The 42,030-nt window shown below is 38.8% G+C and carries 27 protein-coding genes (1 of these 27 cut by a window edge); 4 read left to right on the top strand and 23 right to left on the bottom strand.

Annotated elements, in window-relative coordinates; all coding sequences use genetic code 11:
• The 11 genes from ACE1ET_RS08820 to ACE1ET_RS08770 form a co-directional block, all read right to left on the bottom strand.
• On the bottom strand, positions 1-3,743 hold a 3,743-nt coding region (locus tag ACE1ET_RS08820), incomplete at its 3' end, for a hypothetical protein (protein ID WP_375728021.1).
• Positions 3,744-3,765: 22 nt separating this feature from the next.
• On the bottom strand, positions 3,766-6,609 hold the full coding sequence (locus tag ACE1ET_RS08815) for a hypothetical protein (protein ID WP_375728020.1): 2,844 nt from the start codon (positions 6,607-6,609) through the stop codon (positions 3,766-3,768).
• 25 nt (positions 6,610-6,634) lie between these two features.
• A complete protein-coding gene (locus tag ACE1ET_RS08810) occupies positions 6,635-8,953 on the bottom strand; it encodes a hypothetical protein (protein ID WP_375728019.1) in 2,319 nt (772 codons plus the stop codon).
• A gap of 22 nt (positions 8,954-8,975) precedes the next feature.
• Positions 8,976-11,024 (bottom strand): hypothetical protein, encoded by a 2,049-nt coding sequence (locus ACE1ET_RS08805; protein WP_375728018.1) that lies wholly within the window; start codon positions 11,022-11,024, stop codon positions 8,976-8,978.
• 32 nt (positions 11,025-11,056) lie between these two features.
• Positions 11,057-11,950: a hypothetical protein gene (locus tag ACE1ET_RS08800; protein ID WP_375728017.1), complete on the bottom strand. Its 894-nt coding sequence runs from the start codon at positions 11,948-11,950 to the stop codon at positions 11,057-11,059.
• Positions 11,951-11,970: 20 nt separating this feature from the next.
• Positions 11,971-14,748 (bottom strand): OmpA family protein, encoded by a 2,778-nt coding sequence (locus tag ACE1ET_RS08795; protein WP_375728016.1) that lies wholly within the window; start codon positions 14,746-14,748, stop codon positions 11,971-11,973.
• Positions 14,749-14,759: 11 nt separating this feature from the next.
• On the bottom strand, positions 14,760-15,695 hold the full coding sequence (locus ACE1ET_RS08790; protein ID WP_375728015.1) for a PorP/SprF family type IX secretion system membrane protein: 936 nt from the start codon (positions 15,693-15,695) through the stop codon (positions 14,760-14,762).
• A gap of 4 nt (positions 15,696-15,699) precedes the next feature.
• The gene (locus tag ACE1ET_RS08785; protein ID WP_375728014.1) at positions 15,700-16,998 is read right to left on the bottom strand and encodes a T9SS type B sorting domain-containing protein; all 1,299 of its coding nucleotides are present in this window, start codon (positions 16,996-16,998) and stop codon (positions 15,700-15,702) included.
• Between the two features lie 207 nt (positions 16,999-17,205).
• Positions 17,206-18,474, bottom strand: coding sequence for an adenylosuccinate synthase (locus ACE1ET_RS08780; RefSeq protein ID WP_375728013.1), 1,269 nt, complete (start codon positions 18,472-18,474; stop codon positions 17,206-17,208).
• Between the two features lie 146 nt (positions 18,475-18,620).
• The gene (locus ACE1ET_RS08775; RefSeq protein ID WP_375728012.1) at positions 18,621-19,076 is read right to left on the bottom strand and encodes a Fur family transcriptional regulator; all 456 of its coding nucleotides are present in this window, start codon (positions 19,074-19,076) and stop codon (positions 18,621-18,623) included.
• Positions 19,077-19,189: 113 nt separating this feature from the next.
• Complete coding sequence (locus tag ACE1ET_RS08770; RefSeq protein ID WP_375728011.1) at positions 19,190-20,401, bottom strand: dicarboxylate/amino acid:cation symporter; 1,212 nt, start codon at positions 20,399-20,401, stop codon at positions 19,190-19,192.
• A 123-nt stretch (positions 20,402-20,524) separates the two neighbouring features.
• Between ACE1ET_RS08770 and pepT the strand changes: the two genes are divergently transcribed.
• The 4 genes from pepT (at position 20,525) to ACE1ET_RS08750 (ending at position 27,865) form a co-directional block, all read left to right on the top strand.
• Positions 20,525-21,757: a peptidase T gene (gene pepT, locus ACE1ET_RS08765; RefSeq protein WP_375728010.1), complete on the top strand. Its 1,233-nt coding sequence runs from the start codon at positions 20,525-20,527 to the stop codon at positions 21,755-21,757.
• Positions 21,758-22,846 carry a glycine cleavage system aminomethyltransferase GcvT gene (gcvT, locus tag ACE1ET_RS08760; RefSeq protein WP_375728009.1) on the top strand — a complete coding sequence of 363 codons (1,089 nt, stop codon included), beginning with the start codon at positions 21,758-21,760 and terminating at the stop codon, positions 22,844-22,846.
• A 135-nt stretch (positions 22,847-22,981) separates the two neighbouring features.
• Positions 22,982-26,080, top strand: a complete 3,099-nt coding sequence (locus ACE1ET_RS08755; protein ID WP_375728008.1) for a tetratricopeptide repeat protein — start codon at positions 22,982-22,984, stop codon at positions 26,078-26,080.
• 27 nt (positions 26,081-26,107) lie between these two features.
• Positions 26,108-27,865 carry a porin family protein gene (locus ACE1ET_RS08750; protein WP_375728007.1) on the top strand — a complete coding sequence of 586 codons (1,758 nt, stop codon included), beginning with the start codon at positions 26,108-26,110 and terminating at the stop codon, positions 27,863-27,865.
• Positions 27,866-27,876: 11 nt separating this feature from the next.
• Here the strand turns inward: ACE1ET_RS08750 and ACE1ET_RS08745 are convergent, their stop codons facing one another.
• The 12 genes from ACE1ET_RS08745 to polA form a co-directional block, all read right to left on the bottom strand.
• The gene (locus tag ACE1ET_RS08745; RefSeq protein WP_375728006.1) at positions 27,877-28,827 is read right to left on the bottom strand and encodes a sulfotransferase; all 951 of its coding nucleotides are present in this window, start codon (positions 28,825-28,827) and stop codon (positions 27,877-27,879) included.
• A complete protein-coding gene (locus ACE1ET_RS08740; RefSeq protein WP_375728005.1) occupies positions 28,817-29,389 on the bottom strand; it encodes a CvpA family protein in 573 nt (190 codons plus the stop codon). Before ACE1ET_RS08740 ends, ACE1ET_RS08745 begins: the two co-directional genes overlap by 11 nt.
• A gap of 2 nt (positions 29,390-29,391) precedes the next feature.
• A complete protein-coding gene (gene porZ, locus ACE1ET_RS08735; protein WP_375728004.1) occupies positions 29,392-31,767 on the bottom strand; it encodes a type IX secretion system anionic LPS delivery protein PorZ in 2,376 nt (791 codons plus the stop codon).
• A 3-nt stretch (positions 31,768-31,770) separates the two neighbouring features.
• Entirely contained in the window at positions 31,771-32,352 is a 582-nt protein-coding gene (locus ACE1ET_RS08730; protein WP_375728003.1) for a non-canonical purine NTP diphosphatase, read from the bottom strand.
• A 35-nt stretch (positions 32,353-32,387) separates the two neighbouring features.
• A complete protein-coding gene (locus ACE1ET_RS08725; protein ID WP_375728002.1) occupies positions 32,388-33,089 on the bottom strand; it encodes a nucleotidyltransferase family protein in 702 nt (233 codons plus the stop codon).
• Between the two features lies 1 nt (position 33,090).
• Entirely contained in the window at positions 33,091-34,113 is a 1,023-nt protein-coding gene (locus tag ACE1ET_RS08720; protein WP_375728001.1) for a GHMP family kinase ATP-binding protein, read from the bottom strand.
• Positions 34,110-35,261, bottom strand: coding sequence for a glycosyltransferase (locus ACE1ET_RS08715; RefSeq protein ID WP_375728000.1), 1,152 nt, complete (start codon positions 35,259-35,261; stop codon positions 34,110-34,112). The genes ACE1ET_RS08720 and ACE1ET_RS08715 overlap by 4 nt, the downstream gene beginning before the upstream one ends.
• 140 nt (positions 35,262-35,401) lie before the next feature.
• Positions 35,402-37,312 (bottom strand): T9SS type A sorting domain-containing protein, encoded by a 1,911-nt coding sequence (locus ACE1ET_RS08710; protein ID WP_375727999.1) that lies wholly within the window; start codon positions 37,310-37,312, stop codon positions 35,402-35,404.
• A gap of 11 nt (positions 37,313-37,323) precedes the next feature.
• Positions 37,324-38,373: a hypothetical protein gene (locus ACE1ET_RS08705; protein ID WP_375727998.1), complete on the bottom strand. Its 1,050-nt coding sequence runs from the start codon at positions 38,371-38,373 to the stop codon at positions 37,324-37,326.
• A gap of 91 nt (positions 38,374-38,464) precedes the next feature.
• Positions 38,465-39,604 carry an AraC family transcriptional regulator gene (locus tag ACE1ET_RS08700; RefSeq protein WP_375727997.1) on the bottom strand — a complete coding sequence of 380 codons (1,140 nt, stop codon included), beginning with the start codon at positions 39,602-39,604 and terminating at the stop codon, positions 38,465-38,467.
• A gap of 130 nt (positions 39,605-39,734) precedes the next feature.
• The gene (gene tatC / locus ACE1ET_RS08695) at positions 39,735-40,547 is read right to left on the bottom strand and encodes a twin-arginine translocase subunit TatC (protein WP_375727996.1); all 813 of its coding nucleotides are present in this window, start codon (positions 40,545-40,547) and stop codon (positions 39,735-39,737) included.
• Positions 40,548-40,654: 107 nt separating this feature from the next.
• Positions 40,655-42,030 carry the end of a DNA polymerase I gene (gene polA, locus ACE1ET_RS08690; protein WP_375727995.1) on the bottom strand. Its footprint extends 1,396 nt past the window's final position, so the window shows 1,376 of its 2,772 coding nt (coding positions 1,397-2,772); its start codon lies off the right edge, out of view — the gene reads right to left on this strand; the stop codon is at positions 40,655-40,657.

The following is a 42,030-nucleotide window of genomic DNA, read 5'->3' as shown; positions in this document are numbered from 1 at the left end:
GCACTGATGTAGGATGCATAGTTGATCACAGAATCACTGTTTACTTTAATAGCTGCATCTAAAAGATCATCTGCATTGACCAGACTGGTTGCGCCACTGATGTAGTTAGCTGTTCCATTGGCTGTATAAGTGCCGTCTGCTCCAAGACCGGCTCCTGTTTGGGTCGCATTAAGTTCTGTCTGAAGCGCTGTACTGTCCACATCTAACTGTGCTTCAAAATAGGAGCTATCTGCAGCTATCTTAGCAAGTAATCCGGCAGATCCGGCATTAATAAGTCCTTCAAAGTAGCTACTGTCAACATCCATTTGAGCTTCGTAATACAAACTGTCTGTCGAAAGTTTTGTATATAAAAGTGCACGCTGTAATGCTAATTTCGTTTCGGCGGCAACAGAATCGGAATAAACCTTATCCCATATCGCAGTACTGTCGGCATTTATTTTTGTCAGAAGATCTGAATTTCCGGAAGTAATTAAGCCTGCTAAATATGCACTGTCAATATCCATCTGATTTTCAAAATAGATACTATCCTGATCCATCATGGTTTCAAAATACAAACTGTCTCCGGTAAGTTTTGCGAATAACAGTGCACGCTGTGCAGTAAGTACTGCAACAGTAGCAAGAGAATCCGAATATATTTTATCCCAGATGGCAGTACTGTCATCATCCAAAGCGGACTCAAAATATATACTATCAGAAGCCATTTTTGAAAGCAGTGTTGAATTACCAGAAGCAAGCTGACCTTCAAAATAAATGCTATCCTGATCCATCATGGTTTCAAAATACAAACTGTCTCCGGTAAGTTTTGCGAATAATAGTGCACGCTGTGCAGTTAATACTGCGACTGTCGCAAGGGAATCCGAATATATTTTATCCCAGATAGCAGTGCTGTCATCATCCAGAGCTGACTCAAAATAAATGCTGTCAGCCTTTACTTTATCCAGGATAGATGTATTTACAGCATTTGCTGCACCATAGACTTTCTCAATTGCCCGCTGAACATTGGTTGCGTCCAGACCTATTGTATCCTGGAATCCTGTATAAATAGCAGAGTCTGTCTGTGCCACCCAGTTAAAACCGTCCCAGGTCAACTGCTGGTTTGATGTTGCTCCAAGCTGATTGATATCAACACCGGATATTGAACGATCACTGATTTTAGCAGATGTAATTGCATTATCTTTAATACTTACCTGGTCGTTCACCACTTCAAGCGTTACGCCATCGGTAGAAACATATACTGAATCGTTACCGGTATTCTTTTTCAGACCGGCACCTGCAATTCCTGCATCAATTTTTGCAGCGGTAATACCATCATCAGCAATATCAAGAGCTGTAATAGTTCCGTTCTTAATGTCTGTTGATGTGACAGAACCATCAATTATACGTACACTATCAACTGCATCTGCAGCTAATTTTGCTTTTGTAACCGCACCATTTGAAATACTCAGTAGTCCGTTATGGTCTATTGTGGCATCACCACTTAATGGCTGAGCCTGTGCCAGATCTGATGCATTACCAATCAATATATTTGCAGAGTCTAAAGTAATATTGTTTGGATTAACAGACAGTGCGCTGGCATTCATCCATTCAAAACCTCCCAGACCATCAGAACTTAAAACCTGACCATCCGTTCCGTTTCCAAGAGAACCAGATGTGGCTTTCATATTTGATGCTCTTACTGCCCCATTCATTAATCGAACAGTATCATCAATAATTGTCAGCGTAGAATCATCCACGTTAAGTTGAATGCTTACATCGCCACCTTCCCCATTGCCTGTTACTTTTAAACCATCTGCGACAAGGTCGTTAACCGATCTTACATAATTTCCTGTGGTATTCGTTCCCAATTCAACTGCATCGGCTGTAATTTCAGTTGCTCCGGAATTTCCTATTACAACATCACCGGATAATTTAACTGCCTGCCAGTTTGAACCGTCATAGACAAGAATTGTACTATCACCGGCACCCGTGTAATCTGTCACATCGCCAAAATTATCGAGTGTGGTTGTACTTAAAAGATCACCAATTGTTTTCCATGATCTTGCTCCGGTACTTGTTGAAGTAAGAACTTCACCGTTGGTCACAGGATTTCCCAGTGCATCTTCTTTAGAATTAATTTCGGCCTGAGCCAGAGGCATATCATTAATATCAACATTTACAATGCCCTGCTGTCCATTTACAGAAATTACGTTACCAAAGGAAATAGGCACCCAAAGATCACCTGATACAGACAGTGTGTCTACATGTTGTCCATATTCCAGCGTATCGTTCAATCCATCCTGATAACCGATAAACATGTAAGACGTACTGTTAGTGGTATCAATTGCAATATCACCTCGATAAATAATCGTATCCAGGTTCACATCCAGAACACGGATCTGATACAAGTCAGAAACCACATAAGTAGTGTTGATTGAAAGTGATGGAATAACTGCGCTGCTTATTTTACCAGATGCATAAATAACCGGATAATCAGCAAGTGTATCCTGCATTTTTCCTGCACTCCACCACTGTGAGTATGATGAACTGTTATCATTTAACCTTAATAACAAGGAATCGTTAATTTGTTTTTTAACGGTATAAAAGTTTGCAGCATCTGCACTATCCAGCGGATTTGCAACATTTACAATTTTATTACCGTTCATGTCAACCGTTGCATTGGCTGCTGCCAGATCTGCAATTGAAATGTTAGCCTGATCCAGTTTGGCCAAATCAACAGCATTATTTTCAATAGTGAAAACTGCTGAATCACCATTCACAACTGAAAGCCCCATGTCACCTCCAACAACCATCTGGGTAGCTTTGGAACTGCTACCAACAAAAATACTGTCATTTCCAAGATTAAGGTTATCAGGATTAACCGACAAACTGCTTGAATTTAACCACTGGAAGTTTCCTGAACCATCAGAGGAAAGAACCTGACCGGCAGATCCATTGGTTAATGAAGCACCTAGATTTGAACGTAGTTTTTCAGTCTGAATACTACCGTTATTAATAGTTATACTATCATTTTTAAATACAATGGTATTACTGTCAACTGCAACTTTAAGATTATGAAGATTATCGAATAACAAACCTGAACCTGCAACAGCATTATTTAATTTGGCACCTGTTACAGCATTGGTTTCAATTTTATTTGTAGTTACAGCAAAATTCTGAATGGCAGTATCTGCTATTGCATTTGCTGCAATCAAGGTATCAACGATACTGGCTCTGTCAACATTGGAAAGATCTTTTAGCGCATAATCTCCACCTGATCCACCGCCCAGATTTACCCAGTGTGTTGAAGGCAGAGGCTGTCCCACATAATTGGATAACCCAACGAAATCGGCGGTACAGATATAAAGGTTATTCTCGTGGACTGCCAGAAAACCCTTTTTATATGGGAGATAGTTCCGGTATACGGTTGTGGAAATCACTTCCTGCCAGATATCATCGGTTGGATCTTCCGGATCCAGTCCAAGACTAACCAAAACATAGGTTTTTCCTTCATCAAGAATAACCACAATCATTCCAACCTCACGTTTTGATTTATGTAAACCTGCCATATCAGACCCGTCATTTAACTGGGCCCAACTGTCCAAAACATGATAACCCCCTTTAATGTGATCCTGATCTACAATAGGGAATGTTGAGGATGACGGCTTCAAATAGTTTTGAAACACAAACTGTGCACTGGCGGTGCCTGCGCCAATGAACAGTAAACTTAAAACAATAAAAATCTTTCCTAATGCTTTTGCTTTCATAATCTTAAAGCTATCGTTATTCTTATTTTTCTACTACACGGAAGATTGGTGCTGCAGTACTGGAGAAAGCCGTAGTACTGTATACCAACCAATAGTTTTTAGTTAAAGATCCTACAGTATAGGTTACCGGTTTTGCTACCAGACCTGACTGATCAACCCAGTATTTATTTAAATCATCCCACTGATGAAGTTCAACCGAACCCGTTGTTCTGGGAATAGCAATACATGCATATACATCACCTGATGTTGTTGTTGAAAATGCAACTCCATCACCAACAGATGCCCCGGAAGCAATACCTGCATTCGGTTGCGATCCTTCCCAGTCCTTATTCAACACGTTGCCTCTTGAAGGAGCATCCGGGAAGAATGCTGACAGATCAACCGCTGTTCCGCTGGCCATCGCATCAATTGCCTGTTTCTGGGTCAGATAAATATATCCCCAGAAATGCCTGTCAGTAATAATATATTGTCTGTTCACATTTGTATTCACGTTTGAACCAAACACTTCACTGCCAACCCTTAAGTCATAGCGGTAAGTATAAGTACCCTGGCCTGCAGGTGCGGTAATTGTATGGTTGTATGTACCTGTTGCAGAAGTTGAACCGGTTGCATAGGTAGCACTTGAAGGAAGCTCCTGAACCAACGTAATAGATGTAACCGTATCTTCCTGCGTATTTATACTCCATGAGAAAACCGGAGCCTTATCTGTTCCGTCACCTTCTACAGTAATTGGTCCGTTACCTCCATTAATTCTGAAATATGAAATTGTTAAAGGATCCGCATTTTTAAGCAGAACCGGGAATGTTAATGTATTTACGTTTGGATAATCATCCGTTACGGTTAATGTAAATGTATAATTGTTATCCACAGTAGCCAAAGGTGCTCCAAAATCTGCCTTATTTACAGTAAAGGATCCGGTAATATTTGCATTGGCATTATTAATATTATCCGTTTGATTATAAGTACCCGGAGCTGAGATTAAATTTACTGTCGCAATATTGGTCGTTGTAATATTTGCGTCCAGAGCACTCCGGTTGTCAATATCGTAATTCAATGCCAGTGTAAAAGCACTGTTTTTCCAGGTTGCATAAGGAATCTGCAATGTAGGACTAATGGTTTCAGTTAACGCACCGTTGGGATCTCCGCCCGGAGCTGTTTCATAAGAGCGGTAGGTTGCATCGTATCTGAAATCATTAATCTGTGGTTCCGGAACCGGGAAGAAAACCTTCTTCAGAAAATCGACCACATTGTCTGCATTCAGATCCTGACCTGAAACACCAGACCAACCAGCACGTGTAATTGGGTTAAGTCCGTCAGGAAATGCAGAAGCATTGTTCTTAACATAACCTGCTGTAACCAATGTATTATCCTGAACCGAATCAGCAACTGTATCCCCTGTTTTGGCAATACTGAATATGGTATCACTATCCATGTACAAGGTATCGATCTCCGCACGGTCAGCAACAAGGGTATCAGCTTTTAATTCTGTTATATAAGCCGTATCGGCCATGATTGTATCCAGATTGGCCTGGTTAATATAGGCCACATTAGCCCGTAATGTATCTGTAGTTGTACTGCCGGAAAGTTTGGCTATTTCTGTATCTACATATGTTTTTACAGCCAACTGTGTAGAAAGGCTGTCATCGCTTGCTGCTATTCCACCAAGATTAACATCCGTAGAAATTCCCGTAATGGTATCGCCGCTTAATGTTAACTGCTGAACCGAAAGTGTGTCTGCAACAACGGTTCCATCAGGATTAATAACCATGGCTGTGTCGCCATTAACGGTAAATACAAGAGAATCATTTTCGTTAACTACAATCTTTGTTGCACTGTTAACCGGATTTTCAATGGAATTCTGGCTCAGGTTACTAAACTGATCGTTCACGTAAACCATAACCGAATCTATCCGGTTCTGAACTGCAAATTCCGTAATCAAAGCTGTAGAATCAGATGAAGTAAATAATGTATCGTTCGAAACAGATCCTACCCAGTATCCGTTTAGGGTAAAATAATTTACACTTACCTTATTAATAGCAGCAGTATCTATTGTTGAATATAATGCAATCAATGTATCCACATTAATTGAATCAGAAACCAGTGTATTATTTAATAAGCGGGAAATAAATGCTGTATCCGCCGTAAGTGTATCCACACTCAGATTAGAGATATTGGCATTAGTACTCAGATTAGCCAACTCGTTCTGAACATATGTTTTAATTGCCAGTTGCGTAACAAGACTGTCATTACTTGCATTGGCAAATGTTTCGTCTGTAGAAATTCCAAGAATCTGAACACCGGATAAATTCAGATAATCGGCATACAATGAATCTGTTTTAACTTTATCCATCAGGAATAAAGTATCACCTGTATTGGAGTATATTGTATCGATGAATGATGTGGAGATGAAAATAGTATCGATACCAGGTCCGTTTGGATCTTTTAAACCCAGTGAAACTTCAACCCAAGGAGTAAGGCTGTATTTGCTCATAAACTGACTTACCATATGAACAGAATATTCATCATAGGTATTCCAGATTTTACCACCGTCACTGTAATCAACCGGATCTTCTGAAGGCAGGAACATATATGTTTTTGTCTGGTCCCCGGCCTGAATATCATCGGCGTCAATTACTACAACCATTAAACCTCTTTTTGTCCGGTTCATGAAAATTGAATCCCTTTGTTCCAGGTTATCAACCATCATAAAACCCCCTTTCAGTTCATTCACATCAACCAAACCAAAAGTACCTCCCGGGCTCATCGACTGCGACAGCTTAATCTGGCCATTCGATAAGGCCGGCAAAAAGACTAACCCTATAAAGAGCAGAAATTTTGTTATTAATCCGGTTTTAAAAGTTTTCATCTCCAAAATATTTTTATTTCAACTATTAATTTTCAATTATTCTTGCCTGTACTGTTCCGCCATCACTGGTATTTGCAGTTCCTGAATTGATATAAACAACATAATATGAAACAGTTGCACCATTTGTTGTTATGTCGTATACAACCTGCCCGGTTGTAACATCACTCCAAACACCCAGGTCGTATGTTTGTATTTTATAAGATTTTCCTGTTGACTCTTTGGATACAGGTAAGGCAAAGCACAAATAGGCGGTTTCTCCGATTCCGTTTGCTAAAGTCACACCATTTGCGGTTTTAAACTGGTAATCCATCAAACAGCTTGCATTTGAAAATCCCGCTATTGTTGCCCCCTGGTTCGTAATATCCAGTCTCTGAGCATTGGTAATATATCCCACATAACCTCTGTCGGCCAGTTGAATAGTTGGTGAGAGTTGTTCTGTACTAAGCGTAGCATAAATATCTCCCTGAACCTGAACACCAAGCTGAACAACGCTAAGGTTTGTATTTGCAACATCAAAGGTTACTGTTCTGGCAACACTGTTTCCGGTAACTGTCAAACCAGTTTCATTTGATGGCGCCGTAATTCCACCGTAAGGTGTATAGATAACATCCGTTACTGTTTCATCTCTTGCGTCAACATTATAGGTTACGGTAAATGTCTGAGTTGCCCCATTACGTTCTATTAAATATGGATTGCTGCCTTCAGATGAAGGATGCGTAACGACCACATTATTCTGAACTAAAGATTGCAGAGCAGCGCTTGTAATCAGTGTCCAACCAATTGAACTCATATTCGGATAGGCATCATATACTTTTACTTCAAGATCGTTAGTACTGGCACCAGTCGCATTCACATTTAAATCTGCCTTGTTAAGCGTTAAAGTTCCTGCATTGATTGAATTCATGTTTCCAACCGCAACAACACCCTGTCTTGAACCATTTAGCAACCAAACGATACTATCAATCTGAGTATCATCACTTTCATCATTCACACTCCTGTTATACACATCATAACCTAAGGTATATGTTGCAGCACCGTTCCAGTTACTGTAAGGTACGGTTGCTGTTCCTACATGGTTTGTAACTACTTTTGAAACTGCATCTTCTGTCTGATACGAGTAATATGCATTGTTGCTTTCACCATCAATTCCAAAGAACTGAATTAAAGGAGAAGAAACCGGGAAGAATAGTTTTTTAAGAAAATCTTCCAGATTATCCACATTCATCTGTGCTCCTGTAACACCATCCCAACCTGCACGCGTAATAGTTTTGGTTCCGAATGCAAAATTGATATTGTTACCACCCTCAACAATCATGCTGTCTACCGTTGCCAGTGAAGTCACCGCTTTGGCTGAATCTGCTTCATTAGCAAATGTTTCGCCTTTATCTGCAACAGCATTTAAAGAATCTCCATTAATAATAAGGTTTGAATTATTGAATGTAACATTGCGGTTCTGATCCACAACAATTGCAGTATCGTTTGCGACGCGTACGATGACAGAATCTCCATCGGTTACTTTTACCATGGATTCGCCATCCTGTGTATCTTCGATTAAATTCTGGCTCAACGATGAAAACTGTCCGTTCACATATGCCAGAACAGAGTCTATCCTTGTCTGAACCGAATATTCTGTTATCAGTTTCGTAGAATCTGCACCACTCAGCGTTGAATCATTTGATATATCTGTAATATATCTGTTATTCAAAGTAAAATAGTTAATCGCCAATCCATTAATAAATGCGGTATCAACGACAATAGTATCAAACACACCGAACTCTTTCAGGTCGGTCATCAACGAATCCACATACAGAGAAACGGCTAACTGAGACGGGAAAAGAGAATCCGTGGCATTGGCAAAACTAGGATCAGTACTATATCCCTTAATGGTATCTCCATCAAAAATCAAAGCTTTGACAGATACGGTATCTATCTGGCTTACACCGGCAACCGGACGGATACTTACTTCCACCCAGTTTTCAGGAGCAACCACGTCATTCTGATTAGCGGCAGGAATATCAAATGGCGATGTGTAATTCCATGTTCCGGCTGCGGGGATGAACATGTAAGAACGTGTATCAATTCCATTGGCTTCAATGCCATCGTAGTCATAAACGATAACTACCATACCTTTCTTTACAAACTGCACGTCAATATTGAGTAATGCATTGTAGTCAGCTACCTGCATGAAACCTCCGTAAAGATTATTTACGTCGATAAGACCCCACGAGTCCCCGGGTTGTAACTGGTCAGGCATTACCACCTGCGCATTTCCGTTTAAAGAAAACAGGATGACGAATATGGCTGTAAATAACCGCAGCTTATTCTTTAAATTCATTTGTTTCATGATCGTCATTCGTTTATGATTATTATTGTAATTTAACTTTGATGTTACCTCCGTTTGCAACAGAAGCCTTGTAAACACAGACCCAGTACCAAGATCCGTTTCCTCCACCTGATGGAATTAACTTTACAAAATAGGTATTGACGTTTCCGTTGATATACCAGGTACCTGCAGCTTCGTAAAAAGGCGTGGGTGCTGCAAACGTTGTTGGTGCCGGTTGAGCGCCATCCACATAGGTAGGAATAGCCCAGGCAAAAAATCCTGAACCACCTGTTCCGTTCGATAATGTAATACCATCTACCGTTTCGTAGTATTGCGCATCATTCAATCTTTTATCCTGCAAGGCTTCAACCTGTGCTTCAGTTGGCATAATGTCTGAAGGTAAAAATCCAGCGTAACTTGCATCCATTAACTGGTAGTATAATGTGTTGTTAAACGGGCTGTAATCATTTGCTACGGCACCACGGGCACGAACACTGTAACGAAATGCTGTAAGGTGATCATTGGGAATAACCAGATTAGCACGTTGTGTTGTTACGTTTGTCCCTGCAATATTAGCCGGAGTGGCGCCGGCTGGTCCTCCGTTCGTCTGGAATTCTACATCAGTAATCTGACCGGCATCATCCCTTGCGTTAAAGGTCCAGTATAAATCGAGATTAATATCAGCACCTGTACGTTCTATTAAATAAGGTGTAGCTACAACACCGGTTCCTTCTGAAGTCGTATATCTTGCTGTTGCACCAATTGCTGTTACTTCTGCAGTATTAATCAAAACACCGAGTGCCGGCTGGAATGCAACATTAAGGATCAACGGAACCGCATTTGGATATGCATCATAAACAGTGAGTGTTAATGGATTAGAACTCACATTATCCGTATCCACAACAAAAGCGGTCCTGTCAAGATTAAATGAACCGGTAATACTGGCATCGAGTACGCCATGTGCATTTTGTGCCAAACGCGTAGATCCGTTGTAGATTACCACACTGTCAATAGGAGTATCTTCGCTACTATCTGTCGGACGCACACTTCTGTTTTCAATCTCGTAATTAAAATCGAACGCATTAACGCTCCAGTTTGAGAACGGAACATTAATGGTTCCGACAACATCGGTTAACAATCCCTGAGCATCTTCATTCTGGTAAGAATAGTTGCCAGCAGTAACCACTCCATTGTAATTGTATGATAAAATTTTAGGACTGGTTACCGGAAAGAAAATCTTCTTAAGGAAATCCTCCAGATTATTTACATCCATAGACTGTCCTGTAACACCTGGTAAACCGGTACGTGTTACAGGTTTGGTTCCGTAAAGGAATGCAACTTCGTTACCACCTTCCTTAATGGCCTTATGTGTATATCCTACAGAACTTAACGTCGTACTATTCAGTGTATCACCCTCTGTCCAGTCAGTTATTACGGCTATATCGGCAGCAGTATCCTGACCTAAAAACAATGTATCTGATAAGTATAAATTGCTCCATCTAGCAAGTGCTGAACCTAAATCCAGCGTATCAGTCTGGTTCGGAGTCAAATCCTGATTAATCGCAACATCCTCAAGATTTCCAAGATTTTTTAATGCAAAATCCAGATCGGTTGAATCCAGACCTCCAAGGTTTGCCCACGATGCTTTCCAGTTGGCATCCACCAATGGTTCAACATCCGCAACCGTATCTTTTGCAATAAACAGGTTTCCGTTGTGCAAAATAGGTTGTCCCGGAATATAGTTTACCCCGGCCTGCCAGCTTGTGATGATAAACACCTCACGCCAGGTATCAGCCTGATAATACTGAAAGAATCTGGAATTACCCGTTCCATCAGTTACTACCACAACCATTCCTTCCTCCCTGAAATTTGGCAAAACAAGAGAATTCAAAGTGTCGTTTACTTCTGTGGCAGATAAACCGTCTAAATCTATCTTAAGCGTTTGTAAACCACCTTTCGCCTCATTCACATAAATTACAGGCAAATCACTCCACGATTGCTTACGGAGCGTTGTATTCAAATAGGTTTCCTGAGCGATAGTTGCGAATGTCGTCAGGAGAAAAAGGAGCAATAATACGCTACATTTTTTCATGATATACTTATTTCATTAATCTTCTAAATTCTTTACTTTACTGCTGTTAATACCAGATCGGGTCCTGTATACGTAGATGGAATCCTTACATATAAAGACCACGCCTGATACTGTACGCCGTCAATCACTACTAACTGTTTTGATATCCCATCAAATACAGCGTTACCGTTCAGATAAAACTCTGGTCTTCCCCAGACGGATGGGAAAGCAAGTACGTAATATCCGTCATAAGGTTTTGCTATGGCATAGCCGGAACCACTGAAATTATCGGAACCGGTTGCAACTTCTTTATCTGTGCTAAAATCTGCCGGAGTCAGTGTATTAGCACCATCATCCTGAAACCAGTAAACAGCATAACCTGAAACTCTTGGACGAATTGTAACTCCAACCCAGGTATCAGCAACCCCGTCACCGTTTGTGTCTGACCAGACAAATGTTTCCCGGTATCCTTCACCGTTATCTTCCACCACAGTAACATCACCATTATTATCACCGCTGGCATTGAGCTGACTGATAGAATCCACCATTTCAGCTCTGGGCAGTCGTGATTCAAGCGTATCAATCAATAAGGTTCCTAAACTATCCAGTGATTCTTCCAGGCGAATTCGCAGAGTATCCATCTGACTGGTTAAAAGAACGATGTCCCTGTTGGCACTCATCTTTTCCCATTCCGCACCGTTATAAAAAAAGTATGTGCTGTCCGTGGTATCAAAAACCAGCAAACTCAAAGCAGATTCATCAGGATTGATGGCCAGACGCTCTTCGGTTGTCATTCTTGGAACCAGTAAACCACTGTTTGTAGAGTAAATTTCCAGCTTTGCATACTTATTGGGAGTTCCTTCCTTTTTCCCGATTAAAACACCTTCCTGACCGAAAGCAGTTAATACAGGTAGTAATGCAAACAATATAAAAACCAGCCGTTTCATATATCTTCTTTTTCTGTTATTCAATTATTAATAGGAATTATCAGTCTGGATCTTGCTTTAACTGGCTCACCATCCTTCAGTTTATTGATGCGTTTCAATTCATCCGCACTCACATTAAATTTGTCGGAAATAACCTGAACATCCACGTCTTTAGGTACGTAATACAGCGTTTTAACCCTTACATCAAATACCATGTCTTTTAATGCTTCGTTATGCTGTTTCACGAAAATCACTTCCTTATTCAACAGGTAATCCCTGTTTCCTAAATGGTTCATCTGTTTTAGAGCAGATGTATCCAGATTATGATTAATGGCAACCCTGAATAAACCCTCGTTGTTTTTCACGCGGTACAGGTAATCCACTTCCGGATGCTGTTCCAGATACAGATCAATAAGGTTAGTTATCAATTCTTCCTGCGGTTTACCAGTTATTTTGAACCGCACTTTTAACCCATTGTTTGGCTCAGCCCACCGCGCTTTCAGATCCACTCTTCGGTTTTCAAGACCTTTTGCAATGTCATATGTTTTTACCGTCGGGAAGTATTTACCATTGGCTTCCAGCAAAATACTTTCGTCAGATAAACCGAGCGTTTCTGTCATGAATTCATACGCCTGATAAGCGCGGTATGCGGAAATTACGAGGTTATAGGATTCATTACCTCTTAGGCCGGCATTACCCGAAATTACAAGTTTCATTGCCTTTTTAGCCTTAAGGTATTCTGCCACCATCATCAGGTTTTGTTTGGCTTCTTCAGACAAGCTGCTGCTGTTCAGATCGAAATACAGGCTTGCAAAACCAGAGGCTTCTGTTGGTGTAATTTCTTTGCCAAAATAGACAGACGCATCAGCCGTTACAATCGTTTTATCATCGTTTAATGCTACTGCATCATTCGGTAACGATACAGGCTTACCATCCGCACCCAATATCGGGTATCCTTTATTGTCAAGCAATGTATGACCATCACTGCCAATTGTGTAAGTACCTTCAGAAAGTATTATCGGATTACCGTTGGCATCATTAACAGGTTTTCCTGTTTCGTCAAGCAGAACTACATTTCCGGCATTAATATAAGCGGGATTAATAACAGCATCGAAATAATCTGAAACATCATCAGTAATAAGATTTCCATCCTCATTATATGCCACGGCACCTTCGAATGTTCTGATCGGTTTTCCATCATATCCAATTATCTTATTACCTTTCGTGTCAACTACAGTTTTTCCGTCTTCATCCAATTTATAGATTCCACTTGGTACTATTAACGGGAAACCGCTTTCATCAAGTAACGGCTCTCCGTTTCCATCAAGTAAAACGAACAGTTTGGAAGCACCAGCAACATTAGTTTCTGAACCATTATCAGAGGTATTATCCTTTACTCTATCTTTAAGCAAACTGCCTTCTGATGCAATGAGTTGCCTTTGTTCATCCGTCAGCTTTTTACCGGGAGGCAACAGACTGATTTTAAAAGAAAGAGCTTCGCCCGAAACATCTTCGTGCTTTACATTCATGGCAAGGTTGCCCATCGACATGTCCCTGTCAGAGAAAAACAACATTTGTTCCGGATTATTCCGGTTCCCAACAATGCAATAATCATCGCTATTTGAATTAATAGGCTGCAGGAGGTTTCTGGGAATCTTATCTTTTGACTTTATATCAACCCAGTAAATATCGTAACCTCCAAAACCAAGCAGACCGTTAGATGAATAAATCATAACGGTATCGTTTTGCATATATGGAAATATTTCATTTTCAGCGGTATTGATGGTTGGCCCAAGGTTTACCGGTTGTTTGAAATTGCTACCGGATCCCTCTGCATAATAAATATCATATCCACCATAACCTCCCGGATTATTCGAGACGAAATAAATCCCCTTCCCATCCGACGAAAATGTTGGTTGCATAGTATTAAACTCTTCGGAGTTAAAATTAACGGGCCCCTGATCGATCCATTCGTTGCCAACCTTTTTGGCATAATAGATCATATACCTGTCATTACCCTTTTTATATTCATTGCGGGTATAATACATTTGCGTGTTATCCTTATTAAAGGTTAAAGCACCTTCGTTTTCCAACGAAGCAATATCTTTTGAAAATAACTTTCTGTTTTCAAACTTATCGTCAAGAGATGCAATATACAGGTCGGTATTGGTTCTCTCATAATCCTGAAGGATCTGGTTATATTCAGAAGCTTCTTCCTCAAGGCGGCTCGGTTTTTTATAATTAGTATAGGAAGCGAACACAAGACTGTCGTTATAAAAAGCAGCACCAAAACGTGGCACATCTAATACAAGTTTGTTTGAACCCAACGCAACATCAACAATAGAGTCCCCACCAAGTGAAGAAGAATAATTATAAAGGTTATCAACAGACCAGGAAGCTTTTTCTTTAATCCGGTCCAGGATTACAGGATATTTAGTATCCTCAAGGTTCTTTTCAGCTTTGTCGATGAAAGCTATTGATTCATCGTAACGGCCACTGTTAAAAAGATAGGCGGCGTAATCCACAATAACTTTGGTTGGAATATCATTCATATTCCTGCTATCCAGTACTTTCTCATAACATAGCATTGCACTGTCCTGAAGATCCTCTGCATCATATATATTACCTTTTACAAGATAGTAATCAGTAATATACGACTCCGAATTTTCAAGGTTAACCTGGTCAAGTAAAGCTTTGGCTTTGTATATATTTCCTTTTTCAACATACTTCTGCGCACGCTGTACATATTTTTCCTGAGCCTGTACAGCAGTCAGTAATAAAAATATGTAAAGAAAAAAAGTAAAAGATTTCTTTCCCATGCTACTTAAGATTAAAATTCATTAAATCGTTTTTTTCTACTGTTCATATAGCGGTATTTACTGAATCCTCGGTATTCCAGCCTGAACTCAAAACTACCATATGTATAGCGTTTTAATTGCGATAACTGAATATCATAACTCATACCGATACGCAAAGTCTCCGATAATTTGACATCCATAATAATTGACTGGGATTCCAGATAACGGTGACTTGTCCCAACCCAGAATAAATCTTTGTACATCAGGTATAACCCAAGCTCTCCTATGTTACGATCACGGTATAACCATTTATACATTAAGGTCTCCTTCAGGTACCAATCCACAGCAAAACGTTGAGTAAAACCGGTCATCAGGTAGCTCCCCTGATAAAAATCCTGGGCAACAAACTTATTCTGGTTGATCATCATAAACGAACTGATACCTGCATAGAACTTGGGATTATAATATATGATACCGGTTCCGAAAGTCGGATTAAAAAAGCTGTACTGATCAATCGCCTCATATCCCATTCCTCCAAGACTGGTGGCATCAATATCGTAATAGGTAATCAACTTGTCCCTGTCGAAAAAGCTGTATTCTCCTCCTGCCTGTAATCCAAAAGCAAGGAAATCAGTTTCATTTACCCTTAAATCCACGTTGAACGTAGCAGCCAGGTTACTCAGGTTCATGTTACCAGAACTTACATTGATTCCCTGTATTCCCAATCCAAGTTTATAGTTATTCAAAGGAGTATAAGCAGTAAAACCCATTGTTTTAGGAGCACCATCCATTCCTGCCCACTGAGAGCGATACATCATCTTTCCGGAAAGTGATCCTTCAAATGCCGAATATGCAGGATTTACAAACTCAAGTGTCTTAAACACCTGAGTAAATTGCAGGGGAGTCTGTGCAAATGCACCTACCAGGCTACATAAAATTATTGATATGGTTAATAGTCGTTTCTTCATTACACTAGTAGACTCTTTTCACGTCGATAAACGACTGAATGACCCCCGGCTTTCCGTTTCGTGTAAATTTAAAGATGTAGTAATACGTTCCATCCTTAAATTCTTTCATGTCGAGATCGTTGTTGTAAGGTTTTGCGTTAAATATTTCCCTACCCATAGCATTATAAACTATGAGTTCTGTACTTTCATATCGTTCTATAGAAGGAATGATAAATCTTGTTTCCCTGTCTCCTCCGGGAGAAATAAAATTGATGAGTTTGGTTATATCGGCTACAGCGATTGTATAATACCCCATTTTATTAGTTCCAAACAGCTGTGTGGAATCTGATTCAGCAAGTCTTGGAAGTGAACCCGGAATTGCAAATTTTCCCTCTAAGGACCAGTCATCTTCATAGCCCTGTGGATTACTATTGTATACCAAACCAAACATGTTGGTTTCAAACTGCGGTTTTTCAATATAATCAAAAATAAACCCGGTAATATCCATGGTCCCTGATGAAGGATTTACATCGCCTGCAATTTTCCATGCACCGGTTTGGTTCAATGCATTAAAGTTATAAAGCGCCTGCTGAATATTAACCTTGCCGGTTAATGGAACCAAATCGTTAAAGGTTACATCAAGGTATTCAATACCTTCCATATTATTTGTAATCCTGACAGGGAAATAGGTATTAGCGAGTCCAACCGGAAAATGGTAACCCGTGCCGGAAGCTATATGTCTTCTGAGATTACCTTCAATATAGGACTGGTTAGCCATGCTGGCAAAATTTGCGACACGCACAGCATTACTGTCTTTGCTGCTTATTTCAATATAGTTATCTTCACCGGTTACGACATGTCCCGATTCCAGCGATAAGCGATTTTGAACGTTCAGATTGCTTTCCAGAAAAAGATTTGAACCTTCAGTCTTATTCAACCATAAATTGAAAAAAGCATTTTCAAAATCTCCCCCAGTATAAAAATCGGCATTACCATTAAAGTAATAATTGCCATTACCAGTAAAGAAATTATCTGATGAATAGTTATATACGGATTGATAGCCGTCATTAATATCAAAAACCAATGATCCCTGATTTTCAATCACGGCACCATTAATTCCAGTTAATGACCCATGGGTAGTAACCTGCTCCAGTGTGTCAATAAAAACCCTGACATCACCATAAATGATAATATCTGAAGATTCCTGATTAACATTGGTCTGAGAAAAAGTATTAACTGAAAGAAGTAACGTCAAAAGCATCCCAATCAATACGACCTTTCTGTACCCACTGAATATGTAAAATCTGCGCGTAAAATTTTGCATACAACAAATTTCAATTCTCAAATTTCAGTGGCCAACAAACAAACTGTAAACATTTGTTAAAAATGCTCAAGGGCAAAAATATAACTATTTTACGTATTAAATGTTATTTTTTTGTTAAAATTTTAAATTTTGTGATTTTTTTGTTAATCCTGCGTTAACGTGTTTTTGTGTTTTAGTTAATAAAACTTTCGGAAAGTATTTAATAAGTTATTGTCTTACAATTGTTTGACTTCTGTCAGGACCAACAGAAACAATATTAACCGGAACACCAACATATTTTTCAATGAACGCCAGATATTCAGAAAATTGAACAGGAAACTGCGATTCATCCGTCATTTTTGTCATATCTGTTTTCCAACCATGAAATTCCTTAAACACAGGTTTTATATCGTCGGTTAATTCATACGGGAAGTAATTAATTTCCTGGCCATTTTCTTCATAAGCTACCGCGATCTTTATGGTTTCAAATGCATCCATAACATCACTTTTCATCATGATAAGCTGTGTAACTCCATTGATCATCACACTATATTTAAGCGCAACCAGATCAAGCCAACCGCATCGTCTCGGTCTTCCTGTAGTTGATCCATACTCATGTCCTTTGTCACGCAACATCTGTCCTGCCTCGTCAAACAATTCAGTAGGAAACGGACCACTTCCAACCCGCGTACAGTAGGCTTTAAAAATGCCAAATACCTCGCCAATCTTATTGGGAGCAACACCGAGGCCCGTACATGCTCCGGCACAAACTGTATTTGAAGAAGTTACAAATGGATAGGATCCAAAGTCAATATCAAGCAGAGTTCCCTGAGCACCTTCAGCTAAAACAGATTTTTTTAACAAGATATTATCATTAATAAACTGCTCACTGTCAACAACATTACACGCACTTATCAGCTCAATACCTTGCATCCATTCAGACTCATACTTCTTCAGCTCAGAACTATAATCATATAAGTATGTTTTTAAGATTTCAATATGACGTTGTTTCAACCGGTTGTATTTCTCGTCAAAATTTATGAAGATATCACCAACCCTGAGTCCGTTCCTACTGACTTTGTCGGTATAGGTCGGACCAATACCTTTTAACGTTGATCCGATTTTATCTTTCCCTTTAGCCTTTTCATAAGCAGCATCCAACAATCGGTGTGTTGGTAAAATAAGATGAGCTTTTTTGGATATAAATAACTTAGACTTTATTTCGTGCCCATCGGCTTTGAGTTCTTCAATTTCCTTTTTGAAAATTGCAGGATCAATCACAACGCCATTTCCAATGATATTAACTTTATCTCCCTGAAATATTCCGGACGGAATAGTATGCAGAACATATTTTTTACGATCAAATTCAAGTGTATGACCGGCATTAGGTCCACCCTGAAAACGTGCAACGATATCGTATTTGGGCGTTAAAACATCAACAACCTTACCTTTACCTTCATCACCCCATTGCAAACCTAAGAGAACATCAACTTTCATTATATTATTTATTTATATTTCCAAACACCCAAATGGCAAAATAACTGATCAAACATAGTTATTTCATGAGATGCCGATTCGACTCTCAAAAATAGAATAAATCAATGAGATGATGGATAAAAGAAATGAATAATTGCTAACAATTATCAACTTTTCCCGTAACAATCCTTGCACAACCCGTAAATGTACAGTGAGTAGTGCGACACCTGAAAATCGTCAATTGATCTGCCTGTAATTTGTTTCTGAAGTTCAGGATCTTTGAGCTCTTTTATTGATCCGCAATTCGTACAAATCAGGTGATCATGGGGATCAATATTGTAAGCTTTCTCGTATTGAGCCATGTTCTTCCCAAACTGATGCTTCACCACCAGCTTACAATCCAGTAATAAATCAATTGTATTGTAAAGAGTTGCTCTGCTAACCCGGTAATTTTTGTTTTTCATGTAGATGTAGAGCGACTCAATATCAAAATGACCTTCGTGAGAATACACTTTATCTAAAATAGCATATCTCTCAGGTGTTTTACGGTGACCTTTTTTCTTTAGATATTCAGTAAAGATCTGTTTTACAGCGTCCTTTGTCTTTACTTCTTTACTATTCATTTTTAAACTGAATTAAATTAATGGACAAAAGTAACGAAATTTAAAGCAAATTGTAACCCAATTGAATGAAATTTTTAAACAAACTTGTTTTGAAACAGACTAATTCAATAAAATTAATAGTTCAATTTCTCACCTTCACTATTGGCAATGGTGACAGCGCCACAAGAATCACTCCAAACGTTTACCGTAGTTCTGAGCATATCTAATGGCCGGTCTACGGCTAAAATAAGTCCGACAGCCTCCAATGGTAACCCTAAATAAGAAAGTATGATTGTAATGGTTACAAGCCCTGCCATTGGAATCCCAGCTGCACCTACTGATGCAAGAAGTGATAACAAAACGATCATCACCTGGTTAACAATACTAAGTTCCATACCGTAAATCTGGGCAATAAATATAACTGCCACGCATTCATATAATGCTGTTCCGTCCATATTAACCGTTGCACCAAGAGGTAAGGTAAATGACGATATCTTTTGAGAAACTCCACCGTTATTTTCTACGGCTTCCATGGTAAGGGGTAATGTCGCACTTGAACTACTGGTTGAAAAAGCTGTAAGTAATGGCGTTGACATGGCTTTAAAGTGCCTGAATGGATTTACTCTTCCCACAAAATATGTAATCATTAACAGAGTAAATACGCCATGAATAAGCAACGCAATTAAAACCGTAAGAAAATAACTTCCCAACCCGGTTGCCACATCTGCAATATTCTTTTGCTCCGCGACAACGCCAGCAACAAGCCCAAGAATTCCCAGTGGTGTAAACCGGATAATAAACATGGTTATTTTCATCATAACCTCAAAAACACCATTTACAACCTTTAAAGTCGGCTCGCGGTATTCTGCTTTTATTTTTGTCAAAAAGAATCCAAAAAGCAATGCGAAGAATATTATTCCAAGCATATCACCTTTTGCAAAAGATTGAAAAATATTTTCCGGAATTATTTTTATCAGTGTTTGACCTATTGTATCATGCTGACCAAGAACAGAATCCACAGATGACTTTAATTCAATTCCGGAATCCAACCCCGGCTTTATAATATTTACAAGAAGCAACCCGGTTACAATAGCAAGCGTGCTTGTTAAAAAATAATAGCCCATAGTTTTTGCACCAACACGACCCAGGTTTGAGGAATTTCCAATACCGGCCACACCGGTAATGATAGAAGACAGTATCAATGGAATTATCACCATCTTTAATCCTCTTAAAAACACATCTCCCATCCAGGAAATGTAGGAAACCTGTTCCGGCAGAAATATACCGAAAAGAACAGCAAGGACAAGAGCTATTAATATTTGCCAGTGTAAAGCAAGTTTCTTCATTTTTCTTATTTGATCTCAAAAATAATAACTTTATACCGTAATCCCTTATTTAACTTGAATGACTGAAATAGATCATTTAATTTTGTGGAATTATATTGTATGTTTGAGCAAAATTCTTGAATTATGAGCCAGGTATTAGAACGATTTCTTACGTATGTAAAATTAGACACACAGTCTGATTATGAAACTAAATTAACGCCAAGTACACCGGGGCAAATGATTTTTGCCGAGAAACTGGTAAAAGAGTTAAAATCCATTGGACTTGAAGAAGTATCGCTGGATGACAATGGTTATGTTATGGCCACCCTGCCTTCAAACATAAAAGAAGACATACCTGTTATTGGCTTTGTTGCACATATGGACACTAGTCCGGACATGACGGGCAAAAAGGTTTCACCGTGCATTGTTTCAAATTACGATGGAAAGGAAATTATATTAAATGCTGAAGAGAACATTATTCTTACTCCGGAAGATTTCCCGGAAATTCTGCAATACATTGGAGAAGATATTGTTGTAACCAATGGAAAAACCTTACTTGGAGCTGATGACAAAGCAGGCTTGGCAGAAATTGTAACGGCAATGGAATTTTTAATTCAGCATCCAGAAATAAAACACGGTAAAATCCGTATAGGGTTCACCCCTGATGAGGAAATAGGTGCGGGTGCCGACCATTTTGATGTGAAAAAATTCGGCGCTGAGTGGGCTTACACGATGGATGGCGGCGAAATCGGAGAACTTGAATTTGAAAACTTTAATGCTGCATTTGCAAAAATTTATTTTAAAGGCCGCAATGTACATCCAGGCTATGCCAAACATAAAATGCGAAATTCAATTCGCATTGCAAACCAGTTTATTACCTTAATGCCAAGGTTTCAGACTCCGGAACATACAGAAGACTATGAAGGCTTTTTTCACCTGATGTCGATGGAAGGTGATGTAGAAAAGACAACGCTGCAATACATAGTCCGCGATCACAGCCGCCCGCGTTTCGAAGAGCGTAAAAAAGAGATGATCCACATGACCAATAAAATAAACAATGAGTTTGGCGAAGGAACCTGCACCATTGAAATGAAGGACCAGTATTACAATATGCGGGAAATGATTGAACCGGTAATGCACATAGTTGATATCGCCGAACAAGCCATGAAAAATTGTGGCATTACACCAAATATTAAACCTATTCGTGGAGGAACCGATGGTGCCCGCCTCTCTTACATGGGACTTCCCTGTCCTAATATTTTTGCCGGAGGACACAATTTTCACGGAAGATTTGAATATGTTCCTGTTGGTTCTATGGAAAAAGCCGTTAATGTGATCGTTGAAATTATTGATATCGTAGCTAAAAAGTCATATTAAATGAAAACAACCCCTTTCACCCAAAAACATATTAACCTGGGTGCTAAAATGCATGAGTTTGCAGGATATAATATGCCGATCGAATATTCAGGAATTAACGATGAACACGTAAACGTAAGAACAGGAGTTGGGGTTTTTGATGTGAGTCATATGGGTGAATTTTGGGTAAAGGGTCCAAAAGCGCTGGACTTTTTACAGCATGTCACATCCAATGACGTATCAAAACTAACACCGGGTAAAGCCCAATACAGCTGTTTACCCAACGGGAAAGGCGGAATTATTGACGATCTTCTTGTTTATTACTACGAACCGGAAAAATATTTGCTGGTAGTTAATGCAGCCAATATTCAGAAAGACTGGAACTGGTGCGTGAAAAATAATTCGTTTGGAGCCGAACTGGAAAACACGTCCGATAAAATTGCTCAGTTAGCCATACAGGGCCCCAAAGCCATTGAAGTCTTGCAGAAACTAACACCTGTTAATCTCTCCGAAATTCCGTATTACAGTTTTACAACCGGAGAATTTGCAGGTATTTCAGATGTAATTATTTCCAATACAGGTTATACCGGTGCCGGTGGATTTGAGCTCTATTTTTACAATGAAGATGGCGGTAAATTATGGGATGCCATTTTTGAAGCCGGCAAAGAATTCGGCATTAAACCTATCGGATTGGGAGCCCGCGACACCCTGCGCCTTGAAATGGGATTCTGCCTCTACGGAAACGACATTGACGACACAACTTCTCCGATAGAAGCTGGCTTAGGGTGGATCACAAAATTCACTGATAACAAGGATTTTATTGACAAAAAACTTCTTCTTGAACAAAAAGAAAACGGGGCATCAAGAAGATTGCGTGGATTTATCCTTGAAGACCGGGGTATTCCACGACACGGATATCCCATCGAAAATGCTGACGGTGAAGTTATCGGAGAAGTCACCTCCGGCACCATGTCTCCCATGATGAAACAAGGCATCGGTATGGGATATGTATCTACATCCTACAGCAAATTTGATTCGGAGATTTTTATCCGGGTCAGAAATAAAGCATTAAAAGCAAGGATTGTAAAGTTGCCTATTTATAAAGCATAACTTATCGAGGGTTTCACTACAAGTGAAGCCCTCGATAGTTTTGGAGAACTTGTTTACAATATCTGAATGCATCTTTCGTTCTGATTACTGGGAAATTAGTAATTTCGCGCCAATCGTAAACCCAATGTAATTAATATGAGAACCGCAGTTTTAAGTATATTCTTCCTATTTACATCCGTTATTATATTTGCTCAGGAGTCCGTTTCTGAAACCGACATTCAAAACTGGTTTGAAAGAGGAAAGGAGTTTTTCGATGAACACCAGTATGCTGCAGCAAAAGATAACTTTACCTTGTTTCTGAACAACGCTCCGGAATCAGAAGGAAAACGCATAGAAGCAGACTTTTACCGCATCGTATCTTCTTTACGACTGGAGGATAAAACAGCGGAGACAGAATTATCCCGTTTTATTAATGATCATCCGGACAGTTATTTTGGGAATCAGGCTCTTTTTATCCTGGCCAATTATAAATACGATCAGAAAAACTACAAATATGCCGGGGTCTTATACGGAAAGGTTAAAACAAACCAGCTCAGCGAAAACCAACTGAAGGAATACCAGTTCAAAAAAGGATATTGTCTTTTTAAACAAGGAAAATTTAAAGAAGCAGAAAACCTTTTTTATGAGGTAAAAGAAGAAAAAAACCTGTACAGGGAAGCAGCTATATATTATTATGCACATATTCAGTACGAAGAAGGAAACTACACTACAGCACTGGATAATTTTCTTATGCTGGAAAATTCGCCGCAATATTCAGATGTGATTCCATATTACCTGGTTCAACTTTACCATTTAAACAAAGAATATGATAAAGTAATTAAATACGGTTCGAACCTGATTATGGGTACCGTAAATAACAGAACCGGTGAGATTGCAAGAATAGTGGGTGATGCCTATTATGCCCGTCAGGAATATGAAAAATCCATCGCATTTCTGGAACGGTATCTTGAAGAAACACCCTCTATTTCCAGACCGGACATTTATCACCTTGGCGTAGCATATTACAATACTAAACAATACCAGAAAGCAGCAGAAACATTCTCCCAGATTGCAACCGTTGAAGATGAACTGACTCAAAGCGCGTATGGATATCTTGGAGACTGCTACCTGAAACTGGATGATAAAAATGCTGCACGTATGGCATTTGAAGCTGCGTCCCGTATGTCGTTCGATAAATCCTTACAGGAAGAAGCACTTTATAACTATTCTAAACTTACGTATGAAACAGCATTCTCCCCTTTTAATGAGACTATAACCGCTTTTGAAAGGTTCCTGGAAGAATTTCCGGACTCAAAATACAGGGATGAGGTGTACAATATGCTTTCAAATGTGTTTATGACAACACAAAACTACGAAAGAGCATACCAGTCCATAATGAAGATACGCACACGAAATCCGAAGGTATTAAAGGCTTTACAACGCGTTTCTTATTACCGGGCAATAGAATTGTTTACGGACAACAGATATAGCGATGCAATCCCGTATTTTAATACGGCTATTGATAATTCCCAGTTCGATCAGGACATTAAGGCTTTGTCGTATTACTGGCGTGGAGAAACCTACTACAGACTCGGGGATTACGATAAAGCACTGAGCGATTATAATAAGTTTATTATTCTGCCCGGTGCTTACAGCAAAGATGTATTTGATATGGCGCATTATAACATGGGTTATGCCTTTTTTAAAAAGAAAAACTACAGCGCCGCCATCAACTGGTTCCGGAAGTTTTTATCACTGGCTAAAACCAAAGATCCAAATCTGATAACCGATGCAAACAACCGCGTAGGTGATTGCTATTATTTGAAACGCGATTTCCGCGATGCAATAACATATTTTCAGGCTGCCTATCAGAACGGTGGAAGCAATGCAGACTATGGCTTATTTAAAAAAGCCTACAGTGAGGGGTTACAGAAAAACTACAATAAAAAGATCACCGATCTTAAAAGTCTGATATCAGGTTTTCCAACATCTCGGTTTATTGATGATGCATGGTTCGAAATGGCCAAAACCTGGGTTGTATTAAATGATCCTCAGAATGCCATCGGATCATACAATGCGCTCATTCAAAAATACCCGAACAGCAGTTTTGCCAGCCAGGCTATGGTGAATATGGCACTTGTTTACTATAACATTCAGGATGTTAATAAAGCATCCTCCATCTATAAAGATGTGGTTCAGAAATATCCGGGAACCGAAGAAGCAAGAACGGCTCTCGCCGCTTTAAAGAATATTTCGGTTGAGAAAAACGAGGTGGATAAATACATTGACTACACCAAAGAAGTTGGAGGCTTTGCTACACTCAAAAATAACGAAGAAGACTCGCTTACATTTGCAGCAGCAGAAAAGCTTTATATGTCTGGCAATATAAGTGATTCAAAACGATACTTTGAAAATTATCTTGCGAAATTTCCTAATGGTGCTTATCAATTGACTGCACACTATTATAAAGCAGATTGTAATCTGAGATTAGGCGACAAAGACGCTGCAATTTCTGATCTTAAGTTGGTGGTTTCACAACCTAGAAATTCATTTACAGAGCAGGCCTTGACCGCCTTGTCGACCTTGCTGTTTGAGAAAAGTAATTATCAGGAAGCCCTGGAATATTATTCCGATCTGGAACAGCAGGCTCAAATGAAAGAAAATATTAAGGCTGCGAAAGTTGGAATTATGCGGTGTCAGTATAATCTTAACAATGCAGGAGCCACAATAGTTGCGGCAGATAACCTGTTAAAAGAACCGGTACTTGAGCCGGAACTGAAACGCGAAGCAATTTACAAGAAAGCAAAGTCTTTTATTAAGCTCGACAACAAAGAAGCAGCTTTGTCCGCATTCAGGATACTGGCACAGGATACCCGCTCAAAAGAAGGTGCTGAGGCTAAATATGAAATCGCAAGAATGCTTTATGAACAGGGAGATGTAAAAGGGGCAGAAAAAGACATTTTCGAATTTATTAATACAAATACACCTCATCAGTATTGGTTAGCAAAAGCTTTTATCCTGCTTTCTGATATCTATATAAACAGGGACGACATTTTCCAGGCCAAACAGTATCTGCTGAGCGTAAAAGAAAATTATCAGAATAACAGTGATGATATTAAACCAATGGTTGAAACAAAATTACGGGAAATAGATGCCATTGAAAAACGCAAGGAAATGGAAAAACGGGATACACTGAAAACTTATTTCCAAAAGGTTGATTCCATAAAAAAATCTATGTCTGATTCCATTCAATAACTTAAAACTGATTGAAAAGATAACAAAATGAAAAAGAATATAATAATTGCCATAATTATATCAGCAACAGGACTATCGGCCTCGGCTCAAACCGATACAACGATTAATAAAAACGTAGTAGTGGTAAGAGAATATAATCCAACCATTTCGGATGCCAACAAGATTAATCTCATCCCGGAAATTCAGAAACCGGAGATAAAAACACCAACGTTTTCATACAGCTTTTTTACGCATCCTCTGGAAACAAGCTTTGAAATTATTCCATTAACACCGGCTACTCTTTCATCTGAGCCAAGGCGGGATTACGATCAGAACTACATTAGTCTGGGAGGTGGAAATTACAGCTCTTTATTCGGCGAACTATTTTATAACGCTTTTCATTCAGACAAACACAGTCTGTCGTTTTTTGCCAATAATCGGTCCTCGTTCGGGAAAGTAAAAATGGAAGATGGCAGTAAAAACGATGCTACGTTTGTAAGGAACAATTTATTGTTAGCCTACAAACATCAGTTTTGGGGAACCTATCTGACTGCCAACCTGGGATTCAGTAATCATAATTACCGGTATTTCGGTTACCAAACAATTAATACTGATACTTCGATGACCTATTATGCTCTGAATGACACAATAGCCATTAACAATAAAGATATTAATGAAACCCAAAAGCCAGGTTATGCTTCTTTTAAAGCGAATTTTGTATTTGCCACCAATCCGTCAATTTATGATGAAACGGCATATAAAGCCGAACTTTATTACGATCACTTCTTCACCCGCATGGATTTTAAGGAAGATCTGATAGGGCTAAAAGGCTTCTTTGAAAAACCTGTTGGAGACAATCTTGTTGGCGGAGCACTGGATGTGCAATATGGCATGTATAATGTCCCCGATACAGCTCTTTACAAAGATTTTAATAATTTTACCTATATTGATTTCAGTCCGTATTTTAAGTTGAACCGGAATACATGGAACCTGAAACTTGGGTTAAATGCATTTTTCAACATTCAGAAAGACAAAACAGACTATCTTGTTACTCCGGACATTGATTTTAATTTTAATCTGATCGAAAAACTATTTACAGCACACTTAATGGCTGGAGGAAATTACAGATTAAACGACTACAGGAACAGCATTCAGATCAACCCTTATATGACCCCTGAGCTGAATGTGATGCCGACACAAATACCTCTTTCCTTAGAAGCAGGATTGACCGGACAGTTAACACCAAAAATTGTATTTAACGGTAGCGTTAACTTCTCAATCGTAAAAAATAATCCGTTTTATATTAACGAATTCTATATCACAGACACATCACAGGTTAGCTCAGTTGCATATTCCAACCAGTTTACCGCAGTATACGACGACATGAACGTTTTAACCGTGAAAGCAGCCATTGATTATGCAGGAAACGACAGATACAGCTTCGGTGCAAGCGGAGCCTATTACAACTATGCCCTGGATAATCTTGAATATGCGTGGCATTTGCCGGATTATGAAATAAAGGTCTACGGAAGTTTTGTGCCCTACAGAAATGTTACTGTCAATGTTGACTTTACAACCATCTCAAAAAGGGAAGCGCTTACACAGGATGCGATCGGTTCAGGAGTAACACAAAGAACTCAGTTAAAAGCAGTATATGATTTGTCTTTATCAGGAGAATACCAATATAACAACAGATTATCGGCATCGTTGAACCTGAATAATATCCTGTCGTCCAACTATTATTACTGGAATGGTTATCCATCCTTTGGATTTAATGTACTGGCAAGCGTAAAATACCGGTTTTAATGGTAGATGTCCTAATCAAGGTATATTTTAATGCCGAAAGTTTTTAAAATGAATTTATATCGGTCAGGAAAATCAGAATCAACTTCATCCTTCCATCTGTTAACCAGATAACTTTTGTTTCCGGAAAGAATCTGATTTTTGGTTTCATTTGTACTATGAATAATTCCACTCGACGGAATATTTAATATTTCAAGCATTCGTACATTGTATTCCATTCCTATTTTTGAACATATATTACGAATTGCATTTTCAGGATCGGTAACTACATCCTCATAAAAAACAGGAAACACATTTGAGCTTAACTTATTTTCCTGATAATTTATAATAAAGACCAAATTTTCAAGACACCAACTCACTATAAATTTTTCCAAATCATTATTGCTGGCGTTGACTTCCTGAATTAAACTTTTTGCTTTAGAAGTCAAGAGCACTTTTATTTTTTCCGAATTCGAATAGTTATCAATGTATGTTGACCAGCCTTTTCTTATACGCGAAAGAGAGTGTGAAACAGGATGTCTAAGCAGGTATAATCCATAATCATTTTTAAATTGATCCATAATATCATCATAATAATAAGTTAACTTATGGATTTTAAAAACTGTCCTGTTAGTTTTTAATGAGTGATTTTTTGTAAGTATATCACTCCAATAAAAGCTGTTCCATGTTCTACCCTCCGATAAAACTTTCAGGTAATCAATAATTTTGTCAAAGTCATCTTTATTAACATCAATATATCTCTCCGAAAAAAATTCTGAATTAAAATACTTATGTAATACCTTCTGATTATCAGAACTTAACGAAAATGGCTCACTTACTGTTTTGGAATGAGAATCTGTATTTAGTATCTCAGTTATTAAAGTTGAGCCCGCCCGCGGCAATGTAAAAATAAATATATCGGGTTGTTGCTTTTTATGATCATGGAAACCAGCAAGAAGGCCTTTTGCAATATTTTTAACTCTCATTTTCTGTTATTTGAAAGGAAAACATGCAGGCAACTTTTTCGGGTTCCTCATTATCTTCTCTTTTAATTTTTTCTTCCAGTTTTTTAATATCAATATATGGAAGTACCGAAAGCGTTAATTCATAAGCCCTTTCATAAAGAAGACTTCCGTCCTTATCTTTTTCAGGGATTATTCCTGTTCGGTCATCAAGTTTGTGTGCCAGAAAAACGAGCAAGCAGGTGACAACAGCCAATTTAGCAAATCCAAATACTGCTCCGGCCAAACGATTGATAAAGCCCAAAGAAACTGCCTTTAACAAGTTATCCAGCATTTTACCCAAAAGGTTTACCAGAATAACGATAATGATAAATGTGAGAAAAAAAGACACATAAGGCAGATAATCGCCGGTCACTTCGAATTTGTCCCTCAAAAATACGGTTGTAATATATGAGAATTTATAAGCGCCCCAAATTCCAAGGATCAAAGCAGCTAACGTGGCAAGTTCAATTGCAAAACCTTTCCTAAATCCTCTAAAAACGCCATAGACAAGTGGAAGTAAAATAATAATGTCGAGATAATTCATACTTATTGTTTAGCATTGATTACCAAAAGTTTTGTAATTGCAGATTGCTCTCCATTCTTTGTTGAACAGAAAATTAAATAAACCCCGGTTCCGACATATTCTCCAAACATATTCTTCCTGTCCCAGGAAACAGAACCTCCATTTGAAACGGTTTCAAATACTAAATTTCCAGAGATATCGGTTATTTTTACAATTGTTTCTTCCACCAAACCGGAAACTGTAACAACACCAGTAAAGTTTTCTCTCACCGGATTTGGAAAAGCTTTAACATTTGAAAAATCACTGTTGCCTTCTGTTGCATCTCCACCAAATGATACCAGTCCGGCACCGGTTCCAGCATATACTTCGCCATTGTCCGGATCAATAATGATTGAACGAATAGAGTTTGAAGGGAGAGGGCTATTAGCCGTTGTAAAGTGATGAATCGTCGTTAAACCATCAGGAGAAACCAAAAAAAGTCCGGATGATGCTGTGCCTAACCATTTACGATTTCCACCGTCTACAGCTATTGCCTTTACAACTTCGCTATCCAAAAGATAATCCGCAGCATTATCTTCATCATTTTCTCTTGGTAACTTAATACGGGATGGAAGGAAGGTTTCACTTTCAAAAACATCTCCAGGAGAAGAATAAACGCCTAATCCATTGTTGGTTCCAAACCATATTGAACCATCTTTATCTTCTGCTATGCATGCTACTACAACAGCAAATTCCTTTCCTTCAATATCGTTATTTACACTAAGCATACGGTACTCGTCATCTGCACTATTATCCAAAGTTCCATTTTCATTAAACACAAAAATACCTCCATCAGCACGTGGAACAACCATCCATTTATTATTGTCCTGCGTTACTATCATTTCACCCAGCGAGCCTTTAACGTCTGAACCAGCTCCATCAATAGGACTATAATTAAAAGAATACCATGAATCATCCTGTTGTAATACATGTACAGGTAAACTCACGGCACTGTTTGTTAACCATAGGTTTCCATTATCATCAAAAGCCAGTCCATAAACCCTGTAAAATATTGATCCCGGAATTCTGTTTATAATAGGACTATTGGTGTCATCATAATGATTAACTAATGCAAGGTCATTAAACTCATATAACCCATAATTATAAGACGCAACAAAAAAACGAGATGCATTAAAAGGATCTGATTTGATATTCACAAAATCGATTGCTGAACCCAGTTCAGGAATCGTGTTCTTATTTAATATAAACCACCCTTTATCTGACCTAACGGACGCCTCAGCGGGATAAGAATTATTATTCCATGATCCATCCAGGCCACCATGCACCGTTCTTAATATTCCGTCTCTTATATCCATATTCCAAATGGTATTTGAGGCCGGGCCGTCTGGTTTAAGGACTTCACTAAACCCTTCTTTCCTGTATTTTACAAGGCTCAAGCTACCATCTGAAACAAAATACGTATTTTCATCGAATTTTAGAGCATCGTAAGTTGATAATACGTTCTGTCCATCATATCTCATTTCATCGAAATTATAGGATGCGATAAAATCAGTGAGTTTTAGTTCCTGATCAAAAATAGAAATTCGGTATGATGCGATAACCAAAAGCGTGCTATCAGAAATACTAACATTTCTAAAATTTGTTCCTCCACTCAAAATTGTCTTTAAAGAACCGTTTTCAACTGCATATACGGTATATCCCGAAGTCTTACCATCTGCCCTGATAGCAACTAGCTTATCTGAGTAATTTACAATATCGGCGTATCTTTTATTATATTCAGGAAACTGTGTTTCCATTTCCCATTTTCCAAAGTCGAGTATATTAGGATTATCCAGGTTACATTTATAAATCCCGTTATCTGTTGCAACAAAAATATTTCCATCCTTAATTGCAACACCATTTACAGGGTTTTGAGATGAACCGTCACTTAAAATATATGTCTCCAAAACTTCTTTATTCTCAAGATCAAGAACAACAACACCAACATCTGAAGAAATATAGGCTCTATCATCTTTAAATGTTACGTTGTTTATATTCTTACTTCCGTTAATGCTGGCCAGCTTAATGTCCTGAACATTACTGATTTTATTACCCTTCAATAAGTCAATATTTCCATTTTCATATCCAATGAACAGTATATCTAACCCATCATAATATTTTATTTTTGCAATGGTTACATCATTCAGACCATTTATTTTAGAGTACGTAGTTATAGCATTGTCATTCAATCCATAGGAAAATAAAAAGCCTGAACCTACCGCGTATATTTTATCCTTTGCCCTTGTTACAGAGGTACCTTCATCATACGAAAAATGTGTGGTCCATGTCCCGGTTGGAATCTGAGCCCAACTAATAGTGCTGAACAAAATAAGGAGAACAAATATTTTAATACGGTTCATGAATTATTGTGATTTACTTAAATAACTAACCAATTTATTTACAGCCTTAGCCCTATGGCTTATAGTATTCTTTTCGGATAGATCCATTTCTGCAAACGTTTTGGTCCTTCCTTCTGGAAGAAAAACAGGATCATACCCAAAACCTTCAACGCCATGCCTCTCGCTGGTAATATATCCCTTAACAACGCCTTCAAAAAGCTGCTCCCTGTTATGCATAATCAAAGCAACAACTGTTCTGAACTGAGCGTGTCTGTTTTCTTTTCCACTTAACTCCTTCAGAAGCCTCTCAATGTTATCGTCGGCACTTTTTTGCGGACCAGCATACCTGGCAGAATAAACCCCGGGAGCATTGTCCAATGCATCTACTTCCAAACCGGTGTCATCTGCAAAACAATCCATCTTGTACCTTTCTGCAACATAACGGGCTTTTATTAAGGCATTCCCTTCTAAAGTATCTGCAGTTTCCGGAATATCTTCAAAACAACCTATTTCGTTTAATCCAACCACGTCGAAGTTATCGCTTAACAGTGCCTGTACCTCTGTTAGTTTATGTTGATTGTTAGTTGCAAAAACAATTTTGTGCATAATAAAATTAAAACGTTATTTAACTGTGTTTTATTTTAGAACAGCAGGGGTATCTGTTTGTGCGCTCTGTTATAATCTTCCGGAATACCTATATCTATAAAATAAGTATCACTAATAATGTAGCCAAACGTATGAATATCTTTATATTCAGCCAGATAATCTGTTTCAAAGGAAAACTTTCCCGTCAATCCACAACCATCGAAAATATCGCTTCTTAAAATATAAATGCCACCATTGATCAGGCCTTCCTTCACCATTTTCTTTTCATTAAAGCCTACAACTTTATCGCCAGCCACAATTACCTCTCCATACCGGTCGAAATTATTCATTGGCTTCAGGGCAAAACAAAGATCATATTTTTGGCTTAAAAAATGAGATTCAAGCGTGCCTAGATCCACATCAAAAAAAGTATCCCCATTTATTAAAAAAACCTCTTTGGATATAACATGATTCAATGCATTTAAAATGCCCCCTCCGGTGCCAAGAGGTTCCTCTTCCACAGCATAGACCAGTTTCATTCCTAAAAATGAATCTCCGAATTGTTCATTAATAACTTCATATTTATACCCTACAGAAAGAATTATTCTTTGAATATCAAATCGGTTCAAATACCGGAAAATATACTCCAAAAATGGTTTTCCTGCCACTTTCGCCATGGGCTTGGGAATATCTGATATCACGTCCTTTAGCCGGGTTCCCAAACCCCCTGCCAATATTATAGCTTCCTTTGTCATCATATCAAATCGTCCAGGACACCATTCCGTTTTTAGTAAACTGATACCTTTTTGCCTGTCCGCCAAACTTGCCCAATGCTTCAATTACAGCATGCCGGGTATTACCGGGACAGTAAAAAAACATAAAACCTCCACCTCCTGCACCGGATATTTTACCTCCGGTTGCACCGGCTTTCATGGCCGTTGCATAGATATCATCTATGAGTGGATTTGAAATACCCAATGCCATTTGCTTTTTAAACTGCCAGCTTTTGTCTAATAGCATCCCTATCTTGTCAAGGCTTCCCTTCAATAAGGTTTCCTTCATTTCAATAGCAACGTGCTTTAGTGCATGCATCGCTTCGATGGAACGCACATTATTGCTGTTTACGTTTTGTTGCTGTGCTTCAATTATTTTAGACGACAAACGGCTGGTTTCGGTATAATATAACACAATGTTATACGCCAGTTCATTCAAGATTTTTGTTTTGATTCTTAATGGGTTCACTATCACTTTTCCGTCAGAACCGAATTCCATAAAGTTTATGCCGCCAAATGTGGCTGCATACTGATCCTGTTTGCCTCCCGCCATCAACAGGTCCACACGTTCAATATCATATGCTAACTTTGCCACATCATATTCTCCAAGAGGTAACGCGAGCCATTCAGAAAATGCGCCGACTATTGCAGTGACCAATGTGGAGGAAGTTCCTAAACCCGATCCCGGAGGAGCATCCACAAATGTTGACAAAGTGAAGGAAAGTGATTCGTTTGTAAAATCTTTTACAATCCGGTTGTAGATTCCTTTTAAAAGATCCAGTTCCCCGTTTAGTTTTAATGCCTTTTCTGCATTAAACCCGAGCCTTACACCTCTGTCAATGGCATCAAATACGATCTTGCCATCGCTTCTCGGTTCAATAGTGGCATAGGCGTACATCGAAATGGTTCCATTCAGAATAGCACCGCCGTACAACTCGGAATAAGGTGATACATCGGTTCCTCCTCCCGCAAGACCAATTCTTAAAGGGGCTTTGCTTCGTATAATCATAGTTCTACTTTTTCACAAAGTTCATATATCGTTCTCGTCATTCGGCTCCACAAATATTTTTGCTTTTCCTTTTTCGCGTTGATCACAAACATTTCTTCCCGTTTGTTTTCATAGAAATCCACAAGTGCTTCCGCAATAGCTTTGCCATCGGGTTGTGTAACGTAACCTACTTTTTTATCCGGGATAATTTCCTTTAATCCTCCAACATCTGTCACCAGCATCGGTTTTTCAAAGTGATATCCAATTTGCGTCACACCACTTTGCGTGGCACTTTTATACGGCTGAACCACCATGTCAGCAGAACAGAAATATTGTCCTACTTCTGAATCGGGAATAAAATCCGTTTTCAACACAATTTGGTCAGACAGTTTCAGATCAGCAATCTGTTGTTTGTATTTATCACCGTCTTCGTAAAATTCTCCGGCTACAATAAGCTTAACTGGCATTTTCCTGACCCGTTCATATGACATGGCTTCAATTATCAGATCCAGACCTTTATACGCCCGGATAAACCCAAAAAATAAAAGGTAGTTATACGTCGGATCAAGACCTATTTGCCTGATGGCTTCTTTTTTTTCAATCAAATTCCCGAAATTATCGAATAGTGGATGAGGACAGAATGCACGTGGTTTAACTGTATCAAATTGCCCCAGATCATTCATTACCGAATCGGACATGGCCACAAAACCATCAACAGGCTTTACAAAGTATTTGCTGAACAATGTGTCTCCCGGCCTCTTTTCATGTGGAATAATATTATCGAGAATGGAAATAACTTTTGTGGTCTTATTTTTCTTTACGATTCTGGCTATGGTGCCAAAACAGGGAGCCATAAAAGGCAACCAGTATTTAACTAAAAAAATATCCGGTTTCTGTCGTTTAATTTCCCTTCCTATTTTAAGCCAGTTAAACGGATTTATAGAATTAACCTTAATCCGAATATCAAGATCTTCGGGTGCTTCCCAGTCAGCATATTGCGTTTTTCCGGGAAACAAAAACCCGGGATACTGAAGTTTAAAAGTGTATACAATAACCTCATTCCCTTCTCTGATAAACTCTTTGGCTAATCTTTCGTTATAGGCGGCAAGTCCTCCCCTGAAAGGATGAGCAGTACCCAGAATAACTATTTTCTTCCCTTTTTTCTCCAATTTGAAATTGATTTTTACAAATGTAGAAAAAGATGGGAACAATCCATTACAGAGAGAACACGACTTACAGCGTAGAGATCATGAAAAAGGCATCCCTCGCTCGGGATGCCTTTACTGTCATGAATAAACCCGGGTTTGCCTCAGTCCCGGATTACTATTGGCACTGAAATGATGCGTTGATTAATGTAAAGAACCATCAGGTAATGACCTGAGGATAGGTGGTCAACAGCAATCCGATTACCCGGACTTATTTCTTTTGAACCGGAAACAACTTTCCCGGTCATATCAACAAGATATATAATTGCATTTTTAAGGTTTGAATTATCCCAGTTAACCGTAATAAAATCCACCGCAGGATTTGGATAAACCCTCAATTTCACAGACGATAAATCATCTGTACCGACTGTAGAGGAAACTGAAATAAAAATCGTATCGGAGTTCACACATCCGTTCAAATCCTCAACCTTTAGCACTAAAGAATGATCGCCAACTCCGAATGTTTCACCCGAAACAAGGTAAGACTGATCACCGGAAACATTGTTCCAGAGATAGCTTACAAATCCTGTTCCCGCATCCAGAACCTCTGTTTCATCATCCACCAGATTCAATGAATCCGCTAAATTGATCACCGGTAAAGAATGCACCATAACAGTCTGATCAGCGGTATAATTCATAGTAATTTTTTCTGTTGTATCTTTCACCTGAACAGAAACAGTATAAACCCCGTCATTCAGATAAAGATGCTTAACCACTATTCCTGTATCAGTTTCTCCGTCACCAAAATTGAGAAGCAAAGAATCAGCATCGACAGCCAAAACACGAACAGTAAGCGAATCACCCATGCACATATCCGTATTTTCAAACTGAAGTTCGGCAAACGGATAACTGAGTTTTGTAACCGTATCAGTAACCGTGGTGCTCCAATAACCCCTTGAATCCCTGAACTGCATATGTATTATATATTCTCCTTTGGCATAATGCCTCAGGTCAAGAGAGTCTATGAACATCAAATCAGCTTCCACATTTTCAATTTCGCCGGTATGAACAGCCGTATCGGTAAGCCAGTATCGGTAAGCCACAATACCATTTTCGGAAACTGAACTGACGGATTGCGTTACGAAAAACCTGCTTACAACGGAACTGTAAACTCCGCCTGCATCTTTAAACCTGAAGTGAACAGTATGTAATCCTATAAAGAAGTCTGATACATCAATCTTATCCATAAACCTAAGATTGCTTTGACCCAAAGGAACAACATACTTCGCGTCTACCTGATTATCAAACCAGTATTCCAGTTCGCTTATCTTATTATCCGCAGTATTCAACAAACTGTCCCGTTTTATAAAGAAGCGGCTCACCGCAGAACTCCACATTCCCTGGGTATCCTTTGCCCTGATGTGTATGATATGCAGGCCATTATACAAATCCTTCACGTCAATATTTTCTTCAAACTGAAAAGATGCTGTATTTTCAATATCCACATATGTTTGTTGATCCTCAGAACTGTCGAACCAATATTCCATTGCATCAATCTTAACCGGGGTTAAACCCGAAGAGCTTTTTTGCTTAATAAAAAACCGGCTGGCAACCGAACTCCAGCTATGGTTTCTGTCCAAAAACCTAAAATGAACAGTATGTAGACCGTCGTATAAAGCAGAAACATCAATATTTTCATCCAACGAAAATTCTATTGTCCCTGTAATGTCTTCATTTTTTCGGTTTGCATAATCCCCATCGAACCAATACTCATACCCGCTTATTTCACTGGTTTCAACACTATTATTTGAACTGTGTTTGATAAAGAACCTTGATGTCGGACTGCTCCAGATTCCTTTTTCATCCACAATGCGTATAGAAATAGTATGCAATCCATCGTAAAGGCTGCTTACATCAATATCAGCATTAATGCTAATATCGGCTACAGAAGAAAATGTTACCGGATATACATTGGTCCTGTTACTGTCGAACCAGTATTCTCCTTTTACTAAATTAACCTGTGCAGCAAGAATGCCGGTAATGCTCCATAATATTGCTATCAGAAAATTTTTCATGAAGTACAACATTAATTCTCCTGTGCCCCGACAGAAACAGAAACCGGTAGTAAACCATTAGTGGTTTCATCGTTAACTTCAACACTGCGGATATGAGGTGTAACCGGAAGACCTCCATCTTTAAAAGGAACAGTATGGCCATAAATACCAATATCTGCACCATTCATTCCGGCTGCTGCTGCAGGACTTCCCGCCTTTAAATGAAAATTGTGCAGGTACGAAAAATCCTGAAAGTTTCCATCTATATTTTCAAATACAGTAGAAAGATCAACCCCGGTTATATTGTATGAACCGGTATTGGTTCCATCCGGGAAAGTAATGTTTCCAGCAAAAATATTGTTAAGAAAATTGTTATTGATACTTCCATATACATCTGCCCGCCAGTTAACGTAGGAATAGTAATTTATCACAGAGTTTTTAACCTGACAATTTTCACAATAACTTAGCAAAAATGAATATCCACTTCCGGAATTTCTGGCTCCATATGTGAAAATATTGTGATTCATGTAACTGTTTCGGAAATGACCAAGTGTTCCCTTCAGAATTGTCTTTTCTATAATTACATTACTTCCCATTCCTGCGTCAATGCTGCCATCGATGATACACTCACTCACTTTGTCGTTTAACAATACTTCAACAGTGTTATTGTATTTCAATGTAAGTGATCCGGATATTCTGCATCGGAATATGGTAACATCAGTTACATCCTGACCACTGGTACCAAATGTAACATTACTCATAAAATGCATTCCGGTTAAGTACGTATTATCACAATTACCGGAAAAATTTACCGGATTATTAATTCTTGTAAAATAGGTAGCAGCCGTAGAATCCGGGTGGTAACCAACACCAATCCATACCAGTGGCTTATCTACAGAAGGAAAATTAAAAGAACCACCGGGCAGATAAATGGTATCGCCGGCACTGGTATTATCGTAAGCTTCCTGAAGCGTATTATAGACTGATGCGGATCCGTTCTGCACAACAAAATTATATTGTGCCTGTAATGCGAAAAAACTTACTGAACACAGTAAGACTAATAATAACATTTTTTTATTCATGACAGTGGGATTAAACTTTGCAATCAAAGTTACCGGACCGCCATATTATTGGTGTTTCAAAAGATAAAAAGATAGCTTCAAAACGTATAAATTATACGTTTGCCAATTCTTTTTTATAGTCCGAAAGTTTTACCTGATAAATTTCAGCAAAGGTTCTCGACAAGGTCAGCACTGAGCCAAAACCTGTTTGAAATGCCACATCAGAAAGTGAAAGTTCCGGTTTGCTGTCAATTAGGTTTCGGGCTTGTTTTATTCTGTATGTATTAACGAATGAAGAAAAATTCTGATCAAACTCCTGGTTTATGGTTTGAGAAATATAGGTTCGGTTAGTCCCAAGTTCCCTGGCCACATCCCATATCTTCAGTTCCGGATTCAGATATGGATCCTGCTCTTCAAAATATGCTATGAGCCTTGATTTTAAGGAATTGCCATCCTGCTGCAGGCCTTCAGAATTCGGATTGAGCGATGAATCATCATCAACAGGAACAGGTATCTGTGCCTGATTATTACCCATAATACCAAGATACCACAGCATTATGGCAACGGTTAGTAAAGGGTAGGCCAGATAGCGGTCATCACCAAATAATTTTACAGGATTAACGGTATAGATAAAAACGCTTATCAATGCCGAAAGCGCAAGTAAGCCATTGAAAATCCCTAACCAATTCAATTGAAATTTTTCAGGATTGGAAAAAAGGTTTGTTAATCTCTTTCTGTGGTTTTTAAGTGTAAAAAAAGTGATGACAGGATAATACAAAACCTGTATAAAAAGGAACAAGATATTGGATATTCTAACATAATACAAAATGCGCAATGCCTGATTTTCAAAATCGGGATGGAACCTGTACTGCGTTAAAAACAGTTCTCTTTCCTGCATATTTAATACAGGATAAAATATCAATCCTGAAGCCAAAAGAAAAAAGAGGGATGGTAAAAAATGCCTGATCAATTTTCGAAGGGGATAGTTGGGATCAACCAGCAATTTTATGTAACTATAAGCACCTGGATATATGGCCAGAACGGTTGCTATATGAAGGCTGTGAAACCAACTGTAAACCTTATAATTGTGCTCAAAATAAAACAGGTTGGCCAGAAAAATAAAGGTTATCAACCACATGTAAGATACCAGATAAAGCTTTGGTTTATTGTGCCTTTCAGAACTGAAAAGCAAAATTCCGGAAATGATTAGGGGAACAATGACCGGACTCCATAAACCGAGCGCTTTAATCATAGTGCGTAAATTGGTATTTAAAAGTAACAATATTTTCTGAATCAGCTTTACATTTCAACCCATGATCACCATTAAAACCGGAAGCTTTTTAGTACCTTTTTACGAAACCATCCGGCTCGAAAAGCAAACATCAAATCGCTTCCCGCTTTTTATTTACTCTTCTGGAAATAACTATTCCAGCTTCATACAATACAATAAGTGGTAAGCAAACGAGGACCTGGCTGAATATATCCGGTGGTGTAATGATAGCCGCAACAAGTAATGTGACAACAATGGCATGACGACGGTATTTTTTTAACCACTGAGGTGTGACAATTCCTATTTTGCTCAGAAAATAGATTAACACAGGAAGTTCAAAGATTAATCCAGCCGCCAAAACCACAGATGTAACGGTACCTATATACGACTGCAGATTTATCTGATTCTGCACCTGGTCACTGACATGATATCCTCCTAAAAAATGTACAGAAAGTGGCACAATAAGAAAATAGCCAAACAACACTCCCATGAAAAACAACAATGAGGTGTAAAACAATCCTCCCCGTGAGTTTTTCCGCTCATTTTCATATAAAGCAGGACTGATAAACTTCCACAATTCGTAAATCAGGTAAGGAAAACCCAGAATGAGGCCAACCGAAAGAGAAACCTTAATGTGCGTGGTAAACTGACCGGCCATGCTGATATTAATGATCTGAAACGGATCCTGATTTATTTTCAGTGCCGGCATATGCAGAAATTCTGCTGCCCTGGCCATCATCCTGTTGGTCCAGAACTCAGGCATTTTGGGAGCCAGAATGATTTTATCAAAAATGATATTTTTAAATAAAAAAGCAAGGATAGCAAAAACCACCAGAGCCCCAAGACTTCGGATGATATGCCAGCGTAATTCCTCCAAATGATCGAGGAACGACATCTCTTTTCCTTCAGTAGTTTTTTTTGCCATTCAGAACATTAATTAATCGTGTTACCACTTTTAAGCATTTTACAAATATATAAGACGTAACATCAAAACTTACAAACAATTATTCATTTTTCATTTGAAATCGTTATTTAATGCGCTTCCAACCAGTTTGCACCACTACCACAGTCCACAGTTAACGGCACATTCAGCGTATATGCATTTTCCATTTCCTGTACTACAATGTTTTTTACGGTATCCAGTTCAGATTTCAGCACATCGAAATTCAGTTCATCATGTACCTGCAGTACCATCTTTGACTGTAGATTTTCTTCATCGAACCGTTCCTGAATTTTAACCATAGCCAGCTTAATGATATCTGCCGCCGAACCCTGAATGGGTGCATTAATGGCATTGCGCTCAGCCATCCCTCGGATCATTCCGTTCCTGGAGTTGATATCCGGTAAATATCTCCTTCGCCCCAAAATGGTAGTTACAAAGCCTTTATCGCGTGCATCCTTTATGCTGCTGTCCATAAAAGCCTTTATTTGCGGATAGGTTTCAAAATAGCCGTCAATCAGTTGTTTGGCTTCGCTGCGAGGTATGTTTAAACGTTCAGACAGGCCGAAAGCCGAAATGCCGTAAATAATTCCAAAGTTGGCTGTTTTTGCTTTTCTACGCATATCCGAATCCACATCAGACAGCGAAATACCATAAATTTTTGCCGCTGTAGCAGCATGAATATCTTCACCCTGATTAAATGCACCCAGCATGTTTTTATCTTCACTCATATGCGCCATGAGCCGTAATTCCACCTGGGAATAGTCCGCTGAGAAGAAAAGATGATCTGCATCGGATGCCACGAAAGCCTTCCGCAGTTCTCTTCCGGCCTCATCCCGTATTGGAATATTCTGCAGGTTTGGATTTGTGGAACTTAATCTTCCGGTTGCAGCAATGGCCTGGTTAAAAGAGGTGTGGATTTTACCCGTGCGTGAATTGATCAGCTCCGGAAGCGCATCTACATAGGTATTCAAAAGTTTTTTTAATCCCCTGTAATCCAGTATCTTATCAACAATTTCATGCCGGTTACGTAATTTTACCAGTACATCTTCCGAAGTAGAGTATTGCCCTGACTTTGTCTTCTTCGCTTTATCATCAATTTTCAAGTGTTCAAACAGCACCTCACCAACCTGCTTCGGCGATGAAACATTGAACTCCATGCCGGCCATTTCAATGATCTCTTTCTCCAGTTTCTCAATCATTTCATTCAGTTGCAGGGAATAGGATTTTAGTGCATCCACATCAAGTTTTACTCCGGCAACCTCCATTTTAACCAATACCTTTAGCAAGGGCATTTCAAGGTCATAAAATAAAGAGGTAATCTTTTCATCTTTAAGCCCTTTTTCAAGGAATGGTTTCAAACGATATGTTACTTCAGCATCCTCTCCTGCATAATCCTTAACCTCTTCCACCTTCACATCACGCATGGATAGTTGGTTCTTACCTTTTTTTCCAATCAGTTCTTCGG

The sequence above is a fragment of the Quyinboa mangrovi genome (genome assembly GCF_042219825.1).
In the GTDB taxonomy this organism is placed as follows: Bacteria; Bacteroidota; Bacteroidia; order Bacteroidales; family UBA5342; genus JBHJHP01.
Note: the sequence above shows the minus strand (reverse complement) of the source record. Positions and strands in the feature narration are given on the sequence as shown.

Bases quoted from the DNA above. Each gene is read 5' to 3' on its own strand.
- ACE1ET_RS08720 (WP_375728001.1), bottom strand. From the start codon at position 34,113: ATGATTATACGAAGCAAAGCCCCTTTAAGAATTGGTCTTGCGGGAGGA.
- ACE1ET_RS08805 (WP_375728018.1), bottom strand. From the start codon at position 11,024: ATGAAAAAATGTAGCGTATTATTGCTCCTTTTTCTCCTGACGACATTC.
- ACE1ET_RS08785 (WP_375728014.1), bottom strand. From the start codon at position 16,998: ATGCAAAATTTTACGCGCAGATTTTACATATTCAGTGGGTACAGAAAG.
- ACE1ET_RS08710 (WP_375727999.1), bottom strand. From the start codon at position 37,312: ATGAAAAATTTTCTGATAGCAATATTATGGAGCATTACCGGCATTCTT.
- ACE1ET_RS08790 (WP_375728015.1), bottom strand. From the start codon at position 15,695: ATGAAGAAACGACTATTAACCATATCAATAATTTTATGTAGCCTGGTA.
- ACE1ET_RS08750 (WP_375728007.1), top strand. From the start codon at position 26,108: ATGAAAAAGAATATAATAATTGCCATAATTATATCAGCAACAGGACTA.
- ACE1ET_RS08755 (WP_375728008.1), top strand. From the start codon at position 22,982: ATGAGAACCGCAGTTTTAAGTATATTCTTCCTATTTACATCCGTTATT.
- ACE1ET_RS08700 (WP_375727997.1), bottom strand. From the start codon at position 39,604: ATGATTAAAGCGCTCGGTTTATGGAGTCCGGTCATTGTTCCCCTAATC.
- gcvT (WP_375728009.1), top strand. From the start codon at position 21,758: ATGAAAACAACCCCTTTCACCCAAAAACATATTAACCTGGGTGCTAAA.
- ACE1ET_RS08775 (WP_375728012.1), bottom strand. From the start codon at position 19,076: ATGAATAGTAAAGAAGTAAAGACAAAGGACGCTGTAAAACAGATCTTT.
- ACE1ET_RS08740 (WP_375728005.1), bottom strand. From the start codon at position 29,389: ATGAATTATCTCGACATTATTATTTTACTTCCACTTGTCTATGGCGTT.
- ACE1ET_RS08770 (WP_375728011.1), bottom strand. From the start codon at position 20,401: ATGAAGAAACTTGCTTTACACTGGCAAATATTAATAGCTCTTGTCCTT.
- ACE1ET_RS08705 (WP_375727998.1), bottom strand. From the start codon at position 38,373: ATGAATAAAAAAATGTTATTATTAGTCTTACTGTGTTCAGTAAGTTTT.
- ACE1ET_RS08780 (WP_375728013.1), bottom strand. From the start codon at position 18,474: ATGAAAGTTGATGTTCTCTTAGGTTTGCAATGGGGTGATGAAGGTAAA.
- ACE1ET_RS08795 (WP_375728016.1), bottom strand. From the start codon at position 14,748: ATGGGAAAGAAATCTTTTACTTTTTTTCTTTACATATTTTTATTACTG.
- ACE1ET_RS08800 (WP_375728017.1), bottom strand. From the start codon at position 11,950: ATGAAACGGCTGGTTTTTATATTGTTTGCATTACTACCTGTATTAACT.
- ACE1ET_RS08815 (WP_375728020.1), bottom strand. From the start codon at position 6,609: ATGAAAACTTTTAAAACCGGATTAATAACAAAATTTCTGCTCTTTATA.
- ACE1ET_RS08810 (WP_375728019.1), bottom strand. From the start codon at position 8,953: ATGAAACAAATGAATTTAAAGAATAAGCTGCGGTTATTTACAGCCATA.
- pepT (WP_375728010.1), top strand. From the start codon at position 20,525: ATGAGCCAGGTATTAGAACGATTTCTTACGTATGTAAAATTAGACACA.
- ACE1ET_RS08745 (WP_375728006.1), bottom strand. From the start codon at position 28,827: ATGAGAGTTAAAAATATTGCAAAAGGCCTTCTTGCTGGTTTCCATGAT.
- porZ (WP_375728004.1), bottom strand. From the start codon at position 31,767: ATGAACCGTATTAAAATATTTGTTCTCCTTATTTTGTTCAGCACTATT.
- ACE1ET_RS08730 (WP_375728003.1), bottom strand. From the start codon at position 32,352: ATGCACAAAATTGTTTTTGCAACTAACAATCAACATAAACTAACAGAG.
- ACE1ET_RS08725 (WP_375728002.1), bottom strand. From the start codon at position 33,089: ATGATGACAAAGGAAGCTATAATATTGGCAGGGGGTTTGGGAACCCGG.
- tatC (WP_375727996.1), bottom strand. From the start codon at position 40,547: ATGGCAAAAAAAACTACTGAAGGAAAAGAGATGTCGTTCCTCGATCAT.